Below are 50,799 nucleotides of genomic sequence, written 5' to 3' on the forward strand. Positions count from 1 at the left end.
CTGCGAACTGCCGACTGCCAACTATTTTCCCTCATTTTAAACCAAATCCATCTTTACTGTTACTTTTGCAACCGCTATGGCAAATTTTATCGAGATAAAGAACAAAAAGGCATCCTACCAGTACTTCCTCGTTGAAGAATATACTGCGGGTCTTATCCTTACCGGCACTGAGATTAAATCGGTGAGGGCGGGCAAGGCCAACATTGCCGATGCTTTCTGTATTTTCCAGGGCAACGAAATGTTCGTGAAGGAGATGCACATTGCCATTTACACGCAGGGAACCATTTACAACCATGAGCCAAAACGCGACCGCAAGCTGCTGCTCAACCGGCGCGAATTAAAGAAATTGCAGGGTAAGGTGAATGAGAAGGGATTTACCATCATTCCCACGCTGATGTTTGTAAACGAGAAAGGGCTGGCTAAACTGAAGATCGCGCTGGCCAAAGGAAAGCACTTTTACGACAAACGTGAAACCATCAAGAAAAAAGATGTTGCCAGAGACATTGAACGCTCGGAGTATTAACAAAACTTTTTATTCAATTTTTTCCAAACAATCAATCTTTGTATCGGTTTTGCGTTTATCAGAACAAAATCTAAAATTTAAATATTGAATTCTATGAAAAACCTGATTTTACTTTCAATCGCAGTCTTTTTCCTTATTATTCCCCAGCAAATCAAATCCCAGGAACCACCGAAGGTTAAATGGTATTCCATCGAAGAAGCGGTTGCGCTGAACAACAAAGCAAAAGACAAAGACAAAAAGAAATTTTTTATTGATGTTTACACCGACTGGTGCGGCTGGTGCAAAAAGATGGATGCCAATACTTTTACTGACCCGGTGATTGCCAAATACCTGAATGAGAATTTCTGGCCGGTGAAGTTTGATGCTGAGTCCTCAGCGCCGGTCACGATTAATGAGCAGACTTATGTAAATCCCAATCCGGGCACAAAACGATCTACCCATCAACTGGCCATATCACTGCTCAACAAAAGACTTTCCTATCCTTCGTTTGCATTTTTAGATCAGGAAGTTAAATTGATCACCGTGCTGCCAGGCTACAATACGCCCGACAAACTGGAACCGGTGCTCCATTTCATTGCCCAAGAGGCCTATAAAGACCAAACCTTCGACCAGTTCAAAGCTAATTTTAAGGGGAGTTATTAACGATTTTCTGTAAAATGCAACCGGAAAAAGTCAGCAGTCATCAGCCTGCAGACACCATACACAACAGTAGAAATAAGACATTAATTGTCTCTCCGTTAAAACAATAAAAATTATCATTTTTTTCTGACAGACTATTTTTTCCAACACAACAGAACGCTGCTGCAGATAATGGATCAGCAGGCATGAGCCTGCAAAAATAGACCAGCTTAGGCAGAAGCCAATGCTGATTTTATTCTGACCTTAATTAACTAATCTGAGAAAAAGGAACGATCACCAGGTACAATTACTGCTTTAACAGCTTTTTAATGGTTGTTCCCTCCTCATTGTGAAACCTCATAAAATACAATCCATCAGGATAGCCTGACAAATTTACAGAAAGATTACGGCTCATCTGATCAACAGTTTTCACTATCAATAGCTTCCCTGCAGCACTGAAAATTTCAACAGAATGAATGGGATGATCTGCCAAATCAATATTAACCAATCCATTGGTCGGGTTTGGATAAATTGAAATGTTATCCTGACTTTGCTCAAAAATATCAACGTATGGATTAAGTGTATACCAGACTGATAGTTCAGGGTGAAATTGTGGGTTGGTTTCGTCGCTGGAATAAAACTCCATATAGCGGTAAAATGATTCAACCTGTAAACACATTCTAAAACCAAATCCATTATCAGAATCATTGAGTAAATCTCTAACAAGCCTCGTTACCAAAATGTCTGGGTAATCCTGGTCACTCGTTGTTGAAAATGGAATGGCAACCCGGTTAGTATTTGTTATGGCAGGCTGATCATTCCAGGTAATTTCATCTTCCTGCCAGGGGGAGGTGATTCTTTGTATCCATGAGGCATTGGTTCCACTCAGGGTAGAATGGCCTCCAAATTGTGTACAGGCAAACAACGACATGGTAGCCTTAAGTACGTATGCATTTTCCGGGATTGACGAAAGGTCGAACTCAATAAAGCTACGATCAATAAATGGCTGGTTATCTATGGTTCCGGCATGGGCATGAAAAAACAGGGTGTTGCCCATATTCGTGTTTGGAAGCCTGGATTGCACCCTGGCATCTTTCCCGTAAGTTGCATCAGGCTTGAGAACGATACAGGTATCAACCAACAGGCCAGGATGATAAGTTATTGTTAATTTTGGGCGTAAATTTTCATTCGCGGCATCGCTTGAATAAAAAGTCATACTACGGTACTGCTCTTCAACCTGCAATCTTATCATCATGCCAAAACTATTGTCAGGATAAGCGATCATATCTTTGATCAGTTCAGTAACATTTATATCTGGATAATCCTGGTTGGATTCATTTGAGAAAGGGATTGTGACACGATTATCAACGGTTGTGCCTGGTTGGTTTGCCCAGGTGACTTCATCTTCCACCCAGGGGTTTACTATCCTTTCGAGCCAGCAGGCGTTGGTTCCTGTCAATGTTGAATGTCCGCCAAAAGTGGTATTCGCATATAAGGAAAGGGAAGCATCAAGTACAGTAGCATCTGTGGGAATGGAGGACAGATCGAATTCAATCAAACAACGATCGATAAACGATTCACCATGAATAGTTCCGGCATGACCATGAAAAAACAAACTGCTGCCCATATTGGTATTTGGCAGGGCATTCTGGATTCTTGCATCCTTGCCCTCTTCGGCGTTGGGTTGTAAAATAACTACTACCTGGGCATTGATGGAAACGGCAATTAAAGATGCAATAAACAGAAAGAGTCCAAATTTTGGTTTTAAACTTTTCATATCAGTATTTATTTGGATTTTGAAAAGTATTGAATATTTTTTGCCAAAGATAAGCATTATAAATTCACAAAACGAAAATTCTGCAAGAAAATCTCAGAATTTTCGATAGTATATTCGGGAAAAGTCAGCTATTGTTCCCAGTTCAAAACTACTTTTAAGGGGAGCTTTTAGTTGCATTTCTGAAAAACGCCAAATAAGATATTGACGGGTGCATACCAATTGACAGAACTTTGAAGTCACCCCGTGAATTACCCGAAAAAGATACCAAATTTGAAAGTTTGGTGGTCGCTTGAAATCATTCACGAGGTGACTATGCCTCGAAGCAGGCTGGAGCGTAAGCGAAACGCATGGAACTTCCATGGAGAATATTGAAGTTGATCTTAAAGAATGCTCTATTCTGCTCAGCTTATCTCGATATTCGGCTGTATGAGCAAATTGAGTGAATTCAGTTCGAGGGCAACCAAATTACCCATCCCGGGCTTATTCGGATGATAGCAACCGGTGTCGAGGGGAATATACCTTTTGTTGGGGTCGGAAAGTATGGTTTTTAAAAATTCGAGACTGACCGGCACATGCCCATGAATGACTGTCCGGTTACCAATTTTTTCGGGTTCGGGAGTAAAGGAACTTGTCCATAGCAGGGCATGTAAATCGTCGAAAGGATCTTTACGGTAGAAGTTGATTCCGGCATGCACAAGCACATACTGATCGAGTTCATAGAAATACTTCAGTCCACGAATCCATTCTACATATTTTTCAGGAATCTGATCTACGCGTTCGATCCCAAAACTCTTCAGTGTGGCGTAACCCCCACTGCGCATCCATTCCTCGAACAGTTTATTGCGTTCTTTGAAAAAGAAAAATTTTCTTTTCAAGTTTTGCTGGTTCTCGAGTGCAAGCAGTATATACTCCTCATGGTTTCCCCTTAAGGGGTAAATATTCAGTCCCTTCTCCTGCAAACCCATAATAAAATCAAGGACGCCCTTCGGATCAGGGCCACGATCGATGTAGTCGCCCAGCAAATAAATCTCATCTGTGCCCTGGGGCCTGATCTGGTTTTCGACAAGTGCCCGCAGCGTTTTTACACAACCATGCAGGTCGGGAATTACCCATCTTTTCATAGCAGGAGTTGATTTTGAGGGTTCAAATGTAAAATAAAAATGCAAGCCACGAAATTTTCCACGGCCTGCACCCGATCATTTTCTGTTTTAAAAATGAATATTTATTTCTTTTTCGCCTGATTGGCAACGGCTTCCATCAACTGCCTGATCACTTCAGGGTCGCCGATAAATTCATCCTTCAGCAGGTTGAGGTCATCATCAAAATCGAAAACGTAAGGAATTCCGGTTGGAATATTAAATTTAATGATTTCCTCTTCGCTCATCTTCTTTAAATACTTAACTACAGCACGGAGGCTGTTTCCGTGAGCCGATACCAGGATTTGACTTTGCTTCTGCAAAGCAGGTCTGATGCTGTTTTCCCAGTAAGGGATCATTCGTGCAATGGTCTCTTTGAGTGATTCTGTGGCAGGGATTTCATCAGGCGAAAGACCCCTGTAGCGTGGGTCGTGCTTCGGGTGGCGCGGATCCTCTTCGGGGATGGGCGCCGGGGGTACATCAAAACTTCGGCGCCACAGAAGCACCTGCTCTTCGCCATATTTCTCGGCAGTTTCGGCTTTATTCAGCCCCTGCAACATGCCGTAATGCTTCTCGTTGAGCCGCCAGCTTTTCTGCACAGGAATCCACATCTGATCCATCTGCTCCAGTGCCAGCCATAACGTCTTGATGGCGCGACGCTGATAGGAGGTAAATGCCATATCAAACTCAAAGCCTTTTTCCTTTAATGTTCTGCCGGCTTCTTTGGCTTCTTCCACCCCTTTTGCAGTCAGATCAACATCTGTCCACCCGGTGAACCGGTTTTCCTTATTCCACTGGCTTTCGCCATGCCGCAGCAATACTAATCTTTTCATACGTTGAAAAATTATTGATTATTGAACTGTTTTATCTTGATTCTCGATGGTAGCTTAACGTTTGCAACAGTTAAATATTGAAACGTATTGCCTGTGAGCAGAAAAAGTTTGGATCTCTGGAAAGGTTTGACAGGATCACTTCGCAAATTTCCCCACATAACTTCCGTAGTCAGTTTTTGCATTTAGCAGATAAATGCCATTCGGGAAATGATCCACATCAATTTTAATCTTTTCATTGATCACCGAATACGGCGTGGAGAAAACTTCTTTCCCGCTAACATCAATAATTGTGATCTCCTCAACCTGGCGATCCGGAATCATGAATTCGATGTAACCGCTTGCAGGGTTTGGGGATAGTTGTATCTCATGAGGGTCATTTTCGGTGATACCTAACGAAATGTGATCTAATTCAGCAATCAGCCACCTGTCGGGGTCAAATTTAACCGAATCAATTGAAAAGGCTGGGGCATCGAAAACAAATTGCTGCCCTGAAAAAGTATGATAACAAACCAGGTCCATGATCTGTCCTTGGCCATATAACCTGATTTGAACCGGCATATCAAAAAAATCTACTGAAGGATGGGATGTTTCCTGATGGATAGTTACCTGCAACTCATTGGATTGAACAAGGTTTAACATATCAATTCCATAAATCGGGTAACCTTCGCCGTAATACCATTTTTCGAAAAAAGAAGTCAGATCGCGGCCGCTGGCATTTTCGAAGTGGTTTTTCACATCCTCAAAAGTGGTGAAACGATAGACCAGTTGTGGGTCGTTTACATAGTTGCGAATGGCCGTGAAAAAGGCTTCATCGCCAATCATCCATCGCAGCATGTGCAGCAAATATGCGCCTTTGTGATAGGTGAGTCGTGAACTGAAAATCCTTGGAACCGATGTGGTGTCCTGCACATAAACAGATCCGTCCGGGGCGGCCAGAATTTTACCGAGTGTTACGTCCTTCCAGATTGGCCACCAGTATCCATCGTACATGTGCTCGAACGAAAGTCCGTTGGCGTAGGTCGCAAAACCTTCGTTGATCCAGATGTCGTGCCATGAAGCCAGGGTGATCATGTTACCAAACCATGAATGTGCCAGTTCGTGAGCGCGCAGGTCGTGACCCCATCCCGCCATAAAGCTCATTGTCTGGTGCTCCATGCCACCGCCGGTAATCGAGAACTGGGCGTGGCCGTAGAGTTCGTTCCTGAATGGATAAGGAGAAAACAATGTATCGAATAGCTGCATCATTTCGGGGGTGTTGACTACCATGTCAGCAATCATGGCGGAATCTTCAGGGTAAACATAGTTGACAATCGGAACCACACCTTCCGACAGGAAGGCTTGCTGGGTAAAGACAGCATAATTGGTCACAGCAAATGCCACCAGGTAGCTCACTATCGGGTAGCGATGGCCGAAATGATAAATCGTGTGATCACCGTCCGGGATTTCGGCTTTTAACAGACCATGGCTTACAGCTTTATATTGTGAAGGAGTTCTGATCACCACATCAACCGAATCAATCTTATCAGAAAGATTATTTTTTCCGGGCCACCAGTCTCTGGCGCCATAAGGTTCCGATAACGTCCATATGACGGGTACTCCGTTGTGTTCTGCCTGCTCAAAAGACCCAAAACCACTTTCGATGACAGGTTCACCCTGGTAGTAAATTGTTAATGAATCGATGCTGTTTGCCAGCACAGTTGAGTTCAGGTGGACAGAAAATTCAAAATCAGAGATGTAGTTCCATGTCAAGGGATTTGACCTGAAAATGATTGAGTCGATCATCATATTATCGTTCAGTTCCAGTATTATTGATGAAACATTTTCCAAAGCCCGGAAATAATTGGAAACATTTCCCATGATGTAGCGGACAGCCGGGTCAATCTCCCACTCAAAACGGGTGTAAGTCACATCAATATTCACTCCGGCACGGGATGGCTGTTGCCGGTTGAAATTTTTAAACTGCATGCTTCGGTTTCTGGCAATCAGTTCGGTATTGTCCTCAAAAATGTAGTTCTGAGAGAATAGTGGATCAATCGTAAACAAAACGATGAGCAGTAACAGGGATATTATCAGTTTTTTCATCTTAAAACAATTAGTCCGAAGAGTAAACAACCAAACCGGATATTTGTGCAAAATGAACTTGTCAGCAGCCGGTCATTCATTTTTTCTGACGGTCAAAATTAGGAAAATGAATGAAACACCGCCATTTTTTGCATCTTTGCACAAATTTCGTTGCAGTGATCAAATCATTTTCTTTTGCATTTTTAGTGGGATTTGGCTTCATGCTATTGTTTGGCTGTGCCAGCCAGGTTTCTCCCGGTGGAGGCCCAAAAGACGCAGAACCGCCGGTTGTGGTTAGAAGCGAACCACTAAATTTTTCCACAAGTTTTAATCAGAGCACCATTCAACTCACCTTTAACGAATTTGTGAAGCTAAAGCAGGCCAATGAGCAAATTCTGATCTCTCCGCCCATGAAAGTCAGACCAGAGTACCGTTTGCGCGGAAAGACCGTAATTATTGATCTGAAAGAAGAATTGTTACCCAACACAACCTACTCCATTTTCTTTGGCAGCGCCATCGTTGACATTACCGAAGAAAATCCGCTCACCGATTTTCTCTATGTTTTTTCAACCGGGGAATACCTCGACTCCCTATCGGTTGCGGGGGAAGTGGCGAATGCTTTTACCGGTTTGCCCGAAGAAAACATTTTTGTCATGTTGTATTCCATCGGAAATGATACTGTGCCGGTAGATTCACTACCCATGTCAGTCAGGCCGTTGTATGTTACCAAAACAGATAAAAACGGGATTTACAGGCTGCAATTTCTCAGGAATGAGCCGATGAAACTTTTTGCCCTGAATGACATGAACAGCAACTATCTCTTCGACATTCCTGACGAGGAGGTTGCATTTGCCGATACACTGGTAATCCCTGAAAAACCATTGACCATTGAGCCTGAACCTGTTTCAGATGGCAATGATTCCTTAATGGTCAGGGATTCAATAATCGTCAGGGATTTGTACAAAAACTATTATCCGCTCCGGCTATTTCAACATGTGGACTCTACACAGCGACTGCTCAGCGGTGACGGACTTCTCCCGCCAAAATTCCGCCTTGTGTTCAGACACCCGGCACAAAACCTTTCAATCGAGCTATCAGAACCACAAGTTGAGGGGGATTGGAAAATCGAAGAACTGAACTCCCGTAAGGATTCACTTATGGTTTGGCTAACAAGATCGGAGTTTGATACCCTACAGGTGAAGATCAGTTTAGCCGATACGGTTTTCGATACCATTCAGATTGTCATTCCGGAAAAGAAAGAAACAAAAACGACCCAACGCAGACGCGACGCTGATGAGCCGGTTAAACCCCAAAGACTGACGGTAGCAGGTAATGTTAAAAGTCGCACATTAGATTTAACGGACTCATTGATACTAACTTTTGAAAACCCCCTGGTTAGCTTTGATTTTTCTGATATATTGATGATTGCAGGAAACGATACCATCATTGGGGCGCCATTCGCACCTCTGGACAGCATCCGGCGAAAATTCATCCTTGAAAAACGGCTGAATGAAGAAACCCTTTACGATTTTACTTTCCCGGACTCAATCCTAACCGACATTTACGGACTGACCAACGATTCAGTTCGCATTGTTTTCAAGACTAAAGGACTCAATGAATATGGCAACCTGTTTATTGATTTGCAGATCAAAGACGAAAATCATCCTTACATCCTGCAATTGCTTGATATCAAGGATAAGATCATCAGGGAGCACTATGTGCACCGGTCGGGAGAAGTAAAATTTGAATTGCTGAATCCGGCTATTTACCGGTTAAAAGCGATCCGGGATGCATGGCCAAACCGTCGCTGGGATACAGGCGACTACATCGAAAAGCGGCAACCTGAGGAGGTATTTTTCTATCCGGCGGAGCTACAGGTACGACCCAACTGGGATATCGAGGAACAATGGGTAATCGAGTAAAACTTCAGAGGGTTGGATCGACTCAATCGTGGCAACGGTTAATGCAATCTATGATCTCCGTCAGGGTTTGATGTTTCAGTGAGTACATGATTTTTTTCCCCTGTCGCTGACTTGTCAGCACCCCCTTGTTTTTGAGGATGTTCAAATGATGTGACGCCGAAGCCTGGTCAATACTCAATCTTTCGAAAATCTCTGTAACACTCATAGGGTTGTCATGGAGCATATCGAGGATGGCAATTCTTAAGGGATGGGAAATGGCTCGAAGTTTACCGGCAGCCATTTCGAGTTTTTCCTGGTCGAGATGTAATTTATCCATTGGATTTTTTTTGCAAAACTATCAAAAAAACATATTCACAATGGGTAAATATGTAATTTAGTTAGTTTTTAAATAGTGACTGTCAGAAAACAACTTAAATATGATTTTCAACATTAAAAGTTTTCTGGCTGTCACTAAATAATGGAGTAAATGCAAATCTTGCTCCGTCGAACAAGCCTTTGTCGCTGAGCTTCAATTCCGGAATTACGAGCAATGCCATAAACGACAGGGTCATATAAGGCGCCCTGAGTGTGGAGCCTTTTTCTTTGGTCAGTCTGTCGAGCTTGTCGTAAGCAGCGGCAATCCTATATGCATCACCAGCCGACATCAGTCCGGCAACCGGGAGCGGCAGTAATTCCTCCTGATCTCCATCCACCAGCGAAACCCCGCCTTTGGCTTCGATCAGCAGGTTGATTGCCCTTACAAGGTCTTCATCATTGGTCCCGATGGCTATGATGTTGTGACTGTCGTGTGCAACTGTGGAAGCCATGGCGCCGCTTTTCAGGTTGAAGTTGCTGATAAAGGCAACAACAGGCCTGGCAGCCTGATAACGGTTGTAAACCACCAGTTTTAAAATATCCCGCTCCACATCACTTTCCACATTGCCGTTTTTAATCTTTGGTTCAACCGACATCGCTTTAGTGATCAACTGCCCTTCGAGTGCCTGAATAACCTGTAATTTACCGGGTTGAAACGGAACACGGATATCTTCGGTCGAAATCTTTTCTGCATTGAAAACATTTGGTGCGCTCTCCGGAACGGATTCAATGAGGGATTTCCCATTTTCGCCCACTTTCATTCCCTGAACATAGGTAGCCCGGACGTTGAACTCCTGAAGGTTATCCACAAGAATAAAATCAGCGTCATCACCCACACGCAATAACCCGACATCAAGGCCATAATGCTCAACGGGGTTAAGGATGCAACTACGCAGAACTTTCATCGGATCGTGTCCCCTGGCGATTGCCCTTTTGACCAACTCGTTGATATGACCTTTTTCGAGGTCATTAGGATGTTTGTCGTCGGAACAGAACAGCACCTGATCAGGGTATTGATCCAAAAGATCGACCAGTGCATCAAAATTCTTTGCCGCACTTCCTTCCCTGATCTGAATTTTCATTCCCCATTTGATTTTTTCCAAAGCCTCCTCCATTGTAAAACACTCGTGATCAGTGGTGATGCCTGCCTGGATATACCTCCTGGCCTCCTCCCCCACCAGACCGGGAGCATGGCCATCGATGGGTTTGTTGTGTTTTTTCGCAATGGCAATTTTTGCCATCACCTCCGGATCATTGAACAACACACCCGGAAAGTTCATCATTTCGGACATGTATTTAATCTCGCCGGAGCCAAGCAACTCATCCAGCGCGTCAGTTCCAATGCTGGCGCCGGCAGTTTCAAATGCAGTTGCAGGTACGCAGGATGACGCCCCAAAGTAGAATTTGAAGGGGACTTTTTTTCCGTTACTGATCATGTATTTTATCCCTTCGATACCCATGACATTGGCAATTTCGTGTGGGTCGGATACTGTGGCAACCGTACCGTGTGCCACTGCAAGTCGTGCAAATTCAGAGGGGATCAGCATACTGCTTTCGATGTGCACATGCGAATCAATCAGTCCTGGCAAAATATATTGATCAGGAACATGATCAGTTTCGGCGATTGCTTTGATTTTTCCGTCTTCAATATCAATTGTTCCGGAAAAAATTCTGCCGTTCCGAAGGTCAGCAATCTTTCCTGAAACCTGGAATTTATCATGGGTTTTCATGTCACTGCATATTTTTTTTTGTGTGATAGGCCACTTTTTCGAGTGAGGTGATCATGTCGTACTCATCGAGGTAAACGTGATTTGGCAGGTTAAGCGGTTTTGAGGAAAAATTCAGAATCCCGCTAATTCCCGACTTCACAAGGTGATCGGCAGTTTCCACTGCTTTGTCCACGGGTACGGTGATGATCCCTATCGAAATGTTGTGCTCTTTCATCTTACTTTCCAACTCATCTACATGATAAACAGGCACCCCGGCATAAAGTTTACCGGTTTTTTCGGTATTTACATCAAATGCAGCAACAATTCTAAGTTTAGGTCGCTTACCGCCAAAATATTTCAGGATAGCTTTTCCAAGGTTACCGAGCCCCATGATGCAGACATTCTGACCTGTTTCGGTATCGATGATATTCCCGATCAGTTCGATCAGTTCCTTAACATCGTACCCCCGGCGCAATGTGCCATTATAGCCGATCAGCATAATATCCCTCCGCACCTGAACGGGCGTAATGTGAAGCAGTTGGGCTATTTCGTGCGAAAAAATGAATTCTTTTCCGCCGGCCAGGGTCATCAACAGATTTCTGCGGTATTGACTTAGTCTTTCAATGGTTTTATCAGGTAAATGCATGAATTGAGATTTTTTTCATTTTCAGTGCAAACTTACTACAATATTGAGTAGCACAAGAAAAACGGGGTAAAAAATGCTCAATAATAAGTTGAAAATAAAAGTTCCGGGAAATAAAAAAGAGCCACAAATGCGGATTTGCAGCTCTTTCAAAAAGGTTTTTCCCCGCTATTCTCTTCTTCCTAAAAATATCATGATATAATAGGCAAGGGTTGCGAGTGAAGCCAGCGCAGCAACAACATAGGTCATTGCAGCCCACTTTAGCCCATCTTTGGCCATTTCGTGCTGTTCTCCCCTTGTCATTCCGGTACCTTCGAGCCACACCAACGCCCTGCGTGATGCATCAAATTCTACCGGTAAGGTGATAAAACTAAACAAGGTGGTTAGCCCAAACATGATAATGCCGATAAGCAGCAACTGAGGAAATATCCCGATAGTCAGGATGCCGGCCAGCAGCACCCATTGCATCCATCGGGAGCTGATACTGACAACGGGAACCAATTGTGAACGCATCTGCAGCCATGCATAGGCCTGGGCATGCTGCAGTGCATGGCCGGTTTCGTGAGCGGCAACTGCCGCAGCCATCACACTACGCCCGTTGAATACTTCTGGACTCAGGTTGATGGTTTTGTTCGTCGGATTGTAATGATCGGTCAACTCTCCGGGAACTGACTTTACCGATACATCGGTTATGCCATTCTGACTTAACATACTTCTTGCAATATCACTTCCGGTTTGTCCGGAAGGGAGGGGGATTTTTGAATATTTTGCAAAACGGTTTCTCAAACGGCTTTGAACCATCCAGCTTAACAGCATGAAAACTCCGAAAATCAGCAAATAGGACATCATAATTTTATTCTTTTAAAAATGATTTAAAATGCATTTGGCTCGCTATCAAAAACTCTGCCAGCAGCTTCGATCGGCAAATTAACTTCCAAATGCAGAAATTAGTTCAAATTTGTCAGATTTTGGTTAGGAAAACACAATTGTAATCCTCACGTCATGGGTTCAAAGTACAGAATTTATGCTATGTTTGCAAGGTAAATCAGATCTAAAATTATTACCAGGTTACCTCACATTGAGAATCAAAATTAAAAAATTAAAGATCCCATTCATTTTGATCCTGTTATTCCTCATGGTCTCCTGCAACTATAGTATAGATCAGAAAGAAGAAGAACAAATTGCAACCAGACGACCGTTGATGGATGAGCACGAATTGTTCATTACAACATTCTATCCGATAGTTCATGCCGAAAACTCTTACATAATATCTCAACGTACCCATTTACAATGGTTGCGTGAAAGGCACTGGTTTGCCTTGCGTTTTGGCAATCACCTGCATTGGCTTAACCAGTTAGGGAGATTTTACAAGTTTGATTCCCTGTATTTTCAACAATCGCTCACGCGGTCTGACTTTGAGCAACGGATTGACAGTCTTTTGATTCATGTTGACATGATCCCCGACAAACTGGTGATGGCACAGGCTGTAATTGAGTCAGGCTGGGGAAAGTCCTATTTAGCCAAAAAAGCAAATAATTATTTCGGGATGCGATGTTTTAAAAAGGATTGCGGCATACCTCCGCATGGCGTGCATTCCCCGGTTTTCTGGCACAGAAAATATCCTACAGCTACAGAAAGCGTAAAGGATTACATGCTAAATCTTAATACGGCAAATGCCTATAAAAAGTTAAGAAAGATGAGAGGGGAACAACGGATGAACGGAACTGAACCTGACCCCCTTGAATTGGCTGAAACATTGGATAATTACTCAGAAATAGGAAGAGAATACATCAGGATGTTGCACGAGGTGATGAAAAATTACCTGCCAGAGGATTTAGAGGCTTTTATCCGGCAGAAACCTTCCCAATGATATTTTCAGCCTCAAGATCAATAGCTTTTTTCAATAATCTGTAAAAACCGGCTGTTAAGTAACAAACTTTTTCGATATTTGCACACTGCTGCATTGATTTGTATTCTTCGAAGAATTTACAATACTATCTTCAACCTTCAATTTTTACAATAATGAAAACGAGAATTACAATAAGCTGCATCCTTTTCATCCTGCTATTTGTACCCAACACCTACATTGCGGGTCAAAACATCAAAGACTTTACGGATATCGGAGCTAATGTCCAGTCAGGATCACTACCTCCCGGGTGGGAATACACAATCACATGGCTTGTTAGTGCAATACTAATTCCCCATTATGCAATCATTTCAATTTATGGAGATGAACCTCCGGAAGGAAGCTGGCTTGGTGTATTTTATACCGATGAGTTTGGAGTTGAAAAATGTGGCGGCGCCTGCCAGTATGATTACAACCTATCAATGATTTTGACAACTTTTGGTAATGATAATTTTACGCCAGAAAAAGATGGATTCAATACTGGGGAAAAATATATATGGCGGATATTTGACAATGTAACCATGCTCGAATATCCTGCCATTGCAACATACAACCCAAACTCCGGCAATCCTAACGGAACGTTTGGAGGTTTGTTCTGCGAAATCTTGAAACTGGATGCAATTCTAACCCTTCAGATTGATGTTTCTGCAGGCTGGAGCGGCTTTTCATTGCCGTTTAATCCGCTGGATCAGGATGTGACAGGTATTTTTTCTGAAATCGAAGACCAGTTGATTATTTTGCAAAACGCTGAATTCATTTATTGGCCGGAGGAGGAAATCAACACCTTCCCTTACTGGTGGCCAACGTTTGGAGCTCAATTGAAAATGGCTGACGATGCCACGCTCGAGGTTTCCGGAATACCTGGCGAGCGGACCATCAGCCTGCCGGAAGGATGGAGTTATCTTCCTGTGATGAGCATTTGTGATGTGGATGTGGTTGCGCTTTTCGTGGTAATAAATGATAAAATTGATCTTGTAAAATCCATCGGCGGATTCCAACTGTATTGGCCTGCCATGGGTATCAACACGCTGGAAATGCTTCAAACCGGTAAGGCTTACTTGATCAAACTCAATCAGCCTGCAACGATTACCTTCCCCGCTTGCCAGGGCACAGTAAAGAGGTAATCTTTCAGACCGGAATTATGCCGTAAGTCATAGAATAGCCAATGATCTCAAATGAGACTGTCTCAAATGTCTATTTTTAATCCAGCACATTGAAAATCAAATAGGAGAAATCTGCATTTGATTGAATGGTTGGCCTTTACATACTGAGTAACAAAATTGCTACCCTTACCATAAACAGTGAAAGCCCAACGGGATTTAACAGAAAAAAACTTATTACAAAACAAATTTTACTGATATTTGCAGACTGTTGCTTTATAATGTGTTCTTCGGAGAATTTGCCAAACTATCTTCAATTTTACTACTATGAAAACGAGATTTACAATCTATTGCATCCTTTTTATCCTTCTTCATTTTTTGCCTACTGTTTACATTGCAGGTCAAAACAGTAAAAACTTTTCGGGGATCAGGCCTGATCATTACATGGTGGTTTTAGGTGAGCGTCCGCCGATTGATCTGAACAACGTTCCGTCAGATGCTTATGAACCGGGGAAACTGAAGATCAAACTAAAGGCAGGTCTTGAAAGATTGATGCCAGATCAACCCTTTCATTCTGGTCCGGCGGGTTATGTTATCACTGGCATCCCTTCCCTTGATGCGGTAAATCAGGCTTTTGAAATAAAGGCATACAACCCGTTGTTTGCCGGACTTTACGAAACCGGGGTCAGGTCTTCCGAATTTCAGGAAAGACACAAGGCCTGGGGTTTTCATCTTTGGTTTGAACTGATCGTTGATGAGAAAACTGATGTGCTTGAGGCTGTAAGGCGATTTTCTGCATTAAAAGAGGTGGAAATTGCTGAACCTGAATACCGCAAACGACTTGTTGTTGATCAACTTTCACCAAACAATCCAGAGCCGGAAAAATACCCGGATGCGACTTCCGGTCTCCGCTGGACTCCCAATGATCCTCAATATACCAGCCAGTGGCACTACAACAATACCGGACAACAAGGCGGAACTCCCGGCGCCGACATCAGCCTTCAGGAAGCATGGGACATCGAAAAAGGAAGCAGCGATGTGATCGTGGCCATTATTGATGGCGGAATTGATTACACACATTCAGATCTTGCCGGAAATATGTGGTCAGGTATAGGATATAATTTTGTTACCGGCAGTTCCACAGTTACTGCTCATAATCATGGTACGCATGTAGCCGGAACGGTTGCAGCCGTCAATAATAATAACGTTGGTGTGGCAGGTGTGGCGGGTGGATCAGGCTCAAACGACGGTGTCAGGTTAATGTCGTGCCAGGTATTCACTACAACCAGCAACGGCGGATTTCACCTGGCGCCAGTTTATGCTGCCGACAATGGTGCTGCCATTTCACAAAACAGCTGGAGCTATACCAATCAGGGTGTTTATGATCAATCGGTGCTCGATGCTATTGATTACTTCAATTTGAATGGTGGTGGAGATGTCATGACAGGAGGAATAACCATTTTTGCAGCCGGAAACGACAATTCTTCAGGTCAATGGTATCCGGCCTATTATTCAGGGTCCTTTTCGGTTGCTGCCACAAATAACCAGGACATTAAAGCATGGTATTCAAATTATGATACCTGGATAGATATTTCAGCACCGGGAGGTGAAACCAACTCGGTTACTGCCCGCGGTGTGTTGAGTACACTCCCGGGAAATAGTTACGGTTATTACCAGGGGACCTCAATGGCCTGCCCCCATACATCCGGCGTGGCTGCTTTAATGGTTTCACTGGGCTATGGCCAACTCTCCTCCACACAAGTTGCAAATTTCATTCGTACGACCACCGATAACCATTACGGGGTGAATCCTGCGTTTATCGGAAAACTTGGCACAGGAAGGCTTAACGCCCATTCGGCATTGCTTGCCGTTCAATCGGTGATATCCAGTGTTGCCAACCCGCAGAGTTTTACCGCAACTACAGTAAGTTCAAGCCAGATCAACCTTTCATGGACCAAAAATCCGGACAACAACAGTGTAATGGTCATCTGGTCGTGGAATGGGATTTTTGGAGACCCTACCGACGGCGTAATCTATAAAAATGGTGACCCTATAACAGGCGGAGGATTAGTGCTGTACCGTGGGAGTAACACTTCGTTTTCGCATACCAATCTCAATGGTTCCACAATCTATTATTACAAAGCCTTTTCCTACAATCTGACCAATGAGTACTCAGTCGGACTTTCAACCAATGCCACAACTTTGAGTGGTCCGTTTGCTGATTTTGAGGCAAATCCAACCACGACCATGTTAACCATCCCGGTTACCTTCACCGATGCATCGGGAGGTGGAACTTTTAATTCCTGGTTGTGGAATTTCGGAGCAGGGGCGAATCCTTCCACAGCAACTGGGCAGGGACCTCATTCTGTAGTTTATTACACAACCGGAAATAAAACGGTAAGTCTGACCGTAGATGGAACCTATACTGCGACAAAAGTGGACTATATTACAGTAAATGAACTGTCATTTTCGTCAAGTGGAACATACACAGCCGGAGATATTTCCACTGATTACAATTTTCAATCCCTCCCCGGTTCATCTTCATGTCCTGGATCACTGACTGTTACTATTCCGGCAGGTGCAGAGATTACTTCGGTGGATGTAAGTTACCAGATGACTGCCCGTAACAATGGCTGGAAATCAGAGCAAAGATCACAACTACGCTGTGTTTCACCTGGTGGAACTTCCGAATCTGTTCTTTTCAGCGGTACAGGCAATTCCACAGGAGCGCAGGCCTATAACCGAACAGGACTGACGATTGCAAACGGAGTAACCGGTGGAGGGAATATCCAGTTCCAGTTGCATGCAGGGCGCACCTGGGGTGGGTCGGGGTGCAATACGACTTATAACAAAGTAGATAACAACACATGGACTGTCACTGTTAATTATCTTTTAAGTCAGGAACCTGTTGCAGATTTCAGCGCTTCGGCCACAACAATTTATGCCGGCGAATCGGTGAATTTTACCGATCTTTCCACAAACAATCCTACCTCCTGGAGCTGGTCGTTCACGGGCGGAACCCCGGCGTCCTCTTCCATCCAAAATCCGGCGGTGGTGTACAATTCGCCCGGGGTGTACAATGTTTCACTCACTGTGACCAATGCATTCGGATCGGATACCGAGACCAAAACTGATTTCATCACCGTGCAGGTTGTTCCTTTGCCAGTGGCAGATTTCAGCGCTTCGGCCACAACAATTTACGCCGGCGAATCGGTGAATTTTACCGATCTTTCGACGAACAATCCTACCTCCTGGAGCTGGTCGTTCACGGGCGGAACCCCGGCGTCGTCTTCATCACAGAATCCTGTGGTGGTTTATAATACGCCCGGTGTGTACAATGTTTCACTCACTGTGACCAATGCGTTCGGATCGGATACCGAGACCAAAACTGATTTCATCACCGTGCAGGTTGTTCCTTTGCCAGTAGCAGATTTCAGCGCTTCGGCCACAACAATTTACGCCGGCGAGTCGGTGAATTTTACCGATCTTTCCACAAACAATCCCACCTCCTGGAGCTGGTCATTCGCGGGCGGAACCCCGGCGTCGTCTTCATCACAGAATCCGGCGGTGGTGCACAATACGCCCGGGGTGTACAATGTTTCACTCACTGTGACCAATGCATTCGGATTGGACACCGAGACCAAAACTGATTTCATCACCGTGCAGGTTGTTCCTATGCCAGTAGCAGATTTCAGCGCTTCGGCCACAACAATTTATGCCGGTGAGTCGGTGAATTTTACCGATCTTTCGACCAACAATCCCACATCATGGAGCTGGTCGTTCACGGGCGGAACCCCGGCGTCGTCTTCATCACAGAATCCGGCGGTGGTGTACAATACGCCCGGGGTGTACAATGTTTCACTCACTGTGACCAATGCATTCGGATCGGACACCGAGGCCAAAACTGATTTCATCACCGTGCAGGTAAATAATCCGCTAATAGCAAATTTCATAGCAGATACCACACAAATCTATAAAGGTGATGTCGTTCACTTCTATGATCTCTCCAGCGGAGATCCTACATTCTGGAATTGGGAAATCCAGGGAGGAACACCTTCGGTTTCTTACCAGAAAAACCCGGTAGTGATATTTAACCAGACTGGGGAATTTGATGTGAAACTGACTGTATCTGGCGTCAACGGCCAATCGGAGATTTTCAGACAGAAATACATCAAAGTGTTGGAAGTGATTCCATTGTTTCCTCCAGGTTGGGATTTTGTCATTACCGGATCACAACATGTTATTGCCGTGCCTTTGCAGGCCAATCCGCGTATTTTGGACGTTCCAATTGCTCCTGGTGATTATGTTGGAGCATTTTACACTGATACCTATGGTAATTTAAAATGTGGCGGCGCCACCCAATGGAACGGCACATCCAACATCGCAGTGATGGCTTATGGCGACCAGTTTTTCACTCCGTTAAAGGATGGTTTTGCTTTTAATGAAGCGTTTAAATGGAAAGTGTTTTCTTATAGCCATAATAGGGATTTCGATGCCACCCCAACTTACGACCCGATGGCGCCCAACCAGGGAAACTTTCTTCCCATGGGACTTTCGGCGCTTTCGGACATTTATGCCGGTACCCTGTTTAATGTCAATATTCCTGAAGGATGGAGCGGCATCTCAAGTCCGGTTATACCTTATGATCCTGATTTCGACCAGCTCTTTGCCAGTATTCTGGGCGACCTGACTATCCTGTATAACTTTAATGGAATGTTCTGGCCTGGACAAAACATCCATTCACTTGATACCTGGACAAATACCGGCTACACTATCAAAATGGAAAACAGTGCCACATTGGAATTTGGCGGTGATCTCATCACCAGTAAAAATCAGCTTGTTAACGCAGGAACCAGCTATCTTGCGGTTCTTGTTCCCTGCGAGGTTGAAACTGAGGCATTATTTGCCCCCCACCTCAATAAATTACTACTTGTGCGCAACATTACCAGCACTCAGGTTTACTGGCCATTGTATGGGATCAATACACTTGAATATTTGATCCCGGGTAATGCCTATTTCGTGGTTGCCACTTCCAACTTCACCCTGACTTTCCCCCAATGCCCGGCAGAAAGCAACTTTAAAACAGCTTTGCCGGATTTCAATATGCAACCGGAAGTACCCTGGACACTTTGCAGCCCAACACCGTCGGTACATACAATAGCTGTTACCGGAAAGGCAACCGGTTCGTTGGTGGCGGGTGATATCCTGGGAGTTTTCAATACTGCGGGTGATTGCTGCGGATGGGCTGATTACCAGTCAAAAAACATGGCTATTCCTGCCTGGGGAATTGACCTCACAAGTGAAAAACAAGTTGGCCTTGTCCAGAATGAACTGCTGACTTTTAAGCTTTTCCGGCCTTCTGCCAATCTTTCCTATGACCTGCAAATCACCTGGGATCAATCAATGCCTGACCAGGGACTGTATAATTCCGGCGGCCTTTCAGCCATCACCGGTATCAGTTTGACCACGGGTGACAGCGCTGACGCTGACCCGTTTGAGGTGTTCAGCCTTTATCCCAATCCCGGTAACGGCCTTTTCAACATCAAAGGTGTCAGTAACGTCCGTAGGATTTCAGTAACCCATCCCGACGGCCGCCTTGTGGCTGATATCGAACTCAGTGGTGAAGAAACTGTGGCCATCAACCTTACTAATCATGCACGGGGAATTTACCTGGTCAGGGTTTTCACCGCCTCAGGAGTGCAATTTAGGAAGATCGTGCTGGAGTAAATTTGGTTTTCGTTTTACTTTCGAACGAAGACACTATTTTTAACCTGTTTTAGAGCTGGATAAAAAAGCAGGTACAACCTGCAGAAATAGTTTCGGCTTAGGCTGGAGTCTAAGCCCAATCATTGCCAGACGGGGCTCCACCTCATTTGGTCTATTATGTCAGGCTCCGGTCTGCCAAATCCATCTGAAACCTGTAATTTTAAAAGCTGAAAAATATTGCTTTGGCTGAAACCCAAACCGAACCATTGTTCAGACGGGGCTCCACCTCATTTGGTCCATTATGGCAGGCTCCAGCCTGCCTTTATGCCTTCTCATTCAAAATCATACTATATAAAATGATGAGCAGTTCTCATGGCACTCGATAAAAAAGAAACAGCCAATTTATTTTTTCTCGTAATCTGTGGTGCTAAAAGTTTTATTTTTGCAGCCGCAATTAACGCCACCTTAGCTCAGTCGGTAGAGCAGCGCATTCGTAATGCGCGGGTCGTGGGTTCGAGTCCCATGGGTGGCTCTTTTTTTTTAGGGTTCAAAAGGTTTGCCCAGACCTAATTGAACTCCAGCAAAAGCTCGTTGTTGTCAATAATAACGTTTTTAAGGGTGAAAGAACCCTTTCCACTAAAAATCACCCGCGTCAGGATTTGAAATTCACTGTTGGTCTGTTCATCAAGGTTTTTTACCTTTGAATTGAAAACTTCCAGTTGCTCCAAATGATTGATAACAGCATTTTGCCAGGCCTCCCAAAGGCCGTATTTCAGGCTGAAATATTGGGGATAAGGGTTTGTAACTTTAATGGAATCAATATCTTTGGCAATTTTGTATTGGAACCAATGATCGAACTCAACAGTACTCATCGTATCATTTCCCGATTCAATAACGATGCCTTCGGGAGAAAAAATCCTATGGTAACTGAATAACTCTTTTGCCCCTGAGCAGGTTTCGTGGTACAGCCAGTTTTTCGATTTTCCGATGATTGCAGGCTTTTTTGACCTGGTCAACTCCGACTCAAAATTCTCCATTAAAATTCTTACCCTGTCACAGTCTTTTGTTGGATTTTGTGATTCGGCCAGGCTGATCAGTAGTACCGCTTCTTGGTTCGCATTGTAATCCTGCTCGATTATACTGATGTTTTCAGGGTTGAAAGATAACTCCGCAAAGATGCTGGTAAATGAGTTGAATTTTCCGAGGGTCTTCCTCGTTTCTTTGTCGAGGTAATAGTTATCAAGCACATTTTCAATCTCATATTCTCTTGATAGGGCCAGCATCGACAAAGCCCTGGCAAATGCCTGGTTGAAAGCTGACACAGAATCCATTCCGGGATCGGAAATGCCGTGAGCCACATGGTGACCTGTGTGATGGTTTAAACCGTCAAAAAACCAGGCTGGCAGCGCAACCGGGCTAAAATTACCCCTGCGGGCGGTTTGCTCTGTCGGAACAGAAATTGTGATTGTGTCATTCTCAAACTGAGCCTCAAATAATCCCTTAAAAGCCTCGTAATCTTTCTCCACCTGCTTTTTATACGGCTCTGTTTGTCCAAATAAATGCACAGTGAAGATGTAGAATAGAAAAAACAGGGAAAATGGTTTTTGCATGATGATTTCAATAAAAAACCCTGACTTCCCGGCGCTTATGGCAAACCACGAAAAGTCAGGGTTGGGAGTTCATTGATTAGGTTTACCTGTTTTTAAACTCCTCCATCTCTTTTTCGAAAGTCTTTTTGAAGTTTTCGTACTGGAAGTCAATTTTCAGCTTCTCGTCGTCTGAAATTCTCTTTGACATACCGTTTGCGATTTCAGCACCGGCCAGCTCAATGGCAACATAACATTTATAGTTGCCCTCGGCTGTTTTGGTGTATTCCTCGCAAATGGTGCGAATGCCATTGAGTTGCTGATCAATTACTTCACGGGATAGTCCTTCGTACCTTTCGCGATCTTCGATGGCCTGACCGGAAGTGTAGCTCGAAAAATAATTGTCAATGACCGCTTTTACCGTGGTTTCGATGGATCCGGCAAGTGCCAGACGGGCATTGCTCATGGCTTTTTTCTTTGCCATACTCTGATTGGTGCTCTCTGCCACATCATTTGCCCTGAAATATTCTGCATCGCTGAAGTATTCAGGACCAGAGCAATACATTTCAATTTTTTCTTCTCCTTTAGGTGCAGATGTACTTTCTTTGGAGGATTTGCAACCCTGCATCAAAGGCATAGCGAACATTGCAGCCACCGCTAAGAACAAAAACGAACGCAAGTAATCTCTTTTCATAACAGTAATTTTTTGAATAATTATTTAGAATGAATGTTGGTGCAAATTTAGCAGTTTTTAAATCTGGTGGATTATTTTTAGAAAATTTTTTCTGACCCTACCCTGAGAGGATGGGACGACAGAAAAAAATAAACCAGTGATCAAACCAAGTCTTGCAGGGTTGAATTATTTTCAAGTAGTAGGATATTTTTTCACCTATAATTGCATTTCCATTAAAATGAATTAATTTTGAAACTCCAAAAGTTAGTCTCAGGTTTTAAATCATCATTATTCAAACAAAATTAAGTCACATGAAAACCAGTCTTTTACGCATTTTAATATTATTGGTTGTCATTGCTTTTATAGTGCTGGTTGCCCAAAATTGCAAAAAGGTTGACCTCGACCGCATTGCTTTGGTAAAAACCCTCAATGTGAGCAATGTCACTACCAATTCGGCGTCGGTGAGTGGCGAGATCATTGATGCCGGCGAGCAGGTGAAAAGTTATGGATTTGTGGTTGCTACCTTCCAAAACCCAACCATTACCGATCAGAAAGTAGTCAGTGGAACATCAGCCCAAACGGGAAACTTCTCCGGGATGGTATCCGGGCTTTCACAGAACACCAACTATTGGGTGCGAAGCTATGTGGAAGGGGAAAATGAGACCGTTTATGGCGATAATCTGTCATTTAAAACAGTGGCCGGTACAAGTTCAGCATGGCTAAACTATGACAACGGTCAGAACGCTGATGGTATCGGTCTGCTCGAAGGTGGCAGCTTTGATGTGGCCATCAGGTTTACACCAGCCCAACTGGCGCCTTACAATGGTTTCAGGGTAACTAAAATCAAATTCTTCCCGCGGATGTATTATTCATCGCAATTCTCGGTGGAGATTTTTACCGGATCAAGTCTTGATGCGATGAGCCTTTCATACTTTGAAGATGTGAACTCACCGGTTCCTGACCAGTGGAATGAGGTCATACTGGAATCCGGCTTTCAGATTGACGCTTCTCAGGAAATGCTTGTCGGGTACTGGATTTACGGGCAGACGGCAGGGTATTATCCGGCGGGGATCGACAGCGGGCCGGCCAACGTGGGCTATGGGGACCTCATTTCGCTGGATGATGGAGTTACCTGGAGTTCATTAACCCAAAGCAGCACTTTTAACGGCAACTGGAACATCCAGGTTTTTGTGACTAACGAGGCAGGAAAAGAATTTAAGATCGGTCATTTGCCAGGTCCTCCCTCCCGAAAGTCAGGCGCTGTCAAGGGATCGCCGAAGATTTCCTCCTTCAGTTCATCTCAACGTTAACCTTTAAAAATTAGAATGTTATGAAAAATATTTATAAAATCCTGGTTTTTTCATTTGTATTGGCCATGCCTTTGGTAATGAGTGTTGAAATCAAAGCTCAGTCGAAGGCACAGGTCGAAAATGTGAATTTTTTCGTTGAAGGCGAGAACCTGGTAATTACTTACGATATCGTCAAGGCCTCCTCGGGTGAGACGTTCGAGGTAAGTGTTAATATTGCAACAACATCCGGAAAGAAAATCAGCGCATTTTCGCTGCAGGGGGATGTGGGCCCCGGGGTGATTGGCGGAAAGTACAAGCGCATCACCTGGGATTTGAAAAAAGACAATGTGTATCTCGATGATGAAATTGAGGTGGAGGTAATCGCTCTCTCGATGGCTGTAAATAGCGGAGTCAATATCGGTGGGGCTTTGCTGCGGTCTGCAATATTTCCCGGATGGGGAAACAGTTATGTGAAAGGAGGTGGACCATACTGGCTTATCGGGGTTGTGGCCTACGGTACGCTTGGAGGTTCAATCTATTTTAACAACCAGGCCTACAATGCTTATGAAGACTATAAAAATGCCACAACAGCCAATGACCGTGACCAGTTCTACAATGATGCCGAGAGTCACAAAAACATGCAGAATACCCTTGCCATCACAACTGGCGCCATATGGGCTATAGACCTGATCTGGACTGCCGTTCAGGCAGGCAACGCAAGGAAACAAGCTGCACAAAATAAAGTCTCGCTGGATTATTATTACGATCCGATGGCGCAACAGCCACTTTTTAGAATTACTTATAACCTGAACTGATGCTTAAAATCCTGACTACTATGAAAACATACATCATCAGCGTTTTACTTTTATTCCTCGCGGCCTTCACAACAGCACAGGTAACCTCAGGTAAAAGCGAAGCCAAACGGGTTACATTCAAACAACCACAACAAGGCATCAACACCCGTGAAATTCCCGACCTGATTATTAAAGAGGAGAAGTTTTCCGACGAAAACGGGAACAACATTATCAATGCCAATGAAGAGTGCCTGATCAGTTTTAAAGTGGGGAACATAGGCAAGGGAATGGCATCAAATGTTGAAGTGACCATTTCGTTGAAAGGTGAAAAAGTGTATGGAGTAGTTTTCGATGAAAAGATCACGATCGGTGATCTTTCCGGTGATTCGGAAAAAGAGGTGACCATTCCGGTGAAAGCCGGCTCGAACACCCAGGACGGGTATGCAGAGTTTTTAATCGAAGTGGCTGAATCTCGCGGTTTTGACGCTTACCCGCTGGAGTTTAAGATCGAAACCCGACGGTTTGCTGAACCGAAACTCGTGATTGCTGATGCCATTTTCAGCACCGAAGATGGGGGTGTCATTAAACTCAACTACCCAATCAACCTCAAAGTGTTGGTTCAGAATATCGGCGAGGGAGAGGCAAAAAATGTAAACGTTAGGTTTGAACTAACCAATCCAAACTGTATTTTCCTTGGGGACAAAGATCAGTATGCGCTCAACTATTTGGACAGGGGAGAAAGTCGGGAGATGGATTTTCTGTTCACAGCCAACCGCCGCTACATTGAGCCAAAAATCCCGGTAAGGGTGGTCGCTACCGAAAGCTTTGGGAGATTTGGCATTGATACATTATTAAATGTTGGGTTGCAGGATAACCTGACAGCACGCAACCAGGTGGTGATCCAGGGCATTGCCACCCCGGAAACAAATATTGAGATTGCCTCATTATCCTCGGAAGTTGACAAAAACATTCCAAGAACAGGAAAAGATTTCCCCTTCAGGTATGCTTTGATCATTGGTAATGAGGATTATTCCAAATACCAGCGGGGGTTGAACACCGAAGCCAACGTAGAATTTGCCCGTCACGATGCCACCATTTTCAAAAATTATGCGCAGGATGTATTTGGGGTTCAGGAGAAAAATATCTTTTTCCTGACCGATGCCACAGCCGGTGAAATGAGGCAGAAGGTAGACCTGATTTCGAAACTTGCCGCCAAATCGTCTGACCAGGCTGAAATTATTTTCTATTATGCCGGTCACGGACTGCCGGATGAAATGAGCAAGGAACCTTACCTGATCCCTGTGGATGTTGCGGGTTCAAATTTAAATGCAGCCATCAAGTTAGCTGACATTTATACAACTTTTAGCGAAAGTGGCGCCCGGCGGGTCACTGTCTTTCTTGATGCCTGCTTCAGCGGTGGCGGACGTGATGCCGGACTGATTGCTGCCAGGGCGGTGAAGGTGAAACCAAAAGAGGATCTGATCACAGGCAATATGGTTGTATTTTCGGCCAGCACCGGCGACCAGTCGGCACTGCCATTCAGGGAAAAACAACACGGAATGTTTACCTATTTCCTGCTGAAAAAACTGCAGGAAAGTAACGGAAATGTTAACTATGGACAGCTATCTGATTACCTTGTTCAAAAGATTTCGATCGAGTCGTTGCGGGTGAATGGAAAAGAACAGGACCCAACGGTTAAAGTCAGCGTGAACCTGAACGAGGACTGGGAAAAATGGACAATCAACTGATTTTTAATTTTTTCAAAATGAAGCAATCAACTATTCTTTGGATCATCGCTTTGATGTTTTTTTGCCGGCCTGATTATTTATACGCCCAGGAGAAAATGACCGTGCGCGCTACGGGTAAATATTTCTCAGCCGAACTCAGCCCCAAACAAACACGCGATCGCGCCATTGAAGAGGCCAAGCGGGAGGCGCTGAACAAGGCAGGCGTAGCCGAATCCATCTCATTCACCGATTTCAGCTATCAGTTTGAAGACAATGAGCGCTTCAAAGAAATTTTTCAATCCATTTCGGCCATCGAAACCGGAGGGGAAATCATCGTGGATACCATACTGACTGAAAAGCGTTACTTTAACGAGTTTGGTAATATGGTGATCGAAGTGGAGATAGAAGCAACCATTTATCAGCACAATGTTTCAGCCGACCCATCTTTCAGGTTCACCATCGAAGGGATTGACGAGGTGTATAAAAGTGGCGATCTGCTGCTGTTTAACTTCACCCCGACACAAAATGGCTACCTGAAGATTTTCAACATCACTGATACCGACGCAGAAACTTACCTGCTTTATCCCTATGTTGATCCTGAACATTTAAGCCTGAATGATGACCCCGACAGGAATTTCGTGCGCAGAACAACAGTCAGATTTCCGGTCAACCCCGTGTTCGACCACGGTTATTCCCTTGAGTTGGACAACCCGGAACGCACCCAGGAATTCAACATCCTGATGTTTGTATTCACCAAACAAAACATCCCCTTCCTTGAGCCGGTGAACTTTACAAACATGATGCGGTGGATCTACGCCATCCCCCCCGATCAGCGAACAACAGAGCAGTTTGGGTTTGTGATTAAGAAATGATCAAACCTGACGGGTTTGTTAACACATTTCAGGAGTTTTAAAAAGCAGAACCTATGCAAATCACAACTTCAACTTGTGATTTGCATAAAATAAACCGAAATCCACTAACGACAATGGTTTTGAGCTAAACCTGACAGGTTTTGGAAACCTGTCAGGTTTTACGTCCCTCACGCCCTTTTGCAACACTCGTTTCCTTAGCTCAAAAGGTATGACCGGAAAAGCAGGCCAACTAAACTATGGGAAAAGAGCCAACCGGAAACCGTTGTTGCTGAGGCGAGGGTCGGGCTCGTAGCTGAAGCGATAGGCAACCCGGCAGTACTGAGCGCTGATGTTCCAGCTGCCGCCGTGCAACACGCGGTAGGAGCCTGAAGCCGGTCCCTGTGGGTTGTTTTGCGGGCTGTTTTTGTAATAATCTGAACCATACCAGTCGCTGCACCACTCCCACACATTACCGCTCATGTCGTAAAGGCCCAACTCGTTGGGCTTTTTGCGGCCTACTGGGTGGGTTTTGCAATTGTTTTTAGAAATTTTATCAGAATCCCAACTGCCGCTTAGCCTTTTATCACCTGAGTTTTCCCAGTACCAGGCCACCTCGTCAATATTATTGCTGCCTGAATAGCGGGTTGGTGAGCCTGCCGAACCACCCCGCGCTGCGTATTCCCATTCTGCTTCAGTAGGCAATCGGTATTTCTTGCCGGTTTTCTGGTTCAACTTTTTGATAAATTCCTGAATGTCATTCCAACTTACGCTCTCTACCGGGCAATCATCACAACCTGAAAAACGAGATGGGTTGCTGAGAGAAGTCGAAGCACCCATGATTTCCCGCCACTGCTTTTGGGTTACCTCATACTTTCCCATATAAAAATCGCTTACCGTTACCTGGTGGGTGGGTTTTTCGTCGCTGCCGCAATCGCTTTGCTCGCTGGTGCAGCCCATGGTAAAGGTTCCTCCTTTTACAAAAACCATTTCGATGCCGAAGCTGTCGGCTTTTTTGGCGCGCACTTCAAACACAATGTTGCTGCCCTGCAGCTTTTCGCGGTCGGCCAGCACATCCCAGGTAATTGAGCGGCTGTAGCCGGGTTTTACTTTTTGGCCTACATCGCCGCTCACGCCGGCCACAAGGCTGCCAAAAGCGCTGCCGCCATCAGTGGAACAGTAAAGCGCCACCTCAAACTCATCAGCCGAAGAGGCGCCGCTGATGTCGTAGTTTACCACAATCTTTTTCCCTTCCTGGCGGGCGGTAACGTTGGTGATCTGCTGCGAAAATCCCTGCAAACAAAGGCAGGTGATGAGGGTTGTGAAAATTAAATGTTTCATTATTTTGCTTTTTATTTTTTAAACCTGACAGGTTTTGTTTAACTCCAGCCACTTTTCAATGGCCTCAAAATCTAATTTTTGTTGATGACAATATTTGAAATTTTCTTCATCCTCAAACCAACCGATTACCTCCGCACGGCAGAGACGTGTTGGTTTATCGGAGAGGCAGGTGTGATAGCTGCTCCATTGGTAATCCAATGGATGTTTGCAAAATTCATGATGTACTGGATTAAGATGAATGTAGAGTACCAATTGCCGTAAATACTCGATGCTGTGCACCGCCTTTCGCTTGAACGGCCGCTCAAACAAAGCTCCGTGCCGGTGATTGCGCTTGTTGTAGGCTTTGGAATAAGCATTAAATAGGTTTGACAGATATTGGTGGGGTGGTTTTAAACCTAACAGGTTTTGAAAACCTGTCAGGTTTGGTTTGGAACCTGTCAGGTTTGTAATTTTCTCCACCTCCTTCACCCTCATTAAAAAATGAAAATGGTTAGGCATCAACACCCAGGCATAGATATCGGCAATCTGCGAAAGGTGCTGATCGCAGAGTTTCATGAAGTAGATGTAATTTTCATTGTCCATGAAAACATTGCTACCATTAATACCACGGTTGAAAATGTGGTAAAAGTTGCCGTAGGTTAGTGGTTCTGTTTTTTCCATTTTGCTTCTATTTTAAACCTGACAGGTTTTGGCCACCTTTAAACCTGACAGGTTTTGGAAACCTGTCAGGTTTTTACGGATTCATCAGCCAGTTTTCCCATTGTCCGGTTATGGCTGGGCTTACCAGCGTGGTGGGGTCCTGCGGTTTGGCGTTCACCCGCAGCGATTCGATGCCAACCTGTTGGCCAAGGTAGTCCGACAGTGCCGAAAGTGAAATATTACCGCCGGTTTCCTGGAGTTTTTTCAGCAGGTGGTAGGTAAACATACCGTGTTTCTGTGCCTGGTAAGGCAACGAGGTTTGCTCGCCGGTGCTGGCGCTGAACACCACCATGTTGCCCATGGGGATGTCTTCTTTCGGCCTGACTTTCACCGCCCGTGCTGCCAGCAGGCCGGATTCGCGGCCGCCACCGCTGAAGCAGGCATCCAAAAAGATGAGGACGCGGGCAGCGCCGGTTTCGGCAAATTTCTGGTAAATGTCGCTCAGCTTTATGGCTGACGTGAGGTTGGCGGCGCTTACGTCCACCGGCATCAAGTATGGTGTGCGGGTGTTCTCGTCAGGGAATCCATGGCCGGCATAGTAAAAGATAAGCTCGGCATCGCTACCCGCACGTTTTATAATTTCGGTTACACGGTTGATCTCCTGTTTCATGGTGGCCGCTGTGGCATTGGTGAGGTGGAAAATATTTTGCTGCTCGACCCCTAACGTTTTTTGCGCATACTGGGCAAAAATGGCGGCATCGTTCTGCGCAAAAGCAACATTTGACTCAGTGGTCAGGTTCATCTGGTAGTCGGTGTAGTTTTCGTTGCCGATGATCAGGGCATAGCGCCGGGGATAGGTTTTCCCGGATGCCGGGATGTTTTTATCCACCTCGCTGGTGAGCGTGCCAATGGTTATGGCAGCTTGCTGCTCGCGCGCAGCCACCGGGTTGATGACCAGCTCTTTTTGCGCGATTTCCTGGTCAATTTCGAGGGTAATCTCTTTGGTTTGGCCATATTTTCCGTGCTTTTCTGAAATCTCAAATTTCAAGGGGATCACATTCTGTTGGTAGAGATTATTTGTAATCAGCTCGTATTTTATGGTTTTGGAGTCCCCCGAAGCCATGCTTACGAACGTTGAAATTTCATTAGCTGAAGTGCAATACATGTTTTCGGGATAGAGAAGTTTTACGGAAACATGGTCAGCAACTCCAACTCCAGTATTTTGTACCAGGATTTCCAGTTCAAATGGCCGACGTTTCTGGATACGGTTTCCCTGAGAAGTGCGCACGGCATAATCGGCCAGGATCAGCTTTGGTGCTTTGAAGGCGCGGGTTTCCACTTCGATCACCACCGGGTCGCTGTCGAAGCCGTTAGGCTCGGTAACGGCAAGCTGAAAAATGGCTTTTCCGTTTTCGGTGTTCATCCCGGCTTTTATGCGGTGTTCGAGTTTTGTACTTTGTCCGGCCGGCAACAACGGGAGCGAACGATCTTTATCAAAGGTTAACCCAGCAGCTCCGCCTGTTTCGGTCACGTGCAGCTTTAAACCGATACCGTCACCACGGCCGCTGTTTTTCAGCGTAAACGAAATGGTTACCTCTTCAGCAGCGTCAATGGCAGCATTGCCGTTTTGGTCGGTAAGTTCGATAGAGGCGGTTTCAATTTCGAGATAGGGTGGTTTTGGCGGGTCTTTAGTGATGTTGAAATTGTACTCGCCCGAGCGGCCTTTGATTTCCTGTGCGAAACCCTGCAGGGCGGCAAGGGCGATGAGAAGCAGTAAAATGTTCTTTTTCATTGTGTTATGTTTTAATAAACCTGACAGGTTTCAAAAACCTGTCAGGTTTAAACCATCCCCAAAGATAAAAACTAATTTTATTTAAAAGCCCCAGAATTTTTCTTGTCAAAATCATCCCTATGGGAAATTAAAATAAATGCGTTTGTTTTTCAATCACCACCATCGGCAAACTGCTCCTGAAAATATTTGTAAATCTCAAATTGCGACCTCACCGGGATGGCTGAATCTGTTTTCCGGTATTGGTTCACGTTTTCTACACTTATCAGCCGGGCTTTGGTGTTGTCGCGAAGTTGTATCTGAAGAATCGTCCAGAGTTCATCCTTTATGACCGGATCAAAGATGGGCGTGGTCACTTCAATGCGATAATCGAGGTTACGCTGCATCCAGTCGGCTGAGGAAATAAAAAATTCCTTGTTCCCATCGTTACAAAACACATAAAGCCTTGAATGCTCGAGGAATTTATCCACTACACTGTAAGCCTCTATATTCTCGCTTAAACCTTTTACACCCGGAATCAGTACGCAAATTCCCCTGACAATGATTTTGATGTCCACACCGGCTTTACTGGCTTCGTATAGCTTGTAGGTGATTTTTTTATCAACAAGGCTATTGAGCTTCAATACCATCCACGCTTCCTTCCCTTCTCTGGCATTTTTTATCTCCCTGTTAATGAGTTTAATAAAAAAGTCTCTTGTGTCGAATGGCGATACGATTAGTTTTTTGAATTTTGGAATGAAATAACGCGACTCGAAAAGCTGAAAAACCTTGTAAACATCCATGGCAATGTCCTGGTCGGCAGTGAGGAGACTCTTGTCAGCATAAACCTTGGCTGTGGATTCGTTGAAGTTGCCGGTGCTGATGTTAGCGTAATACACGTTTGACTGGTTTTCTTTCCGGCGGATAAGGATCAATTTGCTATGCACCTTCAGGCCGGGAATAGTGGGTAATATCTTTACACCGGTCTTTTGCAGGAGTTCAGCCCAGTAGATGTTGGCTTCTTCGTCGAAACGGGCCTGGATTTCGAGGAAAACCGTCACTGACTTACCGTTGCGCGCAGCGTTCATCAGGGCGTTCATTACATTTGAATTGCTGGCAGCGCGGTAAAAGGTCATTTTTATCGAACGAACATCCGGATCGATAGAGGCTTCTCTCAGCAAATCCACGATATACTGGAACGACTGATAAGGATAATGCAGCATGATATCGCGGTTTCTGATCTCCCTCAAAATACTCGAATGTACCGTCAATCCTTTGTGGGGCATTGGTGGAGTGGGCGGATAGACCAGTTTTGGCGATCCAACTTTTGGAAAAGCCATGAAATCCTTGAAATTGTGATAGCGCCCACCACCACGCTGATGGTCGTCCTCAAGCAGATGTAGTTTTTTTCGGATTATTTTTAAAAACGGTTTTGGGATAGTATTATCATAAACAAACCTGACCGGATACCCCTGCTCGCGCTGCTTGATGCTTTCGGCCATGATCTCAAGGAAACTTTTTTGCACGTCGTTATCGATATCCAGCTCGGCATCACGGGTGATTTTAAAGGTGTAAGCCTGGAAAGTGTCGTAACCGAAAATGGAAAAAATGTACTGTAAACCATGCCGGACAACATCGTCGAGCAGCATGATGAAAATTTTCCCGTCTTCGTCCGGCAGGATCAGAAAGCGCGACACCTGGTCGGTAGGCAGCCTGATTACCGCATGATCTTCCTTTTCAGGATCGTTGGATGCAACCATGTGAATGGCAAGGTATATAGACCGGTCTTCAACATCGTCATCTGCGTTCAGGTTGTCGATCATGATCGGAAAGAGAAATGGCCTGACGCTGTTCAGAAAGTAATTGGTCACAAAATTTACCTGGCTGGATGAAAGTTCCTGCTCGCTGATAATAAACACATTTTCCTGCTTCAACTGTTCAACAATGGTCTGGAATGTTTCCGTAAAGACTTTTTCCTGCTCGGCAACGATTTGGTGAATCTGTGCGAGCAGTTCTGCCGGCGATTGCTTGATTTTGTAATCCAGTTGTTCCACATTCAGCATCCTGTTCAGGGTAGCCACCCTAACCCTGAAAAACTCATCCCTGTTGTTGGAGAAAATCCCTAAAAACTTCAGCTTTTCGATTAAAGGTGTGGATTCATCCCGGGCTTCCTGCAACACACGGTCGTTAAAATGCAGCCAGCTGATCTCCCGGTTGATCATCGGATACTTCTTCTCGCTCTTCGTCATAACTAATCCTTCTTTTTAAGCATGGATGGGGTAATCACAAAATTGGTATCAAATTTAGCTGTGCTCAGGTTTACCCACTGGTCGGTATAAAAATTTATGCTGACCAAACCCGATGTTGGAAGCCATTCGATTTTTTCGTCGAGGAAGAGGTTTACAAAATTGGTGAGGGTGGGGTTATGACCCACAAGCATCACTGAGCTTATTTCATCGGAAAGGTCATAAAACTGGTCAATCAGATTTTCTTCGTGGGAGTGATAAATCATTTTGTTAATTCTGATTTTATCAAGTGGGTAGCCAATAGCTCTGGCAATGATTTTGGCTGTGTCGAATGCCCTGACGGCATGGCTTGACAGGATCAGGTCGATACTGATCTGGTTGTTGATCAAGTATTCGTTGATCAGCCGCGTGCGTTTTTTGCCTTTATCAATCAATGGGCGCTCTTCATCGCTCAGGTGCGGGAAATCCCACGAGGATTTGGCATGGCGCAGAATATAAACAGTTTTCATATGGTTAGCTTAAATATTTGACAACGGTCAAAATTACTGTTTTAGTCCGAATAGTTTTGTCTGCTGATCGATTTAACAGAAAATTAATCCTGGTATGCCCAGCTTGGATATTTACCGTATGAAAAATCCCTTGAAATCCTGTTCAGAAAAACGGTTTGAAAGTAAAAGAATTTTCTTTAATCCTGGCTGTTTTGAAGCTGTTGAATGAATAAAAAAACCTGCCGGGAAGGTTATCCTGGCAGGCTTTTTAATTTTTATGTCAGAATCGCTTATGGAAATATAATTACTCCGGGCGCTGACATTTTCACGAAGTAGGCTTTCCCCGGCTGCAGCAATCCAATCGTGTTGATGTTGTAGGCCGGCCAGAACACATTAACATCGGCAACTGCTTTAACCAGGTCAACGCTGTTGGCCACATTGGCAAAAAGGTCAACAACTGCCAAGGGTTCGTCGCTAATGACCGGGATCAGATTCCATCCTTCGTTGAGTTGCAGGGTTTTATTCGGCTCAGGCTGACCCGTTATGGTCAGGGTTACTTCATCGGTAAGCTTAATCTGGTAAGCAGACTGACTTTCCCAATTTTCGATGGTGTTTGTTCCGCCGGCTGGATAATAAAATTCAGTCATAGTCTGGATAATAATCAACTCAGGAAGAATAGCACTCAGCAAGGCTTCGATGTCGGTAGTTTCCGGCAACAGGTAGCTCGAAAGGCCACTCCAGCCCGCAGGCAGGGTGATTGCATGTTGTAATGGACAAGTTCCACAATAACCGAAGCAGACCAAATCAAGTATTGTTGGTTCGAGGGGGACATCGAAAAAGCGCTTCAATCCTCCAAAACCATCATCCACACCACACTCTGCCGGAACATTTTCAACAATCCCCGTTTCATAAGAATTACCGTTGATGTAACGGTAGGTTTGATAGGTGCCGGCTGGCAGAATAATCTCAACAGTGTATATCTCATCACCAATGTTGGTTAATGGGGTTGTTTCAGGATTCCATCCCTGGAAATCACCTACAAGGTGCACTCCATCAGGTGAAACTTCCTGCAACGACATGTCCACCTGGAAAGTAACTGCAACCAGCACGGGACATTCTCCACATCCACCAAAACAGACAGGATTTAACGAAATACCATTTTCAGGTACAGTCAGAAAGCGGTTTCCGTTTTGACCGCAAGCTTCAGGAACAATCTCTGCATAATCAAATGAGGGACCGTTGAGATATTTGAATTCATAATAATCTCCGGTAGTTAAAGTAGCGGTGTAGGTGTAGATATTTTCCCCGACAGGAGTCATTGGGGTTGCATCACTTATCCATCCCTGGAAGCTACCAGATATGAAAACACCATCCGGAGAAACAACCTCATTGGTCATATCCACGCTGAACGTTACTTCAACTTCCACCGGGATAACACATTCCTCGCATGAGCCAAAACACACCAGATCTAATACTACATCTTCCTGTGGAACAGTGAAAAATCGGTTAAACCCACCAAAAGTATCATCCACACCACATTCTTCCGGAACTGACTCGGCAAAAGCGAAGTCATTGCCGTTGATATACTTAAACTCAGCATATTGATTAGCCGCGAAAACAACCGTAACCTCCCAAATTCCATTTCCCATATCCGTCATTGGAGTGTTTGAGGCATTCCAGCCCTGGAAAGACCCGGCCAGATGAACACCATCTTCCGATACCACTTCATTGGTCATGTCCACCCTGAAAGTCACGTTTACCGGGTCGCAGGGACCACATTCAGCAAAGCAGACTGCATCCAGGGTCAAATCGTAGGATGGTGCGATTACTTTTCGCCAGTAACCCCCTGTAAATGGAGTCCCAACGCGGCATTCTGCAGGGATGACCTCGTAACTTTGAACCGTTGCCCCATTGGCAAATTTGTAGTTGATCGAGTCGTTTTCGATGAAAGTTAACGTGACTGAATAAGTGCCATTTCCCATATCAACCATGGGGTTGAGTAGTAGGTTTCCTCCCTGTAAAACCAGGTGAACGCCATCGGGAGATACGGTTTGCTCTGACATATCCACCAGAAAAGTCATGTTCACCTCAACAGGTCCGGGGCAGGGGCCGCAGGATCCATAGCAAACCAGATCGAGTGTCGCATTGGTTTGTGGAACAGTGAAGTAGCGATTGTTGCTGTTGGAACACTCTGGAGGCAGGTTCTCTGATTGTTCCCAGGTTGTTCCGTTAACAAATTTGTACTCCTGATATGTTCCCGAGTTAAGTGTGGTTGTGAAAACATAAATATTATCACCAGCGTTGGTCATTAAAGTTGCTCCCGGGTCCCATCCCTGAAACCCTCCGGCAATATGGATACCTGAAGGAGAAACCGTTTCGTTACTCATATCTACCTGGAAAGTCACCTGAACCGGCACCGGCGGAGGTCCGCAAGGGTAGCAACTGCCATAACAAACTGCATCTAATGTTGATGAGACACTTGGTACAATAATAAATCGATCACCCCCTTGTGCACAAGCTCCGGGGACGGTTTCCCACGCAGCTCCATTTTTAAATTTATATTTGTGATAATCACCCGAGCCTAACGAAAGTGTAAGTGAGTAAATATTGTCTCCGATTGGGTTCATCGGGTTGGCAGTCTGGTTCCAGTTGTTGAATGTTCCGACAAGAAAAACACCTTGTGGAGAAATGGTTTGCTGAGACATATCCACCTGAAAAGTAACATCTACAACAGGAGGGTTGCAAATATTGCAACTGCCAAAACAAACTTCCGGAAGTACAGTGTTTGTTTCCGGAACCAATAAAAACCGGTTATTATCATTTCCGGTAGTACATGGTCCTAAGATTGGCTCAACATTAGCCCATGTATTGCCATTGATAAACTTGTATAAGGCAGTGCTTCCCGGGGTAAGATTGAAGGTGAGTTCATAAATGTTGTCACCAACCGGGTTCATCATCGAGGCACTTGGAATCCAGCCCTGGAAGTTTCCTGCAATGTGCACGCCAAGCGGTGAAACAGTTTCGTTTGACATATCTACCCTGAAAGTGACCTCCACTCCTAAGGCTTGCTCCTGCACAGTGGTTGATGTAAGGTAGATAACATCACCGGAATTATTACCATTTCCGTTAGCTGCATTTAACGCGGCGTAAAACGTAACATCTCCCGCACCTGGATTGGGTGCTATCCAATTCATACTCCATGTTTTAGTATTGCCTGTAGGAGTAGTACCGGCAGCAAGATGGGTTACCGCTTTGTTTTGATTGACCAGCTTGGTCTGAGTGGAATTGGTAATGATAAATGTCCCGACTTTTGCTCCAGCACTGTTTTCAGCGGTGAGTTCAAAACCAAATTTTACAACCCCGTTATGCGTGCCGGTAGCTGTGATGGTATAGGTTTGACCGGGAACATAGCCTGTCGGAGGAATGTTGGACGTAATCCAGCTTGTGGCATTTTGTGGTGTGCCTGTATGGCAACCGGTACAATTTTGTCCATTATCGCCAACTGAGCCCGTTCTTCCTCCAGGCGAACCGTTGCTCGATGCCAATAGAATAAATATTACCGGCACAAACAACAATAGAATAGATTTATTTAAAGTCTTCATAACATTTTGAATTTTATGTTTTTAAACATCAATTTATTAATTAAACCCTGAGAAATTTCTAAAATTTAAGCATATGTTAACTTTCACATGAATTGGGCTAGTTGATAATTAGCTTATAAATATGTGCTGAAGTTTGGGTTTCTATTTTCAGGAAATACAAGCCACGATCAAATGCAGAAATATCAAGGTTTTCGTGAGAGAGAATTTTTTCGATCAGCAATTTTCCTTCAACAGAAAATAAGCTGACTTTTTGGATATCATTAACAGGATTAAAGTACAATTTTGTACTTGCAGGATTGGGATAGAACAATGGTTCACTGTTCAATTTGCTTTGATCGATCCCTACCCCACTGCATTCAGTACATGAACTGAAACAAACTTCCGGTAATGTGACATTCACGTCAGGTACAGTGTAAAATCTGCTAAAGCCGCCAAATCCGTCATCCACTCCACATTCCTCCGGTACCAGTTCAGCGCCTTCGAAAGTATCACCGTTGATAAACTTGTACTCAATATACGTTCCTGAAAGAAAGACAACGGTTGCCTGGTAAATGTTATCACCTGCGGTTGTCATTGGAAGACCTGCCGGGTCCCATCCCTGGAATGAACCAGCCAAATGAACGCCCTGTGGGGATACTATCTCTTCTGACAAATCTACAACAAAAGTCACTTCAACCTCAACTGGCGGTGGACCGCAGGGGTCGCATTCCCCATAGCAAACCAGGTCAAGTACAATATTGGATTGGGGAACGGTTAAAAACCTGTTGTTATTTACCCCGCATGGTGGGGGTACATTTTCTGATTGTTCCCAGGTTGTTCCGTTGATAAATTTGTATTCCTGGTAGGTCCCCGAAGGGAGTATCGTTGTGTAGGTATAGATATTATCGCCTGCATCAGTCATCAATGTTGATCCCGGATTCCAGCCCTGGAATCCTCCGGCAATATGAACACCCTCTGGTGAAATGATCTCGTTGGTCATATCCACCCTGAAGGTTACTTCAATATCCACAGGTGGCGGTCCGCAGGGATCACAGCTACCAAAGCAAACAGCATCGAGGATGACAGGTACTGCGGGTACAGTGATGTAGCGGTTCCAGCCACTTGCACATTGAGGAGGTACAGTTTCGTCCATACCCCATGCATTCCCGTTTACAAATTTATACTCATAATACCCGCCAATCTGAAGTTCGATAGTGACAGCATAAACATTATTTCCAACCTCGGTCATTAGTGTTCCTGCCGGATCCCAACCCTGGAAACTCCCTGCAATGTGCACACCCAAAGGAGAAACAGTTTCATTTGACATGTCTACCTGGAAAGTTACATCCACTGATCCGGGGTTGCAAATCGTGCAACTGCCAAAACATACCGCCTCCAGCGTTGTGTTTTGTGCTGGTACAGTCAGAAATCGATTGTTGTTTGCCGCACAACCCGGGGGAACGCTTTCGTCCATTCCCCAGGCATTTCCGTTCACAAACTTGTATTCGATATATTCTCCTTCAGTCAGTGTGATTGTAACTGCGTAGATGGAGTTGCCGGTATCAGTCATCTCGGTGGCTCCAGGGTCCCAACCCTGGAAGCTGCCTGCAATATGGACACCCAAAGGTGAAACTGTTTGTTCAGACATGTCCACCCTGAAGGTGACTTCCACACCTGAAGTTTGTTCCTGCACGGTTGTTGAAGTAAGATAAATGACATCTCCGCTATTACCGCCATTACCGTTGGCTGCGTTGAAAGCTGCGCTGAAAATAACAGGACCTGTCCCAGAACCAGGGGCTGTCCAGCCCATACTCCAGGTTTTTGTGTTTCCTGATGGGGTTGTGCCGGCAGCAAGGTGGGTTACGGCTTTGTTTTGATTGACCAGCTTGGTCTGGGTGGCGTTAGTAATGATGAGTGTTCCGACTTTAGCTCCAGAGCTGTTTTCGGCTGTGAGTTCAAACCCAAATTTCACAACACCGGTATGTGTACCTGTTGCTGTAATGGTATAAGTTTGGCCGGGAACATAACCCGATGGTGGAATGTTGGTCGTGATCCAGTTCGTTGCATTTTGCGGTGTACCAGCGTGGCATCCGGTACAATTTTGACCATTGTCACCCACTGAACCCGTGCGGCCTCCGGGCGAACCGTTGTTATTGGCCATTACAATGAGTACCAGGGGTAAGATCAACAAAGGAAGAAATTTGTAAATAGTTTTCATGATAAGTTTGATTTGATTAAAAAATTTGAAAGGACAAAAATAATCATTTTGATCATAAAATAATGTTTATAATGCATCGTTTTAATTTGCAAATAAGAGAAATAAAAGCAGAAAGAGGGTAATTGTGTTTTCATTTTTCATTTTTTGTCCCCGCCACCCGGCGGGGTTTTTTTTACCTGTTAATGGGCTGCCATTGCAAGGAATGCAAGGCTGATTTTCACTCCCGGCACAGCAAGCAACACAGATGCTGACGCCTCTATTGTAGCGCCGGTAGTCACAACATCATCAACCAATAGAATGTGCTTTCCGGCAATTTTATCCGGGTTGGTCAAATTAAAAACATAGCTCACATTCTGCCAGCGATCGAAGCGTGATTTACGGGTCTGGGTTGCTGTGGCTTTTTCACGAAATAATATATCAGTAAGCAATGGAACGTTCATCGCAGACGCCATTTCCCGGCCAAACACTTCACTTTGGTTAAACCCGCGGGCTTTTTGCTTACTCCAATGTAATGGCACGGGAACAATGGCTTCCACTCCTGCAAACAACTCTGATCTATGCAAATCGTTACCGTACATTTTTCCAAGGAGTCTTCCTGCTTCCAGATTCCCTTTATACTTGAACTGGTGAATCAGATGCTGAACACGTCCGGCTTTGGCAAAATATAGGTACGCGGTGGCCGATTGCAACGGGACTCTCCCCCAGAAGAGCTCTGTAACGGGATTTTCGCTATGAAGGTGAAAGTTCGTCCGTGGCAGGGTAAAAAGACAACGTGTACAAATGGTCTCTTCGTTTTTAAGCAAAACAGCCTCGCAGGCTGTGCATATCCTGGGGAAAAACAAACCGATGATGTCGTCAATTAATATCATGCATCAAAATTAAGTTAATTTGCAAAAAATAAAAGGAATTCTTTGCCAATGGCTCAACGACATTTTACAATCCCCGTATTTATTCCAATGGAGGCTTGTCCTTTCAGATGTATTTATTGCGATCAGGTAAAGATTTCCGGACAGCAAAAAATTCCCTCTACTGCTGATGTTCAGGCTATTATTAATAGACATCTGATCACCATCCCTTTTGAAAATAACTACATTGAAGTTGGTTTTTTTGGAGGAACATTTACGGGATTGAAGCTGGTGCAACAGGAAGACTATCTTTTAGCTGTTCAACCTTATATCAAAGCTGGTAAAATAAAGTCTATCAGACTTTCTACCCGTCCTGATTTTATAGATCAGCCCAATATTGACTTACTAAAAAAGTACAATGTCACAACCATTGAACTTGGCGCTCAATCGATGGATGATGAAGTACTTCGGGCATCCGGAAGGGGACATACTGTTACTGATGTGTCAGTTGCTGCGCAGCTGATCCGATTAAACGGATTTCGGCTCGGATTGCAAATGATGATTGGCCTGCCCGGGGATACACGGGAAAAGTCGCTCTTCACGGCAAAAAGATTTATTGAACTGGGGGCAGAAGACGTTAGAATTTATCCCACATTGGTGATCAAAGGGACCCATCTTGAAAAGCAATACAAAACTGGTAAATATTTACCCTTGTCACTGGATGAGGCAGTCAGTGTGATTGCAGAAGTTCTTTTGCAGTTCGAAAGGAGTCATGTTAATGTGATCAGGGTGGGGTTGCATCCTTCCGAAGGTTTACTCAGGGGTGATTCGTTGGTTGATGGTCCTTTTCATGTCTCTTTCAGAGAGTTAGTCCTTTCGAAAATCTGGGGGGACTTGCTTGGAAATATTCCGGCTCCTGACCTCCCGACCAGTATTACAATCACAGTTTCATCCAAAGAACTGAATTATGCCATTGGTTTTAAGGCTGTAAATAGGAAAATGCTTGAAAATAAATTTAGCAGGGTGATCTTTAGGACTTCTGAATTTCTGATTAAACGAGAATTCCATGTTGATTATCATAGATAAAAAAATACCTGAACAGTCAAAAGTTAAACTGCGAAATTTCGGACTACTCATTGAGCTCGAAACCGCTGGAATTACCTATGGAGCTATTTCGGGGCACCCTGATATTTTCTTTACAATGATTGGTAACAATCTGGTGGTTGCACCAAACCTGCCGAAATCAGTGCAAAAACTACTACTGGAGCGAAAAATCGATGTTGTAACCGGAATAAAACATGTTGGTTCAAAATATCCCGAAAATGCAAGTTACAACGCAGTAGTTACTGAAGATTTCCTGGTTCATCACCAAAAAATCACCGATTCTTCGATCCTTAAACGCTGTGAAGGGAGAAAAATAGTTCATGTCAATCAAGGCTATACCCGATGCAATCTGATTTTTATTTCACCCCGACATGTAATCACTTCAGACCTTGGCATTTCGGCTGCTCTGACAAAGCTAGGAGTGGAAGTACTGTTTTTTAATCCGGACGAAATCCTTCTACCTGGTTTCAGGTCAGGATTCATCGGGGGCGCGTGTGGGCTTCTTGATAAAAAGCTTTTCATTAATGGAAGCACAATTTTTCACAAAGATGGATCTAAATTGCGTGAATTCTGTCACCATGCAGGCGTTGACCTGGTAGAACTTTACCCTGGTCCTTTGTTCGACGGTGGCGGAATATTTTTTTGTTGAGGGTCCGGCAGATCAGGAATTTCAACCTGGTCTGCGTATTTTATACAAATTATGGTATTTTAATACTTTTTTAAGGCAGGAATATTTATTTTTGCCGGCTTTATTTCGAAGTTTAACCTAAACCTTTACCCAGGATGAATTATATATATCTTTCCCCTCATTTTCCACCAAACTACTATAATTTCTGTGTTGCCCTGAAGCGTCTGGGAGTGAATGTTATCGGCCTGGGAGACCTTGCTTATGACAATCTACGGCCTGAATTAAAAGAATCACTGACGGAATATTTCAGGGTTGACGACATGCACAATTATGATCAGCTCTTACGTGCACTTGGTTACATTACACACAAGCATGGAAAAATCGACGGTATTGACTCACACAACGAATACTGGCTCGAAACCGAAGCAAGACTTAGAACCGACTTCAACATCCCGGGCATTAAAATGGACAAGCTCGATATGATTAAGAAGAAGTCGGACATGAAAAAGGTGTATATAAAAGCCGGTGTCCCCGTGGCCAGAGGCTTTGTAGTACATACAATTAAGGACGCGATGCAACTGGTGGATGAGTGCGGTTTCCCGTTGGTGGCCAAACCTGATAAAGGAGTAGGAGCGGCCAACACATACAAGATTAAAACTGCAGGGGAGTTGACCAATTTTTTCGAAACAAAACCCACTCATGTTGATTATATCCTCGAAGAATTTATTGATGGTCAGATTATTTCGTTTGACGGGCTGACAGACAAAGAGGGAAACCCGATTTTTTACACATCACATGCCTACGAGCGTGGAGTGATGGATGTAGTAAACAACGACACTCACATCTATTATCATTCGTTTGTTGATATTCCCCGGGATCTTGAAACAGCCGGGAAAAAAATTTTAAAGGCTTTCGGAGTGAAAGGACGCTTTTTCCATTTTGAGTTTTTCCGCCGTTTTGATAATGAAAAACTGGTAGCATTGGAAGTCAATATGCGTCCGCCGGGCGGCTTCACAACCGACATGTTTAATTACGCATGCGATATTGACATTTACCTCGAATGGGCAAATATGATCGTAAACAACAAGCTTACTGACGATTACATGCGAAAGTACCATATCTGCTATGTCAGCCGGAAGTATAATAAAAACTATGTCATTTCTCATGAAGACATATTAGCAAAATTCGGCCATCTGATTGTCCATCATGCCCCGATCGACGCTGCCCTGGCTATGGCATTGGGTAATTACGGCTATTTGCTTCGCGGGAAAAACATGGATCAACTGTTTGAAGTGCAAAAACAAATTCATCTAATGAAAGGATAACGAAAAATGAATATTGAGTATCATAAGTGGTATAGCGAGCGCCTGGGGCGCGACATGGAACTGAAAGTGTACGGTCACAGCGGGAAGCCGTTCATCATTTTTCCATGCCAGGGTGGGAGGTTTTTCGAATCGGAGGATTTCGGAATGATCGATGCCATCTCATACCTGATCAATGATGGCAGGGTCAAGGTTTTCACCGTTGATGGTATCGACAACGAGTCATGGGCAAATTACGGCATTCATCCGGCCGACCGCGCAGTGAGGCACAACCAGTACGACAGCTATGTGATGAACGAGGTAGTTCCATTCATTCGCAGCCATTGCCAGTCGCCCGACATAAAAATCGCTCTCACAGGATTCAGCATGGGCGCCTATCATGCGGCAAATTTCTATTTCAGGCATCCTTACATTTTCGATGTAACAATTGCCATCAGTGGGTTGTACGATATGAAAATGTTTTTAGGCGATTATATGGATGACAACGTTTATTACAACTCCCCCATCAATTTTTTAGGTAACATGCAGGATGAAGTCATCCTTAATCAATACCGCCAGGGAAAAATCGTGATTTGTACCGGACAAGGCGCCTGGGAAGAAGAAATGCTTGAAGATACTTATCAGATGAAAGCCATCCTTGAACAAAAACAAATCCCGGCTTTAATTGATATCTGGGGGCATGATGTAAACCACGACTGGCCCTGGTGGAAAAAAATGCTTCCGCACTTCATCGAGAAACTTGGGTTTTAAGGATGGTTTTTGGTATTCGAACTGTTTTGATGCTCAAGAGCTAATCTTAATGTTCATACAATGGTGAAGGGATTTATCTATTTTTGTAAAAAATAACTGGATGGAGCTAAGCGATAATGCCGGTAAAGAGGAATCTGCACTAAAGGTGAACGAAGGAATTCCGCAGCCTGCGGCGATCAGCCCAAATGCCCTGGAGCGGTTCAAGCAAAAGCAGCAACCTTTGTTAAGTGCTGATGAATTTGCCAGGGGAATCCTTATGGGCAACCGGGTCATCCTCAGTAAAGCCATAACGCTGATCGAGAGTGTGAACCCGGCTCATAATTCATTAGCCCAGGAGGTAATCGAGCAATGTTTGCCCTATTCGGGTAAATCAGTCAGAATTGGTATCACCGGGGTTCCCGGTGTTGGTAAAAGCACTTTTATCGAAGCATTGGGGAAACACGTCACTGCTCTTGGCCATAAACTCGCTGTATTAGCCATAGATCCGAGCAGCAGCCGGACAAAAGGAAGTATCCTGGGCGACAAAACACGGATGGAAGAACTTTCTACCGACGAAAATGCCTTTATCAGGCCTTCACCCTCAGCAGGTTCACTTGGAGGTGTTGCCCGCAAAACCAAGGAGTCCATTATCTTATGCGAGGCTGCCGGTTTTGATGTGATTTTCGTAGAAACCGTTGGTGTCGGTCAGTCTGAAATTGCAGTTCATTCCATGGTTGACTTTTTTCTTTTACTCATGCTCGCAGGGGCGGGCGACGAGTTGCAGGGGATTAAACGTGGCATTATGGAGATGGCCGATGCCATTTTCATCAATAAAGCCGATGGTGATAACCGACAAAAAGCCAGCCAGGCCAAAATGGAATATAAAAATGCACTCCATCTTTTCCCTCCACCCGAATCAGGTTGGACACCTGTGACGGGATTATGCTCCGCTCTTTCAAAAGAAGGAATTCCCGAAGTGTGGGAGGTCATCGGAAAATATCAGGTACTTACTAAAGAGAATGGGTATTTTGATCAAAAGCGCCTTCAGCAAAAAAGCCTTATCATGATCGAAACCATTAAGGAAACGCTGAGAAATGATTTTTACTCAACCGAAAAAATTCGCCAACTGTTGCCTTTGGTGGAAACCGACATGCTAAATGATAAAATCAGCTCCTACGTGGCTGCTCAAAAGCTCATCCAGGTGTATTTCGACGAAAAGAAAGCCATCTGATGAACTACCTGGCTCACCTTTATTTATCCTTTGGCAACGAAGAAATCTTAGTGGGTAATTTCATAGCCGACAGGGTTAAGGGAAAGCAGGTACTGAATTATCAACAGGGTATACAAACGGGTATTCGCGTGCACAGGTTAATTGACTCGTTTACCGATCATCATCCCGTTGTTGAAGTAAGTAAATCAAGGATCAGGGAACGTTACCACAAATTTGCCGGTATTGTAATCGACATGTACTATGATCATTACCTTGCAGCAAACTGGAGCAAATATTCGGATGAGCCGCTTCTGCAATTTACCCGGAACAGTTACAAAACTTTATTTCGTTACTATTTTATAATTCCCCCCCGTCTAAGACGGATATTGCCCTGGATGGCTGCCGGCAACTGGCTGGTTTCATACGGAGATATTGACAATATCGGGCTGGCGCTTAAAGGACTGACAACAAGAATTAAGGTTGACTCGGGAATTGAAAATGGCGCAACAGAACTGAGGTTATATTACAACGATTTTAAAAAGGATTTTGAGTCATTTTTTCCTGAATTGGTGGAATATTCCCGGGAGGCGTTGAAAATTCTTGAGGAATAAGCCATCAGATCGAAATGATCAAATTGCTTAACCCATCACTGTAATCACAAGCTTTCTTGCGGTGGCGTGATTCCTGAATTCACAGAGATAAATTCCCTGCCAGGTTCCCAAATTCAGTTTCCCATTGGTCACCGGAATAGTAACTGATGACCCGGCGAGTGTGGTCTTCACGTGTGCAGGCATGTCGTCCGGTCCTTCTAAAGTATGATCGAAATAGGACAGGTTTTCAGGAACTGCCTTGTCAAAGTATTTTTCAAGATCAAATCTCACAGAGGGATCAGCATTTTCGTTAATTGTCAGACCAGCTGATGTGTGCTTGATGTAAATATTCACCAAACCAACCTCAGGGAGGTTGTTCAGATGATGCACAACATGCTGTGTGATCAGGTGAAATCCCCTTGAAAAGGATGGAAGTTGTATCTCGTATTGCTGAGTCATCGGAAAATAAAATTGAAAGTAGAATTTTCCCCTGATGGTCAAAACCTACACCCTGTCGGTATCACTGACTGCAAATACCGGAATCCGTAAATCATTGGTCAGAAGGCGCTCTTTGTCACTGTCTGCAATATAATAATACTCACTGGTTGGTACCGACATCACAGCGATCATACCTGCATTTATTTTTTTTGCATATTGTAATATCTGCTTTGAATATCCCGGTGAGTAGGCTGTTTGAGATTCGTTCACCCGTTTGTATTTAATTCCTTTTGCTTCAAACTCACGGATGGCCTTTTCGATGTTCAGTTTCATGGTTTCCGACCAGGTGAAACCGGGTTTTTCAACCGTGTAAACATGCACTTCAGAATTGAACAACCGTCCAAGAAAAACAACCGCTTCAATTTTCTTATAAAATTCATCATGTGAACTGGCGGGCATCAGGATGGTTTTTATCCCTTCCGGGGGAAATTCGTAACCCTCTTGTATTACCAGAACAGGCACCGGGATACTTTTAACCAGTTTCAGAATATCGGCGCCCTGAAACATCTCCTTAATCCCTTTATACCCGTGAGATCCAATAACCATTAACTTATAAACCTGATCATTGGCTTCATTGGTAATTTCTGAAAATAGTTTACCCTTTACTATCTTATAATTGCATACTGCTGAAGAGCTTGCTGTTATTTTTTTTGACATTTCAGAAAGTTGTGCATCAGCCTCAGATTCAGAATCATGGCCAAGAACATGGATAAGAGTTATTTCCATTTCGCTCATCAATGCAATGGAAGATGCAACTATTGCGGCGCTTTCAGCAGCTGCAGTAAAGTCAAAGGGAACAAGGATTCTTTTTTTATTCATGATAATAATTTTCTTTGGTACATCAAAATGCCGGTATTTTGATTAAATGTAAGTTGTTTATTCTTTTGTAGTTTTATTTTTTATTCCGGCAATCTCCTCCAGCATATCGGTTGTGATTGACTTTGGTCTTTCAAGCGGATAATTCAGCGCCCTGTCCCAGATGATGTTGGCACATATACCAATTGCACGGCCAACACCGAACAGTACGGTGTAAAAATCATATTCCTGGACACCGTAATGCCATTGGATCACACCGGTCTGGGCATCAAGATTGGGCCATGGATTTTTGGCTTTTCCCTGTTCTATTAAAATTGGGGGTACTACTTTGTAGAGCAACTCAACGTATTTGAACAAATCATCGTTGGGCATGTGTTTAAGACAAAATTCGCGCTGGATGGTGTATCGTGGATCCGTTTTTCGCAAAACGGCGTGCCCGTAACCAGGGATAACCTGGCCGGAATTTAGGGTGTCCCATACGAACTGCTTCATCTCCTCCTCTGTGGGCACCTCACCACCCATTTTATCTTTAACATCCTGTAACCAGCGCAGGAACTCCTGGTTGGCAAGGCCGTGCAAAGGACCGGCAAGTCCGTTTAGCATGGCGGATATAGATTGATAAATATCTGCGAGTGTACTTGCCACCAGGTGACCAGTATGAGCACTCACGTTTCCACTTTCGTGATCGGCATGAAGAATAAAATGGAGACGAGCTACCTCATCGTAAGGTGCCGGTTTCATCATCAGGTGGGCAAAGTCGGCTCCCATGTCCAGATTTGGATTGGACTGGATTCTCTTGCCATCACGATACAACTTAGCATAAACATAAGAAGCAATTTCAGGTAATTTTGCCAGAAGGTTGAGTACATCCTCGTACATCGGACTCCATAAATCCGATTTGTCGATGCCGGCTGCATATTTCTTGGCAAAAAAAGACTCCCTGTGCATGGCAAGAATTGCATTGGCAAAAATAGCCATCGGATGGCTGCAGCAAGGTGATGCATCAATAACTTCATAAACATATCTTGGGACAATTCGACGTCTTCTGAACTCATCCACCACATCCATCACCTCGCTTTGGGTGGGAATATCACCGGTAAGCAACAGATAAAACAGCCCTTCAACATAGGGCATTTCAGCCTTTTTGGGTTTCGGTAGTTTTTCAAACACCTCTGGTAAGGTGTAACCACGATAACGGATACCTTCGTTCGGATCCAGATATGAAATGTCGGTAACAAGCGACTTGATACCACGCATCCCGCCGATAATCTGTGAGATGGTCACCTTATCCACGACAACATCACCATAATCCATTAATAATCGTTGAATACGAGGCCGATGCTCTTCAATCTTCTTGTACAATACTTCTTTTAAACCTGACATCTTTTTGTTGATTTATTCTTTTTATACAAACCTTTAATAATTAACATATCTTTAATCCCTTTGTTGAGGATGCTTCTCAATGCAGGTAAATTTTTCTAAGATTGATATCGAGGGCATCCAGAAAATCTTCGGTATTCAAATAATGTTCTTTTTTTAATTCATCACCATGAACAAGTAGAGCAAGGTCTTTTGTCATTTTTCCTTCTTCAACGGTTTGGATGCAAACATGTTCCAGGTTTTCAGAAAATTTGAGTAACTGTATATTCTCATCAAGCCTGGCGCGATGCGCCAGCCCTCTTGTCCATGCAAAAATCGAAGCAATGGGATTGGTAGAAGTAAGCGCCCCTTTTTGATGCATCCTGTAGTGTCGTGTAACGGTCCCATGAGCGGCTTCTGCTTCCATAGTTTTACCATCTGGAGTAACGAGTACAGATGTCATCAGGCCAAGTGATCCGAATCCCTGTGCTACAGTATCCGATTGCACGTCGCCATCGTAGTTTTTGCAAGCCCATACAAAATTTCCCTCCCATTTCAGAGCGGCAGCTACCATATCGTCGATCAGGCGGTGCTCATAGGTTATCCCTTCCTGCTGGAATTTTGCTTTGAACTCGCGTTCAAAAACTTCCTGGAAAATATCTTTAAACCTTCCGTCGTATTGTTTTAAAATCGTGTTTTTGGTCGAAAGAAATAATGGCCAGCGCTTCTGCAGTGCCATGTTGAAACACGATCTGGCAAACCCGGTGATGGATGCATCCGTGTTAAACATTGCCAAAGCCACACCATCGCCTTCAAAATTGTGTACATTGTATGTCTGCTTTTCTCCACCTGCTTCCGGCTCAAAAGTGATCGTAAGTTTGCCTTTCCCCTTAACTACGAAGTCGGTTGCCCTGTATTGGTCGCCATAAGCATGACGTCCAATGCAGATCGGGGCTTTCCAGCCGGGAACCAATCGGGGAATATTGCTGATGAGAATGGGCTCACGGAAAACCGTTCCATCCAGAATGTTGCGGATGGTTCCGTTGGGTGAGCGGTACATTTTTTTCAACCCAAATTCATCAACCCGCTTTTCATCCGGAGTAATCGTTGCACATTTAATTCCAACATTGTATTTCTTTATTGCTTCTGCAGCTTCAACCGTAATAAGGTCGTCGGTTTCATCTCTTTTATGAATGGAGAGATCGTAATATTTTATGTCTATTTCGAGGTAAGGTAAAATGAGTTTTTCTTTGATGAATTTCCAGATCACCCGCGTCATCTCATCGCCATCCAGTTCAACAACGGGGTTTTTTACGATGATTTTCTTCATACTTTTAAAAACAGTTAGAGATAATATTTTAAGTATTAGGTTGCAAAATTAGAAAACCAACTTCAGCAACAAGTTGAAAATGCCAAAATTAAGATTAATTAACGAGCAAAGTGAGCTTTAGCTTAGATTTTCAGATTGATTTCAGATTTAGCGATGCATCAAAAACCTCAACAAGGGTCATTCCCTGGTTGAGCAGAAGTGCAGGAAGACCAGATTTTATAGCGCCTTTGACGTTTTGCGGACTGTCATCGATAAATAAAGTCTCTTCCGGATTGAGCCTGCTGTCTTTCATCACGAATTCATAAATTTCTCTTCCGGGTTTCCTCAAACCAATTTTAAACGACCAATAGGTTTTAAAAAATAATGAATCAAAATCAAGCCCGAAGTTCTCTTTAAACTCTTTGATAAAAAGCGCGTAATGGATGCTATTTGTATTGCTCAGCAAATAAAGATTGTAATGAGTCCGCAAATCTTTGAGAAGTTTTACGACCTGATCGGAAAAACCAACCAGAATGCTGTTCCAGGCATGATAAATCTTTTCTTTACTCAAATCATCTTTCCCAATTAATTTTTTAAGTTCAAAAAGCATTTCATCCGGACTGATCTGACCACATTCGAATTGTTCGAAAAGCGAACTTTGAATGGCATGGGAATAAAGCATCCCGAAGTTGCCAATGCCCAATGCACTGAAAGCTTCTATTTGTTTGTAATGATCGATGCGGTAGATCACCCCGCCGAAGTCGAGGATAAGATTGGTAATGTTTTCGGGTTTAAAATTCATGGTAAGTTATGATATGTGTGATTATAAACCTTTAAATGCTTTGGAACAGTCACAGAAAAAAGAAACCCGCTGAAAACTGGTCCGGCGGGTTATCATTTTAC

At 44.2% G+C, this 50,799-nt stretch carries 39 protein-coding genes and 1 tRNA gene; 17 read left to right on the plus strand and 23 right to left on the minus strand.

Annotation, left to right across the window (positions count from 1 at the left end):
* The first annotated feature begins 76 nt into the window (after positions 1–76).
* Both smpB and IH598_04780 read left to right on the plus strand, forming a co-directional pair.
* Positions 77–523 (plus strand): SsrA-binding protein SmpB, encoded by a 447-nt coding sequence (smpB, locus tag IH598_04775; GenBank protein MBE0637812.1) that lies wholly within the window; start codon positions 77–79, stop codon positions 521–523.
* A gap of 93 nt (positions 524–616) precedes the next feature.
* Positions 617–1,165 (plus strand): DUF255 domain-containing protein, encoded by a 549-nt coding sequence (locus IH598_04780; protein MBE0637813.1) that lies wholly within the window; start codon positions 617–619, stop codon positions 1,163–1,165.
* 283 nt (positions 1,166–1,448) lie between these two features.
* Here the strand turns inward: IH598_04780 and IH598_04785 are convergent, their stop codons facing one another.
* The 4 genes from IH598_04785 to IH598_04800 all read right to left on the minus strand — a co-directional run bounded on the left by IH598_04785 (position 1,449) and on the right by IH598_04800 (position 6,969).
* Positions 1,449–2,918 (minus strand): DNRLRE domain-containing protein, encoded by a 1,470-nt coding sequence (locus IH598_04785; GenBank protein MBE0637814.1) that lies wholly within the window; start codon positions 2,916–2,918, stop codon positions 1,449–1,451.
* A gap of 401 nt (positions 2,919–3,319) precedes the next feature.
* Entirely contained in the window at positions 3,320–4,039 is a 720-nt protein-coding gene (locus IH598_04790; GenBank protein MBE0637815.1) for a serine/threonine protein phosphatase, read from the minus strand.
* A 101-nt stretch (positions 4,040–4,140) separates the two neighbouring features.
* The gene (gene gpmA / locus IH598_04795; protein MBE0637816.1) at positions 4,141–4,887 is read right to left on the minus strand and encodes a 2,3-diphosphoglycerate-dependent phosphoglycerate mutase; all 747 of its coding nucleotides are present in this window, start codon (positions 4,885–4,887) and stop codon (positions 4,141–4,143) included.
* Between the two features lie 135 nt (positions 4,888–5,022).
* Positions 5,023–6,969, minus strand: coding sequence for a T9SS type A sorting domain-containing protein (locus IH598_04800; GenBank protein ID MBE0637817.1), 1,947 nt, complete (start codon positions 6,967–6,969; stop codon positions 5,023–5,025).
* 110 nt (positions 6,970–7,079) lie between these two features.
* On the opposite strand from IH598_04800, the gene IH598_04805 reads away from it, so the two are divergent.
* Complete coding sequence (locus IH598_04805; GenBank protein MBE0637818.1) at positions 7,080–8,870, plus strand: Ig-like domain-containing protein; 1,791 nt, start codon at positions 7,080–7,082, stop codon at positions 8,868–8,870.
* Positions 8,871–8,892: 22 nt separating this feature from the next.
* Here IH598_04805 and IH598_04810 read toward each other — a convergent pair whose 3' ends face one another.
* From IH598_04810 to IH598_04825, 4 genes are all read right to left on the minus strand, one after another.
* Positions 8,893–9,186, minus strand: coding sequence for a winged helix-turn-helix transcriptional regulator (locus IH598_04810; protein MBE0637819.1), 294 nt, complete (start codon positions 9,184–9,186; stop codon positions 8,893–8,895).
* Positions 9,187–9,280: 94 nt separating this feature from the next.
* Positions 9,281–10,954: an adenine deaminase gene (gene ade, locus IH598_04815; GenBank protein MBE0637820.1), complete on the minus strand. Its 1,674-nt coding sequence runs from the start codon at positions 10,952–10,954 to the stop codon at positions 9,281–9,283.
* A 1-nt stretch (position 10,955) separates the two neighbouring features.
* A complete protein-coding gene (locus tag IH598_04820; protein ID MBE0637821.1) occupies positions 10,956–11,579 on the minus strand; it encodes a redox-sensing transcriptional repressor Rex in 624 nt (207 codons plus the stop codon).
* A 165-nt stretch (positions 11,580–11,744) separates the two neighbouring features.
* Positions 11,745–12,425: a zinc metallopeptidase gene (locus IH598_04825; GenBank protein ID MBE0637822.1), complete on the minus strand. Its 681-nt coding sequence runs from the start codon at positions 12,423–12,425 to the stop codon at positions 11,745–11,747.
* Positions 12,426–12,693: 268 nt separating this feature from the next.
* On the opposite strand from IH598_04825, the gene IH598_04830 reads away from it, so the two are divergent.
* From IH598_04830 to IH598_04845, 4 genes are all read left to right on the plus strand, one after another.
* The gene (locus IH598_04830; protein ID MBE0637823.1) at positions 12,694–13,446 is read left to right on the plus strand and encodes a glucosaminidase domain-containing protein; all 753 of its coding nucleotides are present in this window, start codon (positions 12,694–12,696) and stop codon (positions 13,444–13,446) included.
* A gap of 152 nt (positions 13,447–13,598) precedes the next feature.
* Positions 13,599–14,606: a hypothetical protein gene (locus IH598_04835; protein ID MBE0637824.1), complete on the plus strand. Its 1,008-nt coding sequence runs from the start codon at positions 13,599–13,601 to the stop codon at positions 14,604–14,606.
* 303 nt (positions 14,607–14,909) lie between these two features.
* Positions 14,910–20,309, plus strand: a complete 5,400-nt coding sequence (locus IH598_04840) for a PKD domain-containing protein (GenBank protein ID MBE0637825.1) — start codon at positions 14,910–14,912, stop codon at positions 20,307–20,309.
* A gap of 438 nt (positions 20,310–20,747) precedes the next feature.
* Positions 20,748–20,820: transfer RNA gene (locus tag IH598_04845), tRNA-Thr, on the plus strand.
* Positions 20,821–20,854: 34 nt separating this feature from the next.
* Here the strand turns inward: IH598_04845 and IH598_04850 are convergent.
* Together IH598_04850 and IH598_04855 are read right to left on the minus strand one after the other, a co-directional pair.
* On the minus strand, positions 20,855–21,898 hold the full coding sequence (locus IH598_04850) for a hypothetical protein (protein ID MBE0637826.1): 1,044 nt from the start codon (positions 21,896–21,898) through the stop codon (positions 20,855–20,857).
* An 82-nt stretch (positions 21,899–21,980) separates the two neighbouring features.
* On the minus strand, positions 21,981–22,502 hold the full coding sequence (locus tag IH598_04855; GenBank protein MBE0637827.1) for a hypothetical protein: 522 nt from the start codon (positions 22,500–22,502) through the stop codon (positions 21,981–21,983).
* 356 nt (positions 22,503–22,858) lie between these two features.
* Here IH598_04855 and IH598_04860 point away from each other — a divergent pair, with 356 nt between their 5' ends.
* Genes IH598_04860 through IH598_04875 form a run of 4 tightly spaced genes read left to right on the plus strand, consistent with a single transcriptional unit; the run spans position 22,859 to position 27,229 of the window.
* Positions 22,859–23,857 (plus strand): hypothetical protein, encoded by a 999-nt coding sequence (locus tag IH598_04860; GenBank protein MBE0637828.1) that lies wholly within the window; start codon positions 22,859–22,861, stop codon positions 23,855–23,857.
* 20 nt (positions 23,858–23,877) lie between these two features.
* Positions 23,878–24,651: a hypothetical protein gene (locus IH598_04865; GenBank protein MBE0637829.1), complete on the plus strand. Its 774-nt coding sequence runs from the start codon at positions 23,878–23,880 to the stop codon at positions 24,649–24,651.
* A 20-nt stretch (positions 24,652–24,671) separates the two neighbouring features.
* On the plus strand, positions 24,672–26,378 hold the full coding sequence (locus IH598_04870) for a caspase family protein (protein MBE0637830.1): 1,707 nt from the start codon (positions 24,672–24,674) through the stop codon (positions 26,376–26,378).
* Positions 26,379–26,395: 17 nt separating this feature from the next.
* Complete coding sequence (locus IH598_04875) at positions 26,396–27,229, plus strand: hypothetical protein (GenBank protein MBE0637831.1); 834 nt, start codon at positions 26,396–26,398, stop codon at positions 27,227–27,229.
* A 234-nt stretch (positions 27,230–27,463) separates the two neighbouring features.
* Here IH598_04875 and IH598_04880 read toward each other — a convergent pair whose 3' ends face one another.
* From IH598_04880 to IH598_04915, 8 genes are all read right to left on the minus strand, one after another.
* A complete protein-coding gene (locus IH598_04880) occupies positions 27,464–28,546 on the minus strand; it encodes a formylglycine-generating enzyme family protein (protein MBE0637832.1) in 1,083 nt (360 codons plus the stop codon).
* Positions 28,547–28,564: 18 nt separating this feature from the next.
* Entirely contained in the window at positions 28,565–29,206 is a 642-nt protein-coding gene (locus tag IH598_04885; GenBank protein MBE0637833.1) for a hypothetical protein, read from the minus strand.
* Positions 29,207–29,279: 73 nt separating this feature from the next.
* The gene (locus IH598_04890; GenBank protein ID MBE0637834.1) at positions 29,280–30,977 is read right to left on the minus strand and encodes a caspase family protein; all 1,698 of its coding nucleotides are present in this window, start codon (positions 30,975–30,977) and stop codon (positions 29,280–29,282) included.
* A 149-nt stretch (positions 30,978–31,126) separates the two neighbouring features.
* Positions 31,127–33,202 (minus strand): polyphosphate kinase 1, encoded by a 2,076-nt coding sequence (gene ppk1 / locus IH598_04895; protein MBE0637835.1) that lies wholly within the window; start codon positions 33,200–33,202, stop codon positions 31,127–31,129.
* A 2-nt stretch (positions 33,203–33,204) separates the two neighbouring features.
* Positions 33,205–33,708, minus strand: coding sequence for a histidine phosphatase family protein (locus IH598_04900; protein MBE0637836.1), 504 nt, complete (start codon positions 33,706–33,708; stop codon positions 33,205–33,207).
* A gap of 269 nt (positions 33,709–33,977) precedes the next feature.
* Positions 33,978–37,289 carry a hypothetical protein gene (locus IH598_04905; protein ID MBE0637837.1) on the minus strand — a complete coding sequence of 1,104 codons (3,312 nt, stop codon included), beginning with the start codon at positions 37,287–37,289 and terminating at the stop codon, positions 33,978–33,980.
* 97 nt (positions 37,290–37,386) lie between these two features.
* Complete coding sequence (locus IH598_04910; protein MBE0637838.1) at positions 37,387–39,486, minus strand: T9SS type A sorting domain-containing protein; 2,100 nt, start codon at positions 39,484–39,486, stop codon at positions 37,387–37,389.
* 179 nt (positions 39,487–39,665) lie between these two features.
* Positions 39,666–40,355 (minus strand): ComF family protein, encoded by a 690-nt coding sequence (locus tag IH598_04915; GenBank protein MBE0637839.1) that lies wholly within the window; start codon positions 40,353–40,355, stop codon positions 39,666–39,668.
* A gap of 48 nt (positions 40,356–40,403) precedes the next feature.
* Between IH598_04915 and IH598_04920 the strand changes: the two genes are divergently transcribed.
* From IH598_04920 to IH598_04945, 6 genes are all read left to right on the plus strand, one after another.
* Positions 40,404–41,417 (plus strand): radical SAM protein, encoded by a 1,014-nt coding sequence (locus tag IH598_04920; GenBank protein MBE0637840.1) that lies wholly within the window; start codon positions 40,404–40,406, stop codon positions 41,415–41,417.
* A complete protein-coding gene (locus tag IH598_04925) occupies positions 41,398–42,084 on the plus strand; it encodes a hypothetical protein (GenBank protein MBE0637841.1) in 687 nt (228 codons plus the stop codon). Before IH598_04920 ends, IH598_04925 begins: the two co-directional genes overlap by 20 nt.
* A gap of 134 nt (positions 42,085–42,218) precedes the next feature.
* A complete protein-coding gene (locus IH598_04930) occupies positions 42,219–43,388 on the plus strand; it encodes an ATP-grasp domain-containing protein (GenBank protein MBE0637842.1) in 1,170 nt (389 codons plus the stop codon).
* Positions 43,389–43,394: 6 nt separating this feature from the next.
* Complete coding sequence (locus IH598_04935) at positions 43,395–44,135, plus strand: esterase family protein (protein MBE0637843.1); 741 nt, start codon at positions 43,395–43,397, stop codon at positions 44,133–44,135.
* 100 nt (positions 44,136–44,235) lie between these two features.
* On the plus strand, positions 44,236–45,345 hold the full coding sequence (gene meaB / locus IH598_04940) for a methylmalonyl Co-A mutase-associated GTPase MeaB (GenBank protein ID MBE0637844.1): 1,110 nt from the start codon (positions 44,236–44,238) through the stop codon (positions 45,343–45,345).
* Entirely contained in the window at positions 45,345–45,935 is a 591-nt protein-coding gene (locus IH598_04945) for a DUF479 domain-containing protein (GenBank protein ID MBE0637845.1), read from the plus strand. The genes meaB and IH598_04945 overlap by 1 nt, the downstream gene beginning before the upstream one ends.
* Before the next feature lie 27 nt (positions 45,936–45,962).
* Here IH598_04945 and IH598_04950 read toward each other — a convergent pair whose 3' ends face one another.
* From IH598_04950 to IH598_04970, 5 genes are all read right to left on the minus strand, one after another.
* Positions 45,963–46,373: a YjbQ family protein gene (locus tag IH598_04950; GenBank protein ID MBE0637846.1), complete on the minus strand. Its 411-nt coding sequence runs from the start codon at positions 46,371–46,373 to the stop codon at positions 45,963–45,965.
* Between the two features lie 45 nt (positions 46,374–46,418).
* Positions 46,419–47,231, minus strand: a complete 813-nt coding sequence (locus IH598_04955) for a universal stress protein (GenBank protein ID MBE0637847.1) — start codon at positions 47,229–47,231, stop codon at positions 46,419–46,421.
* A 57-nt stretch (positions 47,232–47,288) separates the two neighbouring features.
* Positions 47,289–48,611: a citrate (Si)-synthase gene (locus tag IH598_04960; protein MBE0637848.1), complete on the minus strand. Its 1,323-nt coding sequence runs from the start codon at positions 48,609–48,611 to the stop codon at positions 47,289–47,291.
* Between the two features lie 76 nt (positions 48,612–48,687).
* Positions 48,688–49,917 carry an isocitrate dehydrogenase (NADP(+)) gene (locus IH598_04965; protein ID MBE0637849.1) on the minus strand — a complete coding sequence of 410 codons (1,230 nt, stop codon included), beginning with the start codon at positions 49,915–49,917 and terminating at the stop codon, positions 48,688–48,690.
* A gap of 130 nt (positions 49,918–50,047) precedes the next feature.
* Positions 50,048–50,698: an HAD family phosphatase gene (locus tag IH598_04970; protein MBE0637850.1), complete on the minus strand. Its 651-nt coding sequence runs from the start codon at positions 50,696–50,698 to the stop codon at positions 50,048–50,050.
* Positions 50,699–50,799 lie beyond the last annotated feature (101 nt).

The organism is Bacteroidales bacterium (assembly GCA_014860585.1).
Classification (GTDB): domain Bacteria; phylum Bacteroidota; class Bacteroidia; order Bacteroidales; family 4484-276; genus RZYY01.

Bases quoted from the DNA above. Each gene is read 5' to 3' on its own strand.
- smpB (MBE0637812.1), top strand. From the start codon at position 77: ATGGCAAATTTTATCGAGATAAAGAACAAAAAGGCATCCTACCAGTAC.
- IH598_04780 (MBE0637813.1), top strand. From the start codon at position 617: ATGAAAAACCTGATTTTACTTTCAATCGCAGTCTTTTTCCTTATTATT.
- IH598_04785 (MBE0637814.1), bottom strand. From the start codon at position 2,918: ATGAAAAGTTTAAAACCAAAATTTGGACTCTTTCTGTTTATTGCATCT.
- IH598_04790 (MBE0637815.1), bottom strand. From the start codon at position 4,039: ATGAAAAGATGGGTAATTCCCGACCTGCATGGTTGTGTAAAAACGCTG.
- gpmA (MBE0637816.1), bottom strand. From the start codon at position 4,887: ATGAAAAGATTAGTATTGCTGCGGCATGGCGAAAGCCAGTGGAATAAG.
- IH598_04800 (MBE0637817.1), bottom strand. From the start codon at position 6,969: ATGAAAAAACTGATAATATCCCTGTTACTGCTCATCGTTTTGTTTACG.
- IH598_04805 (MBE0637818.1), top strand. From the start codon at position 7,080: ATGAAACACCGCCATTTTTTGCATCTTTGCACAAATTTCGTTGCAGTG.
- IH598_04810 (MBE0637819.1), bottom strand. From the start codon at position 9,186: ATGGATAAATTACATCTCGACCAGGAAAAACTCGAAATGGCTGCCGGT.
- ade (MBE0637820.1), bottom strand. From the start codon at position 10,954: ATGAAAACCCATGATAAATTCCAGGTTTCAGGAAAGATTGCTGACCTT.
- IH598_04820 (MBE0637821.1), bottom strand. From the start codon at position 11,579: ATGCATTTACCTGATAAAACCATTGAAAGACTAAGTCAATACCGCAGA.
- IH598_04825 (MBE0637822.1), bottom strand. From the start codon at position 12,425: ATGATGTCCTATTTGCTGATTTTCGGAGTTTTCATGCTGTTAAGCTGG.
- IH598_04835 (MBE0637824.1), top strand. From the start codon at position 13,599: ATGAAAACGAGAATTACAATAAGCTGCATCCTTTTCATCCTGCTATTT.
- IH598_04840 (MBE0637825.1), top strand. From the start codon at position 14,910: ATGAAAACGAGATTTACAATCTATTGCATCCTTTTTATCCTTCTTCAT.
- IH598_04850 (MBE0637826.1), bottom strand. From the start codon at position 21,898: ATGCAAAAACCATTTTCCCTGTTTTTTCTATTCTACATCTTCACTGTG.
- IH598_04855 (MBE0637827.1), bottom strand. From the start codon at position 22,502: ATGCAGGGTTGCAAATCCTCCAAAGAAAGTACATCTGCACCTAAAGGA.
- IH598_04860 (MBE0637828.1), top strand. From the start codon at position 22,859: ATGAAAACCAGTCTTTTACGCATTTTAATATTATTGGTTGTCATTGCT.
- IH598_04865 (MBE0637829.1), top strand. From the start codon at position 23,878: ATGAAAAATATTTATAAAATCCTGGTTTTTTCATTTGTATTGGCCATG.
- IH598_04870 (MBE0637830.1), top strand. From the start codon at position 24,672: ATGAAAACATACATCATCAGCGTTTTACTTTTATTCCTCGCGGCCTTC.
- IH598_04875 (MBE0637831.1), top strand. From the start codon at position 26,396: ATGAAGCAATCAACTATTCTTTGGATCATCGCTTTGATGTTTTTTTGC.
- IH598_04880 (MBE0637832.1), bottom strand. From the start codon at position 28,546: ATGAAACATTTAATTTTCACAACCCTCATCACCTGCCTTTGTTTGCAG.
- IH598_04885 (MBE0637833.1), bottom strand. From the start codon at position 29,206: ATGGAAAAAACAGAACCACTAACCTACGGCAACTTTTACCACATTTTC.
- IH598_04890 (MBE0637834.1), bottom strand. From the start codon at position 30,977: ATGAAAAAGAACATTTTACTGCTTCTCATCGCCCTTGCCGCCCTGCAG.
- ppk1 (MBE0637835.1), bottom strand. From the start codon at position 33,202: ATGACGAAGAGCGAGAAGAAGTATCCGATGATCAACCGGGAGATCAGC.
- IH598_04900 (MBE0637836.1), bottom strand. From the start codon at position 33,708: ATGAAAACTGTTTATATTCTGCGCCATGCCAAATCCTCGTGGGATTTC.
- IH598_04905 (MBE0637837.1), bottom strand. From the start codon at position 37,289: ATGAAGACTTTAAATAAATCTATTCTATTGTTGTTTGTGCCGGTAATA.
- IH598_04910 (MBE0637838.1), bottom strand. From the start codon at position 39,486: ATGAAAACTATTTACAAATTTCTTCCTTTGTTGATCTTACCCCTGGTA.
- IH598_04915 (MBE0637839.1), bottom strand. From the start codon at position 40,355: ATGATATTAATTGACGACATCATCGGTTTGTTTTTCCCCAGGATATGC.
- IH598_04920 (MBE0637840.1), top strand. From the start codon at position 40,404: ATGGCTCAACGACATTTTACAATCCCCGTATTTATTCCAATGGAGGCT.
- IH598_04925 (MBE0637841.1), top strand. From the start codon at position 41,398: ATGTTGATTATCATAGATAAAAAAATACCTGAACAGTCAAAAGTTAAA.
- IH598_04930 (MBE0637842.1), top strand. From the start codon at position 42,219: ATGAATTATATATATCTTTCCCCTCATTTTCCACCAAACTACTATAAT.
- IH598_04935 (MBE0637843.1), top strand. From the start codon at position 43,395: ATGAATATTGAGTATCATAAGTGGTATAGCGAGCGCCTGGGGCGCGAC.
- meaB (MBE0637844.1), top strand. From the start codon at position 44,236: ATGGAGCTAAGCGATAATGCCGGTAAAGAGGAATCTGCACTAAAGGTG.
- IH598_04945 (MBE0637845.1), top strand. From the start codon at position 45,345: ATGAACTACCTGGCTCACCTTTATTTATCCTTTGGCAACGAAGAAATC.
- IH598_04950 (MBE0637846.1), bottom strand. From the start codon at position 46,373: ATGACTCAGCAATACGAGATACAACTTCCATCCTTTTCAAGGGGATTT.
- IH598_04955 (MBE0637847.1), bottom strand. From the start codon at position 47,231: ATGAATAAAAAAAGAATCCTTGTTCCCTTTGACTTTACTGCAGCTGCT.
- IH598_04960 (MBE0637848.1), bottom strand. From the start codon at position 48,611: ATGTCAGGTTTAAAAGAAGTATTGTACAAGAAGATTGAAGAGCATCGG.
- IH598_04965 (MBE0637849.1), bottom strand. From the start codon at position 49,917: ATGAAGAAAATCATCGTAAAAAACCCCGTTGTTGAACTGGATGGCGAT.
- IH598_04970 (MBE0637850.1), bottom strand. From the start codon at position 50,698: ATGAATTTTAAACCCGAAAACATTACCAATCTTATCCTCGACTTCGGC.